The sequence below is a fragment of the Streptomyces sp. NPDC005303 genome, assembly GCF_040607335.1.
Classification (GTDB): Bacteria; Actinomycetota; Actinomycetes; order Streptomycetales; family Streptomycetaceae; genus Streptomyces.
This window is the reverse complement of the sequence record NZ_JBEXGM010000031.1, coordinates 56,983-98,434: the sequence shown is the minus strand read 5'-3', so window position 1 is coordinate 98,434 and position 41,452 is coordinate 56,983. Positions and strand designations below refer to the sequence as shown.

Annotated in this window: 36 protein-coding genes, 1 tRNA gene and 2 pseudogenes (1 of these 39 cut by a window edge); 22 read left to right on the top strand and 17 right to left on the bottom strand. The window is 70.8% G+C overall.

The features are described from left to right. Positions 1-93: 93 nt before the first annotated feature. A pseudogene (locus ABZT93_RS32255) lies at positions 94-366 on the top strand (tyrosine-type recombinase/integrase); the annotation flags it as partial. Between the two features lie 795 nt (positions 367-1,161). On the opposite strand, the gene ABZT93_RS32250 reads toward ABZT93_RS32255, so the two are convergent. The 3 genes from ABZT93_RS32250 to ABZT93_RS32240 form a co-directional block, all read right to left on the bottom strand. After that, a tRNA-Pro gene (locus ABZT93_RS32250) sits at positions 1,162-1,235 on the bottom strand. 34 nt (positions 1,236-1,269) lie between these two features. Further along, a complete protein-coding gene (locus ABZT93_RS32245; RefSeq protein WP_356111330.1) occupies positions 1,270-2,055 on the bottom strand; it encodes a Pr6Pr family membrane protein in 786 nt (261 codons plus the stop codon). 85 nt (positions 2,056-2,140) lie between these two features. Then, positions 2,141-3,067: a metallophosphoesterase gene (locus tag ABZT93_RS32240; RefSeq protein WP_356111328.1), complete on the bottom strand. Its 927-nt coding sequence runs from the start codon at positions 3,065-3,067 to the stop codon at positions 2,141-2,143. A gap of 317 nt (positions 3,068-3,384) precedes the next feature. Here ABZT93_RS32240 and ABZT93_RS32235 point away from each other — a divergent pair, with 317 nt between their 5' ends. Then, positions 3,385-3,849, top strand: coding sequence for a GatB/YqeY domain-containing protein (locus ABZT93_RS32235; protein ID WP_356111326.1), 465 nt, complete (start codon positions 3,385-3,387; stop codon positions 3,847-3,849). A gap of 94 nt (positions 3,850-3,943) precedes the next feature. Here ABZT93_RS32235 and ABZT93_RS32230 read toward each other — a convergent pair whose 3' ends face one another. After that, complete coding sequence (locus tag ABZT93_RS32230) at positions 3,944-6,226, bottom strand: transglycosylase domain-containing protein (RefSeq protein WP_356111324.1); 2,283 nt, start codon at positions 6,224-6,226, stop codon at positions 3,944-3,946. 508 nt (positions 6,227-6,734) lie between these two features. Between ABZT93_RS32230 and wblA the strand changes: the two genes are divergently transcribed. Beyond that, positions 6,735-7,073, top strand: a complete 339-nt coding sequence (wblA, locus tag ABZT93_RS32225; protein ID WP_030324083.1) for a transcriptional regulator WblA — start codon at positions 6,735-6,737, stop codon at positions 7,071-7,073. A gap of 168 nt (positions 7,074-7,241) precedes the next feature. On the opposite strand, the gene ABZT93_RS32220 is transcribed toward wblA, so the two are convergent. Continuing rightward, positions 7,242-8,711: an ArsA family ATPase gene (locus ABZT93_RS32220; RefSeq protein ID WP_356111322.1), complete on the bottom strand. Its 1,470-nt coding sequence runs from the start codon at positions 8,709-8,711 to the stop codon at positions 7,242-7,244. Beyond that, positions 8,708-9,685 carry an ArsA-related P-loop ATPase gene (locus tag ABZT93_RS32215; protein WP_356111320.1) on the bottom strand — a complete coding sequence of 326 codons (978 nt, stop codon included), beginning with the start codon at positions 9,683-9,685 and terminating at the stop codon, positions 8,708-8,710. Before ABZT93_RS32215 ends, ABZT93_RS32220 begins: the two co-directional genes overlap by 4 nt. A gap of 119 nt (positions 9,686-9,804) precedes the next feature. Between ABZT93_RS32215 and ABZT93_RS32210 the strand changes: the two genes are divergently transcribed. The 4 genes from ABZT93_RS32210 (at position 9,805) to ABZT93_RS32195 (ending at position 12,465) form a co-directional block, all read left to right on the top strand. After that, positions 9,805-9,969, top strand: coding sequence for a DUF4177 domain-containing protein (locus tag ABZT93_RS32210; protein ID WP_007383662.1), 165 nt, complete (start codon positions 9,805-9,807; stop codon positions 9,967-9,969). Next, on the top strand, positions 9,966-10,436 hold the full coding sequence (locus ABZT93_RS32205) for a RidA family protein (protein WP_356111319.1): 471 nt from the start codon (positions 9,966-9,968) through the stop codon (positions 10,434-10,436). The genes ABZT93_RS32210 and ABZT93_RS32205 overlap by 4 nt, the downstream gene beginning before the upstream one ends. A gap of 332 nt (positions 10,437-10,768) precedes the next feature. Next, complete coding sequence (locus tag ABZT93_RS32200) at positions 10,769-11,638, top strand: NUDIX hydrolase (protein WP_356111317.1); 870 nt, start codon at positions 10,769-10,771, stop codon at positions 11,636-11,638. Then, positions 11,635-12,465: an MBL fold metallo-hydrolase gene (locus tag ABZT93_RS32195; protein WP_356111315.1), complete on the top strand. Its 831-nt coding sequence runs from the start codon at positions 11,635-11,637 to the stop codon at positions 12,463-12,465. The genes ABZT93_RS32200 and ABZT93_RS32195 overlap by 4 nt, the downstream gene beginning before the upstream one ends. Positions 12,466-12,493: 28 nt before the next feature. Here the strand turns inward: ABZT93_RS32195 and ABZT93_RS32190 are convergent, their stop codons facing one another. Together ABZT93_RS32190 and ABZT93_RS32185 are read right to left on the bottom strand one after the other, a co-directional pair. Then, entirely contained in the window at positions 12,494-13,318 is an 825-nt protein-coding gene (locus ABZT93_RS32190) for a nucleotidyltransferase domain-containing protein (RefSeq protein ID WP_356111313.1), read from the bottom strand. Positions 13,319-13,666: 348 nt separating this feature from the next. Next, positions 13,667-14,341 (bottom strand): Crp/Fnr family transcriptional regulator, encoded by a 675-nt coding sequence (locus tag ABZT93_RS32185; protein ID WP_007383667.1) that lies wholly within the window; start codon positions 14,339-14,341, stop codon positions 13,667-13,669. Positions 14,342-14,677: 336 nt separating this feature from the next. Here ABZT93_RS32185 and nth point away from each other — a divergent pair, with 336 nt between their 5' ends. The 3 genes from nth (at position 14,678) to ABZT93_RS32170 (ending at position 18,161) form a co-directional block, all read left to right on the top strand. Continuing rightward, entirely contained in the window at positions 14,678-15,643 is a 966-nt protein-coding gene (nth, locus tag ABZT93_RS32180) for an endonuclease III (protein ID WP_356111311.1), read from the top strand. Positions 15,644-16,181: 538 nt separating this feature from the next. Further along, entirely contained in the window at positions 16,182-16,871 is a 690-nt protein-coding gene (locus ABZT93_RS32175) for a CoA pyrophosphatase (protein WP_356111335.1), read from the top strand. A 90-nt stretch (positions 16,872-16,961) separates the two neighbouring features. Then, the gene (locus ABZT93_RS32170; RefSeq protein ID WP_356111309.1) at positions 16,962-18,161 is read left to right on the top strand and encodes a MarP family serine protease; all 1,200 of its coding nucleotides are present in this window, start codon (positions 16,962-16,964) and stop codon (positions 18,159-18,161) included. Positions 18,162-18,183: 22 nt separating this feature from the next. Here the strand turns inward: ABZT93_RS32170 and ABZT93_RS32165 are convergent, their stop codons facing one another. From ABZT93_RS32165 to acs, 5 genes are all read right to left on the bottom strand, one after another. Continuing rightward, positions 18,184-18,369 carry a hypothetical protein gene (locus ABZT93_RS32165; RefSeq protein ID WP_356111307.1) on the bottom strand — a complete coding sequence of 62 codons (186 nt, stop codon included), beginning with the start codon at positions 18,367-18,369 and terminating at the stop codon, positions 18,184-18,186. A gap of 127 nt (positions 18,370-18,496) precedes the next feature. Further along, positions 18,497-19,438, bottom strand: coding sequence for an alpha/beta hydrolase (locus ABZT93_RS32160; RefSeq protein WP_356111305.1), 942 nt, complete (start codon positions 19,436-19,438; stop codon positions 18,497-18,499). Further along, positions 19,435-19,941, bottom strand: a complete 507-nt coding sequence (locus ABZT93_RS32155; protein WP_356111303.1) for a phage holin family protein — start codon at positions 19,939-19,941, stop codon at positions 19,435-19,437. Before ABZT93_RS32155 ends, ABZT93_RS32160 begins: the two co-directional genes overlap by 4 nt. Before the next feature lie 74 nt (positions 19,942-20,015). After that, a complete protein-coding gene (gene nhaA / locus ABZT93_RS32150) occupies positions 20,016-21,434 on the bottom strand; it encodes a Na+/H+ antiporter NhaA (protein ID WP_356111301.1) in 1,419 nt (472 codons plus the stop codon). 169 nt (positions 21,435-21,603) lie between these two features. After that, positions 21,604-23,562, bottom strand: coding sequence for an acetate--CoA ligase (gene acs, locus ABZT93_RS32145; protein WP_356111299.1), 1,959 nt, complete (start codon positions 23,560-23,562; stop codon positions 21,604-21,606). Positions 23,563-23,865: 303 nt separating this feature from the next. Between acs and ABZT93_RS32140 the strand changes: the two genes are divergently transcribed. Together ABZT93_RS32140 and ABZT93_RS32135 are read left to right on the top strand one after the other, a co-directional pair. Beyond that, positions 23,866-24,471, top strand: a complete 606-nt coding sequence (locus tag ABZT93_RS32140; protein ID WP_356111298.1) for an RNA polymerase sigma factor — start codon at positions 23,866-23,868, stop codon at positions 24,469-24,471. Next, positions 24,468-25,055, top strand: coding sequence for a hypothetical protein (locus ABZT93_RS32135; protein ID WP_356111296.1), 588 nt, complete (start codon positions 24,468-24,470; stop codon positions 25,053-25,055). The genes ABZT93_RS32140 and ABZT93_RS32135 overlap by 4 nt, the downstream gene beginning before the upstream one ends. A gap of 53 nt (positions 25,056-25,108) precedes the next feature. On the opposite strand, the gene ABZT93_RS32130 is transcribed toward ABZT93_RS32135, so the two are convergent. Further along, positions 25,109-27,517 carry a SulP family inorganic anion transporter gene (locus ABZT93_RS32130; protein WP_356111295.1) on the bottom strand — a complete coding sequence of 803 codons (2,409 nt, stop codon included), beginning with the start codon at positions 27,515-27,517 and terminating at the stop codon, positions 25,109-25,111. A 297-nt stretch (positions 27,518-27,814) separates the two neighbouring features. Here ABZT93_RS32130 and ABZT93_RS32125 point away from each other — a divergent pair, with 297 nt between their 5' ends. Beyond that, positions 27,815-29,092, top strand: a complete 1,278-nt coding sequence (locus ABZT93_RS32125) for a hypothetical protein (RefSeq protein WP_356111294.1) — start codon at positions 27,815-27,817, stop codon at positions 29,090-29,092. A gap of 18 nt (positions 29,093-29,110) precedes the next feature. On the opposite strand, the gene ABZT93_RS32120 is transcribed toward ABZT93_RS32125, so the two are convergent. After that, positions 29,111-30,091, bottom strand: coding sequence for an ATP-binding protein (locus tag ABZT93_RS32120; protein WP_356111293.1), 981 nt, complete (start codon positions 30,089-30,091; stop codon positions 29,111-29,113). Between the two features lie 101 nt (positions 30,092-30,192). Between ABZT93_RS32120 and ABZT93_RS32115 the strand changes: the two genes are divergently transcribed. Next, complete coding sequence (locus ABZT93_RS32115; protein ID WP_356111292.1) at positions 30,193-31,017, top strand: oxidoreductase; 825 nt, start codon at positions 30,193-30,195, stop codon at positions 31,015-31,017. A gap of 337 nt (positions 31,018-31,354) precedes the next feature. Here ABZT93_RS32115 and ABZT93_RS32110 read toward each other — a convergent pair whose 3' ends face one another. Next, positions 31,355-32,188: an HAD family hydrolase gene (locus ABZT93_RS32110; RefSeq protein ID WP_356111290.1), complete on the bottom strand. Its 834-nt coding sequence runs from the start codon at positions 32,186-32,188 to the stop codon at positions 31,355-31,357. A gap of 607 nt (positions 32,189-32,795) precedes the next feature. Between ABZT93_RS32110 and ssd the strand changes: the two genes are divergently transcribed. From ssd to ABZT93_RS32075, 7 genes and pseudogenes are all read left to right on the top strand, one after another. Continuing rightward, entirely contained in the window at positions 32,796-33,908 is a 1,113-nt protein-coding gene (gene ssd / locus ABZT93_RS32105) for a septum site-determining protein Ssd (protein WP_356111288.1), read from the top strand. A gap of 188 nt (positions 33,909-34,096) precedes the next feature. Further along, a complete protein-coding gene (locus ABZT93_RS32100) occupies positions 34,097-35,266 on the top strand; it encodes a TadA family conjugal transfer-associated ATPase (protein WP_356111333.1) in 1,170 nt (389 codons plus the stop codon). Between the two features lie 105 nt (positions 35,267-35,371). Continuing rightward, the gene (locus tag ABZT93_RS32095; RefSeq protein WP_356111331.1) at positions 35,372-36,301 is read left to right on the top strand and encodes a type II secretion system F family protein; all 930 of its coding nucleotides are present in this window, start codon (positions 35,372-35,374) and stop codon (positions 36,299-36,301) included. Next, on the top strand, positions 36,298-37,086 hold the full coding sequence (locus ABZT93_RS32090; protein ID WP_356111286.1) for a type II secretion system F family protein: 789 nt from the start codon (positions 36,298-36,300) through the stop codon (positions 37,084-37,086). The genes ABZT93_RS32095 and ABZT93_RS32090 overlap by 4 nt, the downstream gene beginning before the upstream one ends. Positions 37,087-37,221: 135 nt before the next feature. Further along, positions 37,222-37,443, top strand: coding sequence for a DUF4244 domain-containing protein (locus ABZT93_RS32085; RefSeq protein ID WP_356111284.1), 222 nt, complete (start codon positions 37,222-37,224; stop codon positions 37,441-37,443). Next, entirely contained in the window at positions 37,430-37,795 is a 366-nt protein-coding gene (locus ABZT93_RS32080; protein ID WP_356111282.1) for a TadE family type IV pilus minor pilin, read from the top strand. The genes ABZT93_RS32085 and ABZT93_RS32080 overlap by 14 nt, the downstream gene beginning before the upstream one ends. Before the next feature lie 368 nt (positions 37,796-38,163). Further along, a pseudogene (locus tag ABZT93_RS32075) lies at positions 38,164-38,493 on the top strand (Rv3654c family TadE-like protein); the annotation flags it as partial. Here ABZT93_RS32075 and ABZT93_RS32070 read toward each other — a convergent pair. Beyond that, complete coding sequence (locus ABZT93_RS32070) at positions 38,456-41,089, bottom strand: DEAD/DEAH box helicase (RefSeq protein ID WP_356111280.1); 2,634 nt, start codon at positions 41,087-41,089, stop codon at positions 38,456-38,458. The pseudogene ABZT93_RS32075 and the gene ABZT93_RS32070 sit on opposite strands and share 38 nt — an antisense overlap. A gap of 80 nt (positions 41,090-41,169) precedes the next feature. Between ABZT93_RS32070 and bldG the strand changes: the two genes are divergently transcribed. Continuing rightward, positions 41,170-41,452: the 5' portion of an anti-sigma factor antagonist BldG gene (bldG, locus tag ABZT93_RS32065; RefSeq protein ID WP_006132569.1), read on the top strand. 59 nt of this gene lie beyond the right edge of the window; 283 of the gene's 342 nt are visible here — the first part of the coding sequence; it begins with the start codon at positions 41,170-41,172; its stop codon lies beyond the right edge, outside the window.

Genomic DNA, 41,452 nt, shown 5'->3' with positions numbered 1-41,452 from the left:
GGCCGAGGCTTCTTCTTCCCCATGCTCTCCATGATGGACATCCTCCCGGGGCTGAACCCCTGATCTCGGATGTCCGTCAAAGCGGATCAAGCCCAACTCGACGCGGCCAACGTCCGGCGAGACTTCAAGGCCATCGTGAAGAAGGCGGGGCTGAAGCCGGAGTGGACCCCGCGGGAGCTCCGGCACAGCTTCGTGTCCCTGCTCTCCGACCATGGCATCCCCTTGGAACGCATCGCGCTCTTGGTCGGTCACAGCAGCCAGGCGACCACAGAGGCGGTCTACCGCAAGCAGCTCCGGCCCGTGATCACGCAGGGTGCTGAAGCAATGGACGACATTTTCGCCGACGCTGAGGGCGACGTGGAGTAACAAGCTGCGCCCCACTCTGCGGTATCTGCAAAGGTGCGCAGAGCGGGGCCCGCTGTCCTGCGGAATGAGTCTCGATGACGAATCCGCACGGCAGCGGGAGCAATTCACCTACGCGGCAGCATGCCGTGGAACCGTCGGCGGGGGATGTATCCCTTATGGCACAAGGTGATCTCGTGCGTGGGCGTAAAACGCTCCCGGTCCACGGGGCGTAGATCGGAGCATCGCAGGTGGTCGCAGGATTGCTCAGCAGCGGCTTTGCGCTCATCGGTGTCCTGCTCGGTGCCGGGCTCACCGCTCGAACCGGAGATCGCCAGTGGACCCGCCAGACGCAGCTGGCTGCCTGCCGTCGCTTGATGGACGAGTTCGCCTTGCTCTACGACTCCATGGCGCGTACGCGCCGGGGTGAGACTCCTGACCTGGCCTGGGCCTCATGGAACCAGGCCCTGACTGAGGTGTCGTTTGTCTGCGCCCAACCGGTCGTGGACGCCGCCTACGCCCTTGATGAGACGCTATGGCGCGCCGACTGGGCGATCCACGGTGGCCAGACCGGACAGGAAGCGTGGCTGGAACTTCGACGGCCGGTAGAGAAAGCTCGCGCCGCTCTGGTCCATGCTGTCCGCCTCCAAACAAGTCCGCGCCTGCGTGGTTCAGTCCGAACGCTCGGGCGGCCAGTGGATGAGGACCCCATGTGGAGGAACCCGCAATCTTGACATCGGGGACGCCTGACCAACTTCGTTTGGCCCCCAGCACGACAGAGGCCCAATCGCGATCAAGCGATTGGGCCTCTGACCTGTGTCGGGGTGGCGGGATTTGAACCCACGACCTCTTCGTCCCGAACGAAGCGCGCTGCCAAGCTGCGCTACACCCCGATCGTCGCTGCTCGTCGCGGCGACGTCGTTTACTTTAGCCCACCGGTGGCTGGAGACGAAATCCGGTTTTGGCGCGGTGGCGGATGGGGTTCGGGCGGGCGTGGTCGAGGGCGACCAGGAGGATTGCGAGGGCGTAGAAGGAGAGGCCGAGGAGGAGGGCGTTGCCGAGGACGTTCTTGTAGCCGTGGAGGTCCACGTCCAGGAAGGGGTAGAGGTAGCGGCCGGCTGTGCCCGGGAGGATCAGTTCGCCTCGGGTGAAGGAGAAGAGCAGGTACGCCAGGGGGTACAGCAGCCAGGTCGCCGCCTGGCGCAGGTGCAGGCGGCCGGGGGCGGTCAGCAGGAGCCAGTCCGCCAGCGCCGCCGCGGGGATCACCGTGTGCAGGAGCTGGGCGGTCACCGCGTGCCAGCCCGTCGGGTTCGCCGCCTGGCCCGTCAGGACGAACGGGCTCGCCGCGTTCGCCAGCAGCACGTGGTGCACCAGGGCCGTGATCGTGACGTAGAGCAGGGCTGCTCCCGTCAGGGCGGACGGCAAGGGGCGGCGGGCGGTCCACGCTCTGCGGGCCGACAGCAGGAACACCGTCGCCAGCAGGATCGCGCTCTGGATCGAGAAATAGCTCAGGGTGCGGACCGCGCTGCTCAGGAGCAGCTCGACGGTCACGGCCCCCGCGGCGGTCAGTGCCACCAGTACGCGGTAGGCGGCGGCCACGGGATGGCGTACGGGAGCCACCACCGCCGTGGCGGGGACGGGCGAGGGCAGGAATGCGGGCATGCCCGGAAGTGCGGGGAGGTCCGGGATGTCCCTGGGTATCGGCGCGGTCATGCCCTCACGCTAGACATGACCGGCAAAAGGGGCGATTCGGGCGGGCCGTGTGGGTTAACACTTCCTACGCCCGGCCCACCAGCTCCTACTCCCGGCCCACCAGCGTCAGCAACGTCACCTCAGGCGGGCACGCGAACCGCACCGGTGTGTAACGGCTCGCGCCGCAGCCCGCCGACACGTGCAAATACGACGTCCTGCCCTCCGCTGTGTGCCTGGACAGACCCTTCACCCGGTCCGTGTCCAAGTCGCAGTTGGTGACGAACGCGCCGTAGAAGGGGAGGCAGATCTGGCCGCCGTGGGTGTGGCCGGCGAGGATCAGCGGGTAGTCGTCGGCCGTGAAGGCGTCCAGGACGCGGAGATACGGTGCGTGTACGACGCCCATGGAGAAGTCGGCCGCCCCCGACGGGCCGCCGGCCACCTCGGCGTAGCGGTCCCGCTTGATGTGCGGATCGTCCAGGCCGGTCAGCTCCACCGACACGCCCTCGATCTTCAGCATGCCCCGCGTGTTCGTGAGGTTCTGCCAGCCCGCCGCGTCGAACCCGTCCCGCAGGTTCTCCCACGGGTTGTGGACGACTCCCACGGCGGGTGGGTTGCCGTTCAGGCCGTGGCGGCCCTGGGTCTTCTCGTACAGGTAGCGGGCGGGGTTACGGAACTTGGGGCCGTAGTAGTCGTTGGAGCCGAAGACGTACGCGCCCGGGAACTCCATCAGCGGGCCCAGCGCGTCCAGGACCTCCGGCACTGCCTCCGGGTCCGAGAGGTTGTCGCCCGTGTTGATCACGAAGTCCGGGCGCAGGCCCGCCAGCGAGCGCAGCCAGCGCTGCTTCTTGCGCTGCCCGCCGACCATGTGGATGTCGGAGACCTGGAGCACCCGCAGGGGGCCCATGCCGGGCGGCAGGACGGGGACCGTCACTCGTCGCAGCCGGAAGGAACGGGCTTCGAAACCCGCCGAGTAGACGAGGCCGGCGGCGCCAACCGCCGCGATCCCCAGGGGAACTCCGTATCGCGCGCGCATGCCTCCATCGTGTCAGATCACGAGGACATCCTTGACCGGGCGCCCGCGGCCCCGTAACGCCGGGCGCCCGCAACCCTCTAATGCCCGGCGCCCGCGAACCCGTAACGCCAGCTACCCGCGACCCCGTACCGCCGGGAGCCCGCGACCCCGTAATGCCGGGCGCCGTAACCCCCTGATGCCCGGCGCCCGCGACCCCGTATGCCGGCCACCCGCCGCCCCGTGGCCCTGGGCGCCCCCCACCTCGTACCGCCCCCACCCCGTACCGCCCCCGTAAATGCCCGCGCACCCCCCACCCCGCACCTGCGACAATCAACCCCATGACCACGCTCAAGTCGAAGCTGCAGGTAGACCTCAACGCCGCGATCAAGGGGCGCGACGAGCTGCGCTCCTCGACGCTCCGGATGACGCTCGCCGCGATCACCAACGAGGAGGTCGCGGGCAAGGAGAAGCGTGAGCTCTCCGACGCCGAGGTGCTGAAGGTGATCACCAAGGAGGCGAAGAAGCGCCGCGAGGCCGCGGATGCCTTCGCCCAGGGTGGTCGCGCCGAGTCCGCCGAGCGGGAGAAGGCGGAGGGCGAGGTCCTCGCCGAGTACCTGCCCAAGCAGCTCAGCGACGAGGAGCTGAACGCCATCGTCGCCCAGGCCGTCGAGGAGGCGAAGGCGGCCGGCGCCGAGGGTCCGCGGGCCATGGGTGCCGTCATGAAGATCGTGAACCCGAAGGTGGCCGGCCTGGCCGAGGGCGGTCGGGTCGCCGCCGCGGTGAAGAAGCTCCTGGCCGGCTGAGAACAGCACCTGCCGGTCGTACGAGAGCCCGGTCCCGCGCGTGCAGCGGGACCGGGCTCTCATCCGTGGGTAGGGCTCCGGGCGTCAGCCGCCGTCAGCCGCGCCCGCCCCCGTTACCGTTCCCGTTGCTCTGGCCCTGGATGAAGTTCTCCGGGATCGAGAAGGTCGGCGTCGGGAAGGTGGTGTTGCCGTCACCGCCGTTGCCGCCACCGCCGTTGTCGTTGCCGCCGTTGTCGTTCCCGCGGTTGTCGCCGTTGTCACCGTCGTCGTTGCCCTTGCCCTTGCCGGGGTCTTCCTTCTTCGGCATGTCCGGGATGTAGACGGTGTTGAACTGCGGGGCGTCCTTGCCCTCCAGCGCGCCGGTCATCATGTCGCGCCAGATCGGGCCGGGAACCTTGCCACCGAAGACCTTGCCGTACCCGACGCCGCCGATGGTGATGTTCTGCATCTTGCGCTTGTGCGCCGGGTCGCCGACCCAGACCGCGCCGGCCATGTTCGGCGTGTAGCCCACGAACCAGGCCGCGTAGCGCTCGTCGGTCGTACCCGTCTTGCCCGCGCTGTCACGGCTGGGGCCGAGGCCCGCCTCCGAGCCCGTGCCGTCCTCGACCACGCCCTTGAGGAGCGTGTTGATGGTGTCGGCGGTGTTCTCCGACATCGCCCGCGAGCAGGTCGACTTCGGGACCTGGAGGGACTTCGACTTCTCGCCGGCCCGCTGGGTGATCGACTCGATGGCGACCGGCGTGCAGTACATCCCGCGCGCGGCGAAGGTCGCGTACGCGTTCGCCATGGTCAGCGGGGACACCTCCTGGGTGCCCAGGGCGATCGAGGGCCGCTGCTGCAGCTTGCCGCCGTCCGCGCGTTCGACCCCCATCTTCGCGGCCATCTCCGTCACCGGGCAGACACCGATGTCGCTGATCAGCTGCACGTAATAGGTGTTGACCGACTTCGCGGTCGCGGTCTTCATGTCGTACGGGCCCACCTCCGACTCGTTCTCGTTGGTGAGCGAGACGCCCTTCTCGTTCCAGACCTTGCTGTCACAGAGCTGGACCGGGCTCGGGTAGTCCATCTTGTACGGCGAGGAGTAGATCTTCGTCGCCGGCGTACCCCCCTCGATGGCGGCCGCGGCCACGATCGGCTTGAACGTCGAACCGGGCTGGTACCCCGCTCCGCCGCCCATGTCCTGATCGACCGAGAGGTCGAGCGTCGTCTCGTTCTTCTTGGTGTTGATGCCGTACGGCCGCGACTGGCCCATCGCCAGGATCTTGCCGGTGCCCGGCTGGACGATGGTCGCGGCGGTGGCCACCTGGTCGTCCTGGTAGACGTGGTCCTTGATGGAGTTCTGCACCGAGTTCTGGGCCTGCGGGTCCATGGTGGTGCGGATCGTCAGACCGCCCTGGTTCCAGACCTTGGCCCGGGCCTCCTTGCTCTTGCCGAAGACCGGGTCGGTCAGGAAGACCTCACGGACGTAGTCGCAGAAGAAGCCGGCGCCCTTGACGGCCGTGATGCAGCCGTTCTTCGGCTTGCTGACCTTGAGGCCCAGCGGCTGCTCCTTGGCCTTGTCGGCCTCCGCCTGGGAGACGTCGCCGACCTCGGCCATGCGCTGGAGCACGGTGTTGCGCCGCTTGGTCGCCTCGGCCTCGTCGTTGACGGGGTCGTAGCGGCTCGGGGACTGGACGATGCCCGCGAGCAGCGCCGACTGCGCGAGGCTGAGGTCCTTGGCATGCCGGGAGAAGTACCGCTGGGAGGCGGCCTCGACGCCGTACGCCTGCTGGCCGAAGAAGGTGATGTTCAGGTAGTTCTCGAGGATCTTCTTCTTGCCGAGTTCCTCTTCGAGCTGGATGGCGTACTTCAGCTCGCGGATCTTGCGGCCGAGGGTCTGCTGGGTGGCCTGGGCGACCTTCGTCGGGTCGTCACCGGCCTCCTCCACCGCGACGTTCTTCACGAGCTGCTGCGTCAGCGTGGAGGCGCCCTGGGCGACCCCACCGCTCTGGGCGTTCTTGTTGAGCGCGCGCAGGACGCCCTTCAGGTCGACCGCGCCGTGCTGGTAGAAGCGCGAGTCCTCGATCGCGACGATCGCCTTCTGCATGTACGGCGAGATGTTCTTGACGTCGACCACCGTACGGTCGCGCGAGTACACCGTGGCGATGGTGCCGCCCTCGCTGTCGAGGATCGTGGTGCGCTGGCTGAGCGGCGGGGTCTTCAGGTTGGTCGGGAGCTCGTCGAAGCTCTCCACCGACCCCTTGGCCGCGAGCCCCAGCGCGCCGGCCGCGGGCAGCGCGATGCCGGCCATCACCGCTCCCGCGAGGACACTGACACCGAGGAACTTGGCGGCCTGCTGCGTGGGCGACAGACCGCCGCCCGAGCGCTTCTTCGACATAGGGGGCAGCCTAATCCGTCCACATGAGCGTTCAGAGGGAGCCCATGTCACGGCATGGCGACGGAAGCGGGCACGACCGCGTCGGAGCGGGCATGACGACAGGAGCGCCCTACCTTCTCATTCGCCGGACACGCGCACAGGCGTTGGCCTAAGCTGCTCTCAACTGTCACAGCAGTAGGGCCACGTATCAATACGTCCGGCGACCCCGAATCGTTCCGGTCGTTCCCCGATTTTTTTGAGGGGCGCGTGTCCGAATCCGCCTCATGTGTCATCAGGTGCCCGTTGTGACGCAAGACAAGTGTCCTGGTTTGCCGGGATAGTCATGTATGTCGCGGGCTCACTCCCCCGGGTGATCTGCCGCTTACGCATAGTCCGTTCGGGCCATTCAAGATTGGGCCCGAAGGGGGTGTTGCGCTGTGCCTGCCTTCCGTAACGTCCTCAACTGGCGGCGGTGAATATGCCGCTGCCGCCGTGGGGGAGCCTCGATTCGGGAGAGGACGGCGCCGGTATGGGCTGGGTAGTCGACTGGAGTGCGCAGGCGGCCTGCCGCACTACCGATCCGGATGAACTGTTCGTTCAAGGAGCAGCGCAGAACCGGGCGAAGGCAGTGTGCACCGGATGTCCGGTGCGTACGGAGTGCCTCGCCGACGCGCTGGACAACCGCGTCGAGTTCGGCGTGTGGGGAGGCATGACAGAGCGCGAGCGCCGCGCCCTGCTGCGCCGGCGCCCGACGGTCACGTCGTGGCGCAGGCTGCTGGAGACGGCGCGCGTCGAGTACGAGCGGGGGGTCGGCATCCTGCCCCTCGAAGACGACGAGATCTACGAGAACTACGCGGCGGTGAGCTGAGGGGGACATCCCTCAGGACACCCCTGGAGACACCCTCGGGAAGCCGCCGGGTCAGGCCGGGAACCCGCCGGGTCAGGCTCTGGGTCGGTCGACGGCAGCGTCGGACACGAGGCCGGTCGACGGCAGCCCATGCCACCGGGCCGGTCGACGGCAGCCGTGGGCAGCGGATCAGTCGACGGCGGCCGCGGGCAGCTCCGGCCGCCCGGCCGCGAGCCGGTTTCCGATGTCCCGCAGCCCCACGAGGTCGTGGACATCGCCGGGCAGCGCGGCCACTTCGGCCACCGCCACCTCGGGGTGGCGCGCGGTGAAGCGGTCACGCGTGCGCTGCTCGCGGGAGAGCAGTTGCATACGGTCCGCATGCAGCCTCAGCAGGCCTGCGGTGAGCTGGTCGACGGACCGGTCGGCCGGATGGGCGGACCGCTCCTTGTTCGTGCGCTCCGAGCTCGTGTTCTCCGAGTCGGCGGGGGAGCCTTCGTCAGGAGCTGGTGCCTCGGAAGCGGGAGATTCTGAACTGCCGTACGTGTCGGGAGAGTTACGAAGTCCAGCTTTCCCGCCCTCCTGATCCACAATGCGGGGCTCTTCAAGATTTTCCACGGCCTCGGGATTCTCCGCGGTCTCAGGATTTTCCGCGGCCTCGAGATTCTCCGCGGCGGCGAGTGCCCGCTCGGCCGAGAGCCGGTCGGCGCCGCTGCCGTGGACCCGGTTGAGCACCAGACCGGCGAGCGGCATGCGCTCCGCGGCCAGCCGCTCCACGAAGTACGCGGCCTCGCGCAGCGCGTCCCGCTCCGGGGCCGCGACCACCAGGAACGCCGTCCCGGGCGCCTGGAGCAGCTTGTACGTCGCGTCCGCGCGCGTGCGGAACCCGCCGAAGGTGGTGTCCATCGCGGCCACGAACGTCTGGACGTCCTTGAGGAGTTGGCCGCCCAGCAGTTTGCCGAGGGTGCCGGTCATCATCGACATCCCGACGTTCAGGAACTTCATCCCCGCCCGTCCGCCGAGCTTGGCGGGGGCGGTGAGCAGCCGGATGAGCTTTCCGTCGAGGAAGGAGCCCAGCCGCTTCGGCGCGTCCAGGAAGTCGAGGGCGGAGCGGGAGGGAGGGGTGTCGACGACGATCAGATGCCACTCGTCCCGGGCCCGCAGCTGCCCGAGCTTCTCCATCGCCATGTACTCCTGCGTGCCCGCGAAGCCCGCGGAGAGCGACTGGTAGAAGGGGTTGTTCAGGATCGCGGCCGCCCGCTCGCCGTCCGCGTGCGCCTCGACGATCTCGTCGAAGGTGCGCTTCATGTCGAGCATCATCGCGTGCAGCTCGCCGCTCGCGGAGTCGTCGAGGCCCTTCACCCGGCGTGGGACGTTGTCCAGCGAGTCGATGCCCATCGACTGGGCGAGCCGGCGGGCCGGGTCGATGGTGAGGACGACGACCTTGCGGCCCCGTTCGGCGGCACGCAGGCCGAGGGCCGCCGCGGTCGTGGTCTTGCCGACGCCGCCCGAGCCGCAGCAGACCACGATCCGGGTCTTCGGGTCGTCGATCAGGGGGTCGAGGTCGAGCACGGGCGCGGGGGAGAGGCCGTGGGGGCGGTCGGGGCGGTCCGGGCGCGGGTTCTGGGGGGTTCGGTTGTGCCGGTCGGCGTCCGGGCTCATGACATCCCCTGCTTCCGCAGCTCGGTGGCCAGTTCGTACAGACCCGCCAGGTCCATGCCCTCGGTCAGCAAGGGCAGTTCGTGCAGCGGCAGTCCCAGTTCGCCGAGGACGGAGCGCTGTTCGTGCTCCAGGTCGTACCGCTCGGCGTACTCCTCGGCCTGCTGGATCAACGGGGCGACCAGCTTCTCGGCGTTGCCCCCGCGGCGGGCGCCGCCGAGCCCGGCCGAGGACAGCGCCTTCGCCACCGCTGAACGCTGTGCGGTCCGTACGAGTTCCAGGTCGGCGCCGTCCAACACCTCCGGGCGCACCATGTTCACGACGATCCGGCCCACGGGCAGGTGCGCGGCCCGGAGTTCGGCGATGCCGTCCGCGGTCTCCTGGACGGGCATCTCCTCCAGGAGGGTCACCAGGTGGACGGCGGTCTCCTTGGACTTCAGCACCCGCATCACGGCCTGCGCCTGATTGTGTATCGGGCCGATCTTGGCGAGTCCGGCGACCTCGTCGTTGACGTTGAGGAAGCGAGAGATACGGCCGGTGGGGGGCGCGTCCATCACGACGTAGTCGTAGGCGAAGCGGCCGGACCTGTCCTTGCGGCGGACCGCCTCGCACGCCTTGCCCGTCAGGAGGACGTCCCTGAGGCCGGGCGCGATGGTGGTGGCGAAGTCGATCGCGCCGAGCTTCTTCAGGGCGCGTCCCGCTCCGCCGAGTTTGTAGAACATCTGGAGGTAGTCCAGAAGGGCCAGTTCGGGGTCTATGGCCAGTGCGTACACCTCCCCGCCCCCTGGAGCGACGGCGATCTTCCGCTCCTCGTAGGGCAGCGCCTCCGTTTCGAAGAGCTGCGCGATTCCCTGGCGACCCTCCACCTCGACGAGAAGCGTCCGCTTCCCCTCGGTGGCGAGGGCCAGCGCGAGGGCTGCGGCGACCGTCGTCTTTCCGGTCCCGCCCTTGCCGCTGACGACCTGGAGCCTGCTCACGTATTCGAGCGTAACCAGTCGACGGCGAACCTAAGCAGGAGGCTGTGGATAACGAGGGCACCGGCTGTGGGTGAGCAGCGGCTGAAAGCCGGGGTTGAGCAGCGGCTAAAGTCGGCCGCATGACCAAGAAGTGGGAATACGCGACCGTGCCGCTGCTCGTCCACGCCACGAAGCAGATTCTGGACACCTGGGGCGAGGACGGGTGGGAGCTCGTGCAGGTCGTGCCCGGGCCGAACAACCCCGAGCAGCTGGTGGCGTACCTGAAGCGGGAGAAGGCGGCGTGAGCGGGGCGGTCGAGGCGCGGCTCGCGGAGCTGGGGCTGACGTTGCCGGCGGTCGTGCCGCCGCTGGCCGCGTATCAGCCGGCCGTGCAGTCGGGTGTGTACGTGTACACCTCGGGCCAGCTGCCCATGGTCGACGGCAAGCTTCCGGTCACCGGGAAGGTGGGCGCGGAGGTCACGGCCGAGGAGGCGAAGGCGCTGGCCCGCACGTGTGCGCTGAACGCGCTGGCGGCGGTGAAGTCGGTGGCCGGTGATCTGGATCGGATCGCGCGCGTGGTGAAGGTCGTGGGGTTCGTGGCATCCGCCGTGGACTTCACGGGTCAGCCGGGTGTGATCAACGGCGCGAGCGAGCTGCTGGGCGAGGTGCTCGGCGAGGCGGGCGTACACGCGCGCAGCGCGGTGGGGGTGGCGGTGCTGCCCCTCGATGCGCCGGTCGAGGTCGAGGTGCAGGTGGAGCTGACCGGCGCGTGATGCCTGCGGCGCGGGTGCGGGTCGGGTGAGAGTACGGCCCGTCGTGGAGCACGAGGCGGCGAAGGTCCACGGTGGCGAACGGTCCGTCGTCGCGCAGGTGACCGCACCCCCTGGGGGCGCGGGGAACTGCGCGACCAGCCAGGACGCACCCGCACTCGCCCGACAACCTGACCCGGCACTCCTGTAGGCGCCTGGTTCAAGCCCAGCGCAGCTGCCCGCGGGGAACTGCGCGACCAGCCAGGACGCACCCGCACTCGCCCGACAACCTGACCTGGCACTCCTCCAGGCGCCCGGCCCTCGAACATCCGCCCCCCACGAGTTAGCCTCCGCCCATGGCAAACGGGCAGTGGTACCCAGCGGAATGGCCGGACCGTATCCGCGCGCTCGCGGACGGCACGCTGCGGCCGGCCGTGCCCAGACGCGCCGCCACCGTGATGCTGTTGAAGGACACGGCGACCGGAACCGTCGTGCACATGTTGCGCAGGCGGGCGTCCATGGCGTTCGCCGGCGGTGCGTACGCCTATCCCGGCGGTGGCGTCGACCCCCGTGACGACGAGCTCCAGATCCACTGGGCGGGCCCCACACGCGCGTGGTGGGCGGCTCGGCTGGGGGTGGACGAGACGACGGCTCAGGCGATCGTCTGCGCGGCGGTGCGGGAGACGTACGAGGAGGCGGGCGTGCTGCTGGCCGGGCCGACGGCCGAGTCGGTGGTCGGTGACACCACGGGCGCGGAGTGGGAGGCGGACCGTACCGCTCTCGTGGCCCGGGATCTGTCCTTCGCCGAGTTCCTGGAGCGCCGGGGGCTGGTCCTGCGGTCGGATCTGCTCGGGGCCTGGACCCGCTGGATCACCCCCGAGTTCGAACCCCGCCGCTATGACACGTGGTTCTTCGTCGCCGCCCTCCCGGAGGGACAGCGCACCCGCAACGCCTCCACCGAGGCCGACCGTACGGTGTGGATCCGGCCCCAGGACGCGGCGGACGGCTACGACAAGGGCGAGCTGCTGATGATGCCGCCCACCATCGCCACGCTGCGGCAGCTCACCGCGTACGGCACCGCCGCCGACGCGCTCGCCGCCGCCCCCGACCGTGACCTGACCCCTGTGCTCGCGCGGGCCCGGCTGGTGGACGGGGAGATCGTGCTCTCCTGGCCGGGGCACGACGAGTTCACCAAACACATCCCGACCGGTGGAGCCTCCGCATGACCGACGCCGCAGCCCTCCCCGGCCAGCCACGGGGCGGGGTCCTCTCGGGCCCCGCCACAGAGCGAGCCGTCAACGTCCTCGCGCCCAACGCCTCCGCGATGACCCTGGACGGGACGAACACCTGGATCCTGTCGGAGCCGGACTCGGAGCTGGCGGTGGTCGTCGACCCCGGCCCGCTCGACGAGGGCCACCTCCGCGCGGTCGTCGACACCGCCGAGGCGGCCGGCAAGCGGGTCGCGCTCACGCTGCTCACCCACGGCCACCCCGACCACGCCGAGGGCGCCGTCCGTTTCGCCGGGCTGACCGGCACCAAGGTGCGGGCCCTCGACCCCGCGCTGCGGCTGGGCGAGGAGGGGCTCGGCGCGGGGGACGTGGTGCGCGTCGGCGGGCTGGAGCTGAGGGTCGTCCCGACGCCCGGCCACACCGCCGACTCGCTGTGCTTCCATCTCCCGGCCGATCAGGCCGTCGTGACCGGTGACACCATCCTGGGGCGCGGTACGACCGTCGTGGCCCACCCGGACGGCCGCCTGGGCGACTATCTGGACTCCCTGCGGCGGCTGAGGTCCCTGACGGTCGACGACGGCGTTCACACCGTCCTGCCGGGCCACGGGCCCGTCCTGGAGGACGCCCAGGGTGCCGTCGAGTTCTATCTCGCCCACCGGGCCCACCGGCTCGCCCAGGTCGAGACGGCCGTGGAGGACGGATACCGGACGCCCGGTGCCGTCGTAGAACATGTGTACGCCGACGTGGACCGCTCGCTCTGGCCCGCCGCCGAGCTGTCGGTGCGGGCCCAAATGGAGTATCTGGAGGAGCACGGGCTCATCTAGGAGCATGGGCTCACCCAGGGCCACGGGCTCATCTAGGGGTCTTCGTGCCGTGCACGCGCGTGTACTCGTCCGCAAGCCAGGGGCCCAGATCGTCGGCGTACGTGCGCAGTACGGCGGTGTCGGCGATGGGGGTGCGGCCCAGGACGGCTGCCGCCCGTAGCTGCTCGGCGCGCTCCGGGTAGTACGCGCCGAAGACCTCCGCCATCTCTCCCAGGTCGCTCGTCCAGCCGTTCCAGCGGGGCATGACCAGGGTGAACGCGGTGCGGACCAGGTGGCGGGACATGAAGCGGACCAGGCGGGCGCGGGTCGTGTCGGAGTCCGCCGCCTCGATCCGTTCGCGCCAGCGGGGGAGCAGGAGGGCGAGGTCGCCGTTCGTCTCACGGGCCAGGACGGCGTCGGGGCGGTAGCGCGGGAGGTACTCCGCCAGGTCGTCGCCGAGCAGCGGGGTGCACAGACAGGCCACGAACCAGCCCATGTCGTGCCGCTCCAGGTCGCTCAGCAGGACATCCCGGCCGTACAGCAGTGTTCCGGCGCCGTCGATCTGCGGGAACTCCTTGTCGAGCGCCTCCCCGAGCCCCCGTACGTCCTCCCGGTCCGCGTCCGTCGGTTCGTCCCGCAGGGCGAGCAGGAGGTCGAGGTCGCTGCGGCCCACACGCGCGGTGCCGCGCGGAATCGAGCCGTAGAGGTAGGCGCTGTGCAGCCTCGGCCCGAACAGGTCCAGCACCCGGTCGCGGGCTGCGGCGACGACGGGACGGAAGGGCTGCGGGATCCGCCCGAGGGAGCCCTCGCGCTCGATGTAGCCCTGGGCGTCGAGCCCTTTGGGGGCGATGGGGGGAACGGTTTCGGCGTCCATGGGATCACTGTGCCCGGGGGCAGGCCCCGGGACAGCACATCAACGGCCCTGGGCGGCCCGTGTGGAGCCGAACGTGGTGGGCCTGGCGGAAGGACGCACAGGCGGCGTGAGGTGCTGTGGGAGCGGCAGGCGGCGGCGGTCGCGTCACCGGACGCGGCGCCGGGCAGCTTGGATCCGACGTCCACGACGGCGTCGTCCGGCGCCCGCCCGCAAGCCGGCGGCTTGTCCCAGCGGCCGGTCACGGTCTCCCGCGGCGATGTCCACAGCCCTGTGCGTGTTCGTCCCCCGCGACACGCGAAGGGCCCTGCCGCGCGGCAAGGCCCTTGGACGTCGTACCACGATCCGTGCTCAGCGCGAGCGCTTGGCGAGCCTCTCGACGTCCAGGAGGATCACCGCGCGGGCCTCCAGGCGCAGCCAGCCGCGCTGGGCGAAGTCCGCGAGGGCCTTGTTGACCGTCTCGCGGGAGGCGCCGACCAGTTGGGCCAGCTCCTCCTGCGTGAGGTCGTGGACGACGTGGATGCCCTCCTCGGACTGCACACCGAAGCGGCGGGAGAGGTCGAGCAACGCGCGGGCCACGCGGCCCGGCACGTCCGAGAAGACCAGGTCGGACATCTGGTCGTTGGTCCTGCGCAGTCGCCGCGCGATGGCCCGCAGAAGCGCGGAGGCCACCTCGGGACGCGCGCTCAGCCAGGGCTGAAGGTCACCGTGGCCGAGGCCGAGCAGCTTGACCTCGGTCAGCGCGGTGGCGGTCGCGGTGCGCGGGCCCGGGTCGAAGAGCGACAGCTCCCCGATGAGTTCGCCGGGGCCGAGAACGGCCAGCATGTTCTCGCGGCCGTCGGGGGAGGTGCGGTGGAGCTTCACCTTGCCCTCGGTGACCGCGTAGAGCCGGTCGCCCGGGTCGCCCTCGTGGAACAGGGAGTCGCCACGCGCGAGAGTCACCTCACTCATGGAGGCGCGCAGTTCCGCGGACTGCTCGTCGTCGAGTGCCGCGAAGAGCGGGTTGCGCCGCAGAACGTCGTCCACGAGTTCTCTCCTTGTCGACCTGCTCAGGGGATCTTGTTCCCCCTTGGTACCAGGGGAACCCGGTGCCCATTTTGCCGGACGGTCCAAACAGTGTGATCTGTCACAAGGATGCCGCACACATGTCCCTGGGTAAGCGGCAGGGGTCCAATTGGGGGCCGGTCTTCGGGGTCCGGGGCGGATGTCAGTGCCGGGCTCTAGGCTGGCCGGGTGTCCAAAACGCCGGTGAGAGCACAGGCCAAGGGGGCTGAACGGGTGGTTACCCGTCGAGATTCCGCTGTGGGCGAACAGGGCGTCGGGGGCGGAAAGAAAACGGCAAAAGCGGCAGGGAAGGCTCCGGTGGAGAAGAGGGCTTCGGCGAAGAAGGCGGCGAAGAAGGCGGCTCCCGTGCGGAAGGCCGCTGCCGTGAAGAAGGCGACCGCTGTGAAGAAGGCGGCCGTCGCTCCCGAGAAGGCGGCGGCCGCGGTGAAGGAGGCCTCGGCCACGAAGACGGTTGCCGCGAAGACGGTTGCCACCAAGCCCCCGAGGAACGAGTCGCAGACCGCCCTCGTCCGCCGTGCCCGGCGCATCAACCGCGAGCTCGCGGAGGTGTTCCCGTACGCCCACCCCGAGTTGGACTTCGAGAATCCCTTCCAGCTGATCCTGGCGACGGTCCTGTCCGCGCAGACCACCGACCTGAGGGTCAATCAGACCACCCCCGCGCTGTTCGCCAAGTACCCGACGCCCGAGGATCTGGCCGCGGCCAACCCCGAGGAGGTCGAGGAGATCCTCCGGCCGACCGGGTTCTTCCGGGCCAAGACCAAGTCGGTCATAGGGTTGTCCAAGGCGCTGGTGGAGAACTTCGGCGGCGAGGTCCCGGGGCGGCTCGACGACCTCGTCACACTGCCCGGTGTGGGTCGCAAGACCGCCTTCGTCGTCCTCGGCAACGCCTTCGGGCGGCCCGGGATCACCGTCGACACGCACTTCATGCGGCTGGTCAGGCGCTGGCAGTGGACCGACGAGACCGACCCCGAAAAGATCGAGGCCGCCGTGTCCGCGCTCTTCCCCAAGAGCGACTGGACGGATCTGTCGCACCACGTCATCTGGCACGGCCGCCGCATCTGTCACGCCCGCAAGCCCGCCTGCGGCGCCTGCCCCATCGCCCCGCTCTGCCCGGCCTACGGCGAGGGCGAGACAGACCCGGAGAAGGCGCAGAAGCTCCTCAAGTACGAGAAGGGCGGCTTCCCGGGTCAGCGGCTGAACCCGCCGCAGGCCTACCTGGACGCGGGCGGAAAGGCCGCGCCGCCCCTGGGGGTCGCCGGGTGAGGCTGCGGACGGCGTGGCTGAAAGGACCGGCACGGGTCGGCGGGGCCGCCCGCGCGGTGCGGCCGGTCGGATCACCCGGGCGACGAGGCGGCCCCTGCGGGACGCGGACGCAGGCCCGGGGCGACTGGGCAGGCGGGCGGGGGCCGCGGGTCGGTCCAGCTGGGCGGTGCCGTCGCGCGGGTGCGAGCGGCCGTAGGGCAGGAATGCCTGGTGGCTCCGGAGCGCCGGGTCGGTCCGGAGTGCTGGGCCGGCCGCGCGAGTTGAGCTGGGCTGCTGAGGCGTCAGGTCGGGTGGGAGCGTTTCGCTGGGCCGGAGTGACGGGCCGGGCGGAGGGGCTGGGTTCGGCGGGAGTGCCGGGTTCGGCGGGAGTGCCGGGCTGGGCTGGAGTGCCGGGCTGGGCTGGGCTGTCTGGCTCGGTTGGAGTGACGGGCCGGGCTGAGGTGTCAGGTCGGGTGGGAGCGTCGGGCTGGGCCCGAATGACCACGGAACGATCTAGGGCCCGCCAAGCGTTGGGCAGTGCAGGACGACGGGGGTGGCGATGACACGGGCGAGCCGTACGAAGGGCGTGACGGTCAGCAAGGACGGCCTGCCGAGCTGGCTGGACCCGGTGGTGCGCGCTGTGGAGACCATCGAGCCGCTCCAGCTGAGCCGCTTCCTGCCGCCGGCGAACGGCGCGGGGCGGCAGTCGGCCGTGCTGGTCCTGTTCGGCGAGGGCGAGCGTGGACCCGAGCTGCTGCTCATGGAGCGGGCGAGTTCGCTCAGGTCGCACGCCGGGCAGCCGTCGTTCCCCGGCGGCGCGCTCGACCCGGAGGACGGTGACCCGAAGGGCGACGGACCGCTCAGGGCCGCCCTGCGTGAGGCCGAGGAGGAGACCGGCCTCGACCCGTCCGGCGTCCAGCTCTTCGGCGTGCTGCCCAAGCTGTACATCCCGGTCAGCGGCTTCGTGGTGACCCCGGTCCTGGGCTGGTGGCGCGAGCCCACCCCGGTCGGCGTCGTCGATCCGAACGAGACCGCCCGCGTCTTCACCGTTCCCGTGGCGGATCTCACGGACCCCGACAACCGTGCGACCACCGTCCACCCCAGCGGACACCGAGGTCCGGCATTCCTGGTCGAATCGGCCCTGGTGTGGGGCTTCACCGCCGGAATCATCGACCGGATCCTGCACTTCGCGGGCTGGGAGCGCCCCTGGGACCGCGAGAAGCAGGTCCCGCTCGACTGGCGCGCATGACAGGGTGGCGTCCGTGCTGTGTCTTCCCGGGGACAGCCCCCGGCCGGCGACCTGTGGTGAACGCGAAGTGATGAGGCGAGGCTCGAACCGGTGAACGTGCTGGACATCCTGTTGCTGGTCGCCGCCGTGTGGTTCGCGATCGTCGGCTACCGCCAGGGCTTCGTCGTAGGCATCCTGTCGGTGATCGGATTCCTGGGCGGCGGTCTCGTCGCCGTCTACACCCTTCCCGTCGTCTGGGACGCGCTGACCGACCACGCGGAGGTCGGCACGGTCGCCGCCGTCGTCGGCGTCGTCATCGTGATCGTCTGCGCCTCCGTCGGTCAGGCCCTGACCACCCACCTCGGCAACAAACTGCGCCGGTACATCACCTGGTCGCCCGCGCGTGCCGTCGACGCCACCGGCGGCGCCCTCGTCAACGTCGTGGCGATGCTTCTGGTGGCCTGGCTGATCGGTGCCATGCTCGCTCAGACCACGATGTCCACGGTCGGCAAGGAGGTGCGCGGTTCCAAGGTGCTCCTCGGCGTCCAGGAGGTGCTGCCCTCCGACGCGGACACCTGGTTCAAGGACTTCACCTCGGTCCTCGCGGACAACGGCTTCCCGCAGGTCTTCAGCCCGTTCAGCAACGAGCCGATCAAGGCGGTCCAGCCGCCCGACCCCAAGCTCGCGCACAGTGCTGTCACCACCCGCGCCCAGCGCTCCATCGTCAAGGTCATGGGCACCGCGCAGAGCTGCGGCAAGGTCCTGGAGGGCACCGGCTTCGTCTTCGGCGACCGCCGCGTCATGACCAACGCCCATGTCGTCGGCGGCGTGGACGAGCCCACGGTCCAGATAGGCGGCGAGGGCAGGAAGTACGACGCCACGATCGTCCTCTACGACTGGCAGCGCGACATCGCCGTCCTGGACGTGCCCGACCTGGACGCGCCCGCGCTGCGGTTCACGTCCGAGGACGCCGCCAGCGGCGACAGCGCGATCGTCGCGGGCTTCCCGGAGAACGGCGCGTACGACGTCCGCTCCGCGCGTGTGCGCGGGCGCATCGACGCCCACGGACCGGACATCTACCACCGCGGCACCGTCGACCGCGACGTCTACTCCCTCTTCGCGACCGTCCGCCAGGGCAACTCAGGCGGTCCGCTGCTGACCCCGCAGGGCAGGGTGTACGGCGTGGTCTTCGCGAAGTCGCTCGACGACGCCGACACCGGATACGCGCTCACCGCGGACGAGATCCAGGAGGACATCGCCAAGGGGCGCACCGCGAACCAGCAGGTGGACAGCGACAGCTGCGCGCTGTGAGGGGTGTCGGAGGACAGGCGCGTCAGCCTCGGGGGTGACGCAGCCGTACCGAGACCCAGCGGGCCCGGCGGCGCAGGATGCGCGGAATGCCCACCCTGAGGTCCGTGCCGCCCGCCAGTTGCGGGGCACCACCCTGATGGCGGGAGCTCAGGGCAGCGCCCGAGCGTCGATTGCGTGCTGCGTCACCGTAGTCGTGCGTCCAGCCCATACCCGGACGTGTGCCCCCGCCCCAAGGTCGATAACCGCCCCCACGCCCCCCAATTGGCCTATGCGCCGGGCAAGTGGCCGTTCGTAGGACAGGTGTTCAGATCCGGATACCGGGCGCGATGCCGCGGTCACCGATCGGGTTCGGGATCCTTCAGCCAATTGATCAGTTCGGTCGAGAAGGCGACCGGATCCTCCTCGTGCGGGAAGTGCCCCAGACCGTCGAACAGCCGCCAGCGGTACGGTGCTTCGACGTACTCCCCGGACCCGGCCGCACTGCGCGTCCGCATCACCGGGTCCAGCGAGCCGTGCAGATGCAGGGTCGGCACGCGGACGGGCCGCTTCATGCGCCGGTTGAACTGGATGCCGTCGGGACGGGCCATCGACCGCACCATCCAGCGGTACGGCTCGACCGAGCAGTGCGCCGTGGAGGGGATGCACATCGCCGCGCGGTACGTCTCCACCGCCTTGTCGTCCGGCAGCCGCGGCCCTGACCAGTCCCGGATCAGCTCGGCGACCAGCGCGCCGTCGTCCGCGGTCAGCTGCCGCTCGGGGACCCAGGGCCGCTGGAACCCCCAGATGTAGGAACCGGCCCGCGTCTGCTTGACGTCCGAGAGCATCGCCGAGCGCCAGCGCCGGGGATGCGGCATCGAGGCGACCGCGAGTCGTCGTACGAGCTTGGGACGCATCGCGGCCGCCGTCCACGCCAGATAACCGCCCAGGTCATGGCCGACCAGGGCGGCGTCCGGCTCACCGAGGGAGCGGATCACGCCGGTGACGTCGAGGGCGAGGTTGGCGGGGTCGTAGCCGCGCGGGGTGCGGTCGCTGCCGCCGACGCCGCGCAGGTCCATGGCCACGGCCCGGAAGCCGGCGTCGGCGAGCGCCTCCAGCTGGTGGCGCCAGGTCCACCAGAACTGGGGGAAGCCGTGCAGGAACATCACGAGCGGTCCGTCGCCCAGTTCGGCGATGTGGAAGCGCGCGCCGTTGGCGGCCACGTCCCGGTGTGTCCAGGGACCGTCGGGCCGTACGAGAGAGGCGGGCTGCTGCGCCGAAGGGGTGGCGGGGTCGGTCATGACGACGAGCGTGCCACAGCCTCGATGGCCTTCGTGTTTCGGACCCGCTCCTCGAGGACCTTGGCGTCGTTGTCGGGGCGCGGGTGGGGCTTGGCGTTCTGCAGCACGCCCGCCGTCTCCTTCATCGAGGCGGCGGCCTTCTGCGGGCCCTTGCCCTTCTGCGCCTTCTTCGCGAAGACGACACCGATCAGCGCGAGGACGAGCGCGACGAGGACGTTGGCGGCGAAGGACAGCAGGAAGCAGACCGCGAGGTTCCAGTCGCTCCAGGTCCGGATGCCGTACGCCAGCGCGAAGTTGAGCATCGGCAGGGAGAACAGCAGGACCGCGCCGGCCACGCTGAACGCGCCGCCGCTCATCGCGCCCCGCTTGACGTCCTGCTTGAGCTGAGCCTTCGCCAGCGCGATCTCGTCGTGCACCAGCGCCGACATCTCGGTCGTCGCCGAGGCGAACAGCTGGCCGATGCTGCGTTCGGCGCCGACCGGGCTGCCGTCGGGTGCGCTCATCGCGGTCTCCCTCTTCACTGGGACTCGTTACCGGGACCCTTTGTGGGCCGTGACTTTTGTACCGTCCCGTCAGATCATGCCCGACGGTCGTCCTCCTCGCCTGCCCCACCCGCCACTTCGGCAAGCCGCTCGGCGGTCTTGCGCTCGGCGATCCGGCGGTGCTCGGCGGCCTTGCCCTCGTAAATGGCGGCCATTCGCAGGTGGTACGCCGGGTCGTCCTCCTCGTACACGTCCGGGATGCCGTCGAGATCGTCGTCGCGCTCCTCGGCCTCGTACAGCCTGCGGTACTTGGCGTTGCGCAGCTTCAGCAGCACGGTCGCGAGGGTCGCCGCGGTGAGCGAGCCGAGGAGTACGGCCGCCTTGACCTCGTCGGTCAGCGTCGCGTCGCCGTCGAAAGCGAGCTCCCCGATGAGCAGCGACACGGTGAAGCCGATACCGGCGAGAGTGGCCACCGCGAACACGTCGGCCCACTCGAGGTCGTCGCTGAGCGAGGCCCGGGTGAAACGGGCCGTCAGCCAGGTCCCGCCGAAGATGCCGAGCGCCTTGCCGAGGACCAGCCCGAACACCACGCCCAGCGTCTCCGGCTGGGTGAACACATCGCCGAGCGCGCCGCCGGAGACGGAGACGCCCGCACTGAAGAGGGCGAACAGCGGGACCGCCAGGCCGGCCGAGAGCGGCCGTACGAGATGCTCGATGTGCTCGCCCGGGGAGCGCTTCTCGTCCTCCCTCCTGGTGCAGCGCAGCATCAGGCCCATCGCGACGCCCGCGATCGTGGCGTGGATGCCGCTGTTGTACATCAGCGCCCAGATCACCAGCGCGAGCGGGACATAGACGTACCACCCGCGCACGCCCTTGCGCAGCAGCAGCCAGAAGACCGCGAGGCCGAGGGCGGCGCCGCCGAGCGCGGCGAATTCGATGTCGGCGGTGAAGAAGACCGCGATGATCAGGATCGCGAAGAGGTCGTCGACGACGGCGAGGGTCAGCAGGAAGGCGCGCAGCGCGCTCGGCAGCCAGGTGCCGATGACGGCGAGCACGGCGAGCGCGAAGGCGATGTCGGTGGCGGTGGGCACGGCCCAGCCGGACAGGGAGCCGTCGCCGATGAGGTTGGTGAGCGCGTAGACGAGTGCCGGTACGGCCATGCCGCACAGGGCCGCCGCCACGGGCAGCGCGGCCGCCCTGGGGTCCTTCAGGTCACCGGCGACCAGCTCGCGCTTGAGCTCGGCGCCGGCCACGAAGAAGAAGATCGCGAGGAGTCCGTCGGCCGCCCAGTGTTCGATCGAGAGGTTCAGTCCGAGGGCCGCGGGACCCAGGTGGTAGTTGCTGACGGTCTCGTAACTGCCGTGCAGCGCGGGGACGTTCGCCCAGACCAGCGCGGCGATGGCGGCGAACAGCAGCAGCACACCGCCGACCGTCTCGGTGCGCAGCGCGTCCGCGATGAAGGTGCGCTCGGGGAGGGAGAGTCGTCCGAGGACCTTACGAGTGGGCGCGGGCATCGGGGGGACCTCCGGTCGGTGGGCAGGGCAGTGCTGCTTGCCGACCAGACTTCCCGGCACACCTTGAGGGTCACGCTGTTTTGTTTAGTTTACCTAAAAGGGGCGCCCGGCGCGCTTCCGCGTCGGGCACCCCTTTCAGGAGTACGTCAGCCCTCGCTGGGCATGAGCCTCAGTCCTCGCTGGGCGTGGCCGGCAGCTTGGCCTGGATGAGGTCCATGACCGTGGAGTCCGTCAGCGTGGTCACGTCACCGAGCTGGCGGTTCTCGGCGACGTCCCGCAGCAGTCGGCGCATGATCTTGCCGGAACGGGTCTTCGGCAGTTCCTGCACCGGCAGGATCCGCTGGGGCTTGGCGATCGGGCCGAGGGTGGCGCCGACGTGGTTGCGCAGACCGGCGACCAGGCCCTCGTCCTCGGCGTTCGCCGTGCCGCGCAGGATCACGAAGGCGACGATGGCCTGCCCGGTCGTCTCGTCGGCGGCACCGACGACGGCCGCCTCGGCGACCGAGGGGTGGGAGACGAGCGCGGACTCCACCTCGGTGGTCGAGATGTTGTGCCCGGAGACGAGCATGACGTCGTCGACGCGGCCCAGCAGCCAGATGTCGCCGTCATCGTCCTTCTTGGCGCCGTCACCGGCGAAGTACCTGCCCTCGAAGCGCGACCAGTACGTGTCGAGGAAGCGCTGGTCGTCGCCCCAGATGGTGCGCAGCATCGACGGCCACGGCTCGGTGAGGACGAGGTAGCCGCCTCCGCCGTTCGGGACTTCCTGAGCCTCGTCGTCGACGACGGTGGCGGAGATGCCGGGCAGTGGCGTCTGCGCGGAACCGGGCTTGGTCGCGGTGACCCCCGGCAGCGGGGAGATCATCATCGCGCCGGTCTCGGTCTGCCACCAGGTGTCCACGATCGGGGTGCGGTCGGCGCCGATGTGCTTGCGGTACCAGATCCACGCCTCGGGGTTGATCGGCTCACCCACGGACCCCAGCACCCGCAGGCTGGACAGGTCGAACTTCGCGGGGATGTCGTCGCCCCACTTCATGAACGTACGAATGGCGGTGGGTGCCGTGTAGAGGATGGTCACCCCGTACTTCTGGACGATCTCCCAGAAGCGGCCCTGGTGCGGGGTGTCCGGGGTGCCCTCGTACATGACCTGGGTGGCGCCGTTGGCGAGCGGGCCGTAGACGATGTACGAGTGCCCGGTGACCCAGCCGACGTCGGCCGTGCACCAGTAGACGTCGGTCTCCGGCTTGAGGTCGAAGACGGCGTGGTGGGTGTACGCGGTCTGGGTGAGGTAGCCGCCGGAGGTGTGCAGGATGCCCTTCGGCTTACCCGTCGTGCCGGACGTGTAGAGGATGAACAGCGGCTGCTCGGCGTTGAACGCCTCGGGGGTGTGCTCGGCGGACTGCCGCTCGACGATCTCGTGCCACCACACGTCCCGGCTGTCGTCCCAGGCGACCTCCTGGCCGGTACGGCGCACGACCAGCACATGCTCGACGTTGCCGGCCTTGGCGACCGCCTCGTCCACGGCCGGCTTGAGCGCGGACGGCTTGCCGCGCCGGTAGCCGCCGTCGGAGGTGATGACGACCTTGGCGTCGGCGTCCTGGATGCGGGTGGCGAGGGCGTCCGCCGAGAAGCCGCCGAAGACCACGGAGTGCGCGGCGCCGATCCGGGCGCACGCGAGCATCGCGACCGCCGTCTCGGGGATCATCGGCATGTAGACGGCGACCCGGTCGCCCTTCTGGACGCCCAGCTCCAGCAGGGCGTTCGCGGCCTTGGAGACCTCGTCCTTGAGCTCGGTGTAGGTGATCGCGCGGCTGTCGCCGGGCTCGCCTTCGAAGTGGATGGCGACCCGGTCGCCGTTGCCCGCTTCGACATGCCGGTCGACGCAGTTGTACGCCACGTTGAGCTCGCCGTCCTGGAACCACTTGGCGAACGGCGGGTTCGACCAGTCCAGGGTCTCGGTCGGCTCCTTGGCCCAGCTCAGCCGGCGGGCCTGCGCGGCCCAGAAACCCAGCCGGTCAGCCTTGGCCTGCTCATACGCCTCCGCCGTGACATTGGCGCCCGCGGCCAGGTCGGCGGGGGGTGCGAACCTGCGCTCTTCCTTGAGCAGGTTGGCCAGGCTTTCGTTGCTCACGGCATCTGCCTTTCCCAGGGTGTCCGTTGTGTCCCAGGCCACAGCTCATCAGACCGGGGGTGCGATGACAAGGGTCGACCGGAAATTGGTTTAGACCTGTGGGGGTCGAGTCCGTCGGCCATGGTCATCCGTACCCACGTACGCCGACCAGGCGGAGTTCAGCGCCTGTAACGCCTTTCACACTCCCGCCCAAGTACGGGTGAAGCGCCGTCGATGCACCCGGCGGACCGATACGCCAACGCACCGACGTGCCGAGGCATCGGCGTACCGGCGCTTCGACGCACCGACGAGAAGGGAGCCCGAGTGGACGGGATACGGGGCGGACCGCGGGCCGCGGTTCGCGACCCACAGCTCTTCGAAGAGTTCTACCGGCGCCATGTGGACGCCATGACGTCTTTCGTGGCCCGGCGTGTCGCGGACCCTCACACGGTCGCAGACCTGACGGCCGAGATCTTCCTGGCGGTCCTGGACTCCGCCCACACCTACCGCCCGTCCCGGGGCAGCGAGCGGGCGTGGCTGTACGGCATCGCGCGCAACGTGGTCGCCGGGGAGCGCCGTCGGCTCGCCCGCGAGACCGACCGCGACCTGCGCATCTCGGGGCGCCGACTGCTGGAGCCCGACGACATCGCCCGCCTGGAGGACAAGCTCGACGCGGAGAGCCCGGGCCGCCGCGCCCTGGCCGCACTGGAACGGCTCCCCGCGGGGGAGAGAGCCGTCCTGGAGCTGGTCGCGGTCGACGAACTGACGGTCGGCGAGGCGGCCACGGCGTTGGGGATCAGCCAGGTCGCGGCCCGGGTACGGCTGCACAGGGCGCGTAAGTCACTGCGGGAGCAGGCGGAAGCACCGGGTGGGGAGCTGTACGGCACCTTCCTGTCGTACGTCACGGAAGAAACCGGGGGAGCGACATGACCACGAGGACGACCTTCGAGGACCGGCTGCTGGCGGAGTTGCAGGGGGAGATCGAGCGACGGGAGATCGATCGGCGGGAGTCCGTTTCGGTGCGTGGCGCACGGCGCCCTCTGTTCACGGGCCGTCGGCTCGCCCTGGCCGCGGGGCTCTGTGCGGCGGCCGGGCTCGCGGTGGTGCTGTCACCGGGGACGCCGGCCCAGTCTCCGGCGTACGCCGTGGAGCGCCACGACGACGGCACCGTCACCCTCACGGTCAAGGACCAGGACATCGACGTGGAGGCGCAGCGCGAACTCGCGCGGAAGCTGAGCCGGAACGGCATCGGGATGGATGTGCAGATCCTTCGGCCCGGCTATGTCTGCAAGGGTGATCCGGTGCTCTGGGGAACGAACGAGCAGGGCGAGCGGGTGCCGATCTTCGTTCTTCAGTGGAGCCGGAAGATCACCCTGCACCGTGGCAATGTGCTGGTCTTCTTGAACCTCAACGACCGGGCGGAGCCGTACCGGGTCTACGTCTATCCGACGGAGGCCGACGTCCAGGCCTGTGTCCCCGTGAAGCCGACGGAGAACCGGTCTCAGCGGACCTAGCGCTCCTCCGGCGGTGTGCGGCCCCTCCTGGAGAGGCCGCACACCCGCGAGACTCACGCCGGCAGGTCCGCCGCCTCCACATGGCCGAACAGCCCGTCCCCGTGCGCCCCGGTGAGCAGGTACGCCTGGGCCTCACCCACGTGGAAGTACATTCCATGCAGCTCCAGCTCTCCCTCCCGCAGGGCGTGGGCGACCGAGTCATGGGCGCTCAGATGCTCCAACTGCTGGACCACGTTGGTCAGACAGAGCTGCTCGACCGCGTCGGCGGGCGGCCGCCCGGCAAGCCTGGCGCAGGGCCGGCTGCCGTCGGCCATCCGCTCCAGGCTGGGCAGTCCGTGCCGCAGCCACCGCTTCAACGGGGTTTGGGTGCCGCCCGGTTCGGAGTTGAGCAGCGCCTGCATGGCCCCGCAGCCGGAGTGCCCGCACACCGTGATGGAGCGCACCTTCAGCACGTCCACCGCGTACTCGATCGCGGCCGCCACCGAGTCGTCCCCGCTCTCCTCACCGGGCAGAGGGACGAGGTTGCCCACATTGCGCACCACGAACAGGTCGCCCGGACCACTGGAGGTGATCATCGAGGTGACCAGCCGCGAATCGGCGCAGGTGAGGAAGAGCTGGTCCGGCCGCTGGCCCTCACGCGCCAGCCGGGCCAGCTCGCCTCGCACGATCGGCGCGGTGTTGCGCTGGAACGCGCTGATGCCTCGCGCCAGTTCCTGCCCACTCGACTCGCGGGGCGCGCCCGGAGCCTGTGCGGCACAGGGCTCGCCGGACGCACCGGGCTGCCCGGCGGCGTGACCGGTGTATGGGCGCTCGCACTGGTGGTTGCGCCAGGCCGTCCAGGGGCGGCAGCGGCAGTGGGCGGAGTCGGACAGCTCTGCGATGCGCGTCCCCGGTCTGCGCCCCGTCAGCTCGACGGAACCGCCCTGCGCGGTGTGCGTCTTCTGCCAGTCCTGCAGCGATTCGTACGCCGCGTGGTCCATGAACGACCCGTCCAGCTCCACGACGGCGGCCGCCCCCTGGGGGACGAGATGCAGGGCCCGGCTGAGCCGGGGCACCGCGAGAAACGTCAACTGCCCTCGGACGTGTACGTGGTGGACTCCTTCCCTCTCGCAGTGCGTGATCCGGGTGCGGGTGAGGCGGTGCAGGGAGACGGCGACGGCGACGGCGATCCCCAGCGTCACGCCCTCCAGGACGCCGAACACGACGACGCCGAGGGTGGTGACGGCGTAGACCAGGACCTCTCGGTGGCGGGTCACCGTGCGGATGTGGTGCAGGGACACCATCTGGATGCCGACGGCCATCACCAGGGCGGCGAGCGAGGCGAGCGGGATGAACTCGAGGACCGGGACCATCAGCAGCGCGGCGATCACTACGAGTACGCCGTGCAGCATCGTGGAGTTCCGGCTGACGGCACCCGCCTGGACGTTCGCCGAACTGCGCACCGCCACTCCGGCGACGGGCAGTCCGCCGAGGGAGCCGGAGACGATGTTGGCGGCGCCCTGCCCGAGCAGTTCGCGGTCCAGGTCGGAGCGGCCGACCCGGGCACGGCGGCCCGGACCGGGGCTCGCGGCGATCAGGTCGGGGCGTCCCGCCGCCAGCTTGTCGACGGCGACGGCGCCCAGCAGCGACTGCACGCTGCACACCAGGGTGGTGGTGAGCACGGCGGCGGTGAGCCCCAGCACGGGACCCTCGGGCAGTCCGGCCAGGGCATGGCTGCTCCAGGACGGCAGGTCGACCTTCGGTACGGTCAGCCCGGCGAGGCAGGCGGCGGTGGTGGCTCCGGCGACGGCCACGAGGGCGGCCGGGATCCTGCGCAGGAGGTGGCCCGCCCGGCCCGGGAGGCGCGGCCAGAGGAGGAGCAGTGCCAGGGTCAGCACGCTCACCGAGACCGCGGCGGGCTGCAGACGCGCCAACTGGGCCGGCAGGGCACGGAGGTTGTCCAGGACGGAGCTCTGCGGGGTGCCGCCGAGGACGATGTGCAACTGGGCGACGGCGATGGTGACGCCGATGCCGGCGAGCATGCCGTGCACGATCGCCGGGCTGACGGCGAGTGCGGTACGGGCCACGCGCAGGCAGCCGAGGCCGAGTTGGACCACTCCGGCGAGAACGGTGATGGCGCAGGTCGTCCGCCAGCCGTAGCGGTGGATCAGGTCGGCGGTGACCACGGTGAGTCCGGCGGCGGGGCCGCTGACCTGGAGCGGGCAGCCTCCCAGCCGGCCGGCGACGATCCCTCCGACGGCGGCGGCCACGAGGCCGGCCTGGAGGGGGGCTCCGGTGGCGAGGGCGATGCCCAGGGACAGGGGCAGGGCGATCAGGAAGACCGCGACGGAGGCCGACACGTCGGCGCCCTCGACACGGAAGCGGCGGGGCGGGGTCGGCGGGGGGCTGTGGGATGGGTGGCTGCGCCTCGCGTGGTGCGAGTCGCTCGGGTCGGTGGCGCGGGTGGGAACACAGGCTGACATTTTTCCCGTCTCCTCCGGGGCAGCGCGGTCGCGGAACAGGTGGTCCCCCGTCGACGACGGGGGTCGGGTCGCGGCCGTGGGTCACGGCGTGCAGCGGCGGGATGAATCAACGCTCGGTAAACGGATCGTAATGCAGAGTAAAGGGCAGGCATAGACTTTCCGGGCAAATAGGTGAACAACTCACCTGAATGGGTGAAGTGGCAATTTCATCGGCTTGTCGTACTAATTCCCTCTCGGGCTCGTGCGAACTTGGCGGCGCTGTCGTTGCCCCGAGAGAAGGAAGAAGGTGGGCGGAACATGGCCGCCACCCACAGGATTGCCGCAGGAGCCGTGGTCGCCGCGGTCTGCGCCGCCTCGCTCGCCGGTTGCGCGACCGGTGCCGACACCGCCGAGGGAGGAGCGGCCGGCCCCCAGAAGGCGAAGCCCGCCCAGGCACCGCCCAAGCGGGTGTTCCGCCTGATCGGCGACGGCTCCACCGCGTACACCGGAGCACAGCCGCACCTGCCCAGGGCCCAACGCCTGGGGCCCGGCGAGAAGCCACCGCAGTTCGTGGTGTTCTCCTGGGACGGCGCCGGCGAGGACAGCCAGAAGCTGTTCTCCCACTTCCGCAAGGTCGCCAAAGCGAACCACGCGACGATGACGTACTTCCTGAGCGGCGTGTACATGCTGCCGGAGGAGAAGCGCGACGAGTACAAGCCGCCGCAGCACTCCCCGGGCCGCTCCGACATCGGCTTCAACGACGAGCAGGGCATCGCCGACACCGTCAGGCAGCTGCGCCTCGCGTGGCTGGAGGGCAACGAGATCGGCACCCACTTCAACGGCCACTTCTGCGGCAGCGGCGGCGGGGTCGGCCAGTGGTCGGTCGCGGAGTGGAAGGACGAGATCGCCCAGGCGAAGAAGTTCGTGAAGTCCTGGAAGTCCAACACCGGGATGACGAAGGCCTCCCCGCTGCCCTTCGACTACGACAAGGAGCTCATCGGCGCCCGCACCCCCTGCCTGGAGGGCCAGAAGAACTTCATGAGGGCCGCGAGCGAGCTCGGCTTCCGCTACGACACCAGCGGCGTCAACGAACAGCTCTGGCCGCGGAAGAAGCAGGGCCTGTGGGACCTGTCGATGCAGCTCGTGCCCTTCCCCGGGCACTCCTACGAGCAGCTCACCATGGACTACAACTTCATGGTCAACCAGTCCGGCACCAGGACCCAGGGCGACCCGAGCAAGTACGAGTTCTGGGGCGACCAGATGCGCGACGGCCTGCTCACGGGCTTCCACCGGGCCTATGACGGCAACCGCGCGCCGCTGATCATCGGCAACCACTTCGAGTCCTGGAACGGCGGCACCTACATGCGCGCCGTCCAGGAGACCGTCGAACGGGTGTGCAACAAGCCCGACGTGCGCTGTGTCTCCTTCCGGCAGCTTGCCGACTGGCTGGACGCCCAGGACCCGCAGACCCTCGAGAAGCTGCGTGCGCTCGGGGTCGGCGAGGCACCGAAGCAGGGCTGGCAGGCCTTCCTGTCCGGCCGACCCGCCCCGGCACCGAAGGGCGTACCGGGGGCACCGGCGGCCAGGAGGCAGTAGGCGCCTCGGTGACTGTCCTCAGACGGACGCCACCGCGCTCTCACTGAGCACGAACGAGGGGTCGATCTGCGCCGCCAGGTCGACCCCGGTGCGTTCGTTGCCCCACGCCTGGGCGTTCTTCAGATGGAAGTGCGCCATCTGCTGGGTGTAGCGCACCTGGTCGTGCAGGTCGTACGTCGCGTCGGTGGCCGTCCGCAGCTGGTGCAGGGCGTGGCGGTTGACGTCCTCCAGGAGGGCGAACCGGGGCGGCCGGCCCTTCTCCAGGGCGCGCACCCAGTCGGAGTGCCCGACCGTCACCACCAGGTCGTCCCCGACCTCGGCACGGAGGAAGTCGAGGTCGTCCTGGCTCTGCACCTTGTTGCCGACGACCTTCAGGGCGACGCCGAAGTCGCGGGCGTACTCCTTGTACTGGCGATAGACGGAGACCCCCTTCCGGGTCGGCTCGGCGACGAGGAACGTGATGTCGAAGCGGGTGAACATGCCGGAGGCGAAGGAGTCCGAGCCGGCCGTCATGTCCACCACGACGTACTCGCCCGGGCCGTCGACCAGGTGGTTCAGGCAGAGCTCCACCGCTCCCGTCTTGGAGTGGTAGCAGGCGACCCCCAGGTCGGCGTCGCTGAAGGGGCCGGTGACCATCAAGCGGACGATGCCGCCGTCGAGTTCCACAGGCCGGGCGCAGGCGTCGTAGATGGGGTTGTCCTCGCGCACCCGCAGCAGCCTCGAGCCCTCGCCGGGCGGGGTGGTCTTGATCATCTCCGCGGCCGAGGCGATCCGCGGGTTGGTGCCGCGCAGATACGCCTTGATCAGCGGCAGCCGCTCGCCCAGGGCGGGCAGCGCGGCCGCCTCCGCCTCGTCCAGGCCGAGTGCCGGCCCCAGGTGCTGGTTGATGTCGGCGTCGACGGCGACGACCGGAGCTCCGGCGGCCGCGAGGTGGCGGATGAACAGGGAGGACAAGGTGGTCTTGCCGCTGCCGCCCTTCCCGACGAAAGCAATTTTCATGTTCACCAAGCGTAGTCGAGCGATAGCTGTATGTGGCAGACGTGCGTGAAGAAGACCACTCCATCGAGGGGTACGCGGCCGGGTTGCGTAGTGTCGCACTCATGAGTACGACAGGCGCGAACGCCGATCCGCTCGCGGCCCTGGGCTCGCTGCCCGGGGTGGCCGACTCCGTGGAGTCCGTGCGCAAGTCCGTGGACCGGGTCTACGGACACCGTGTCATGCGGCGCCGCAGCAACGAGATCACCTCCGAGGCCGCCCTGCGCGGCGCCCGCGGCTCGGCCGCGTTGTCCGGCGCGGACTGGGCCCTCGAAGAGGTCCGCAGGCGCTCGGACTTCGGCGTCGACGACGAGGCGCGGGTCATGGGCGCCGCCCTCAGGCTGACCGCCGAGGCCGGCCAACTGCTGTCCATCTGGCGGCAGTCACCCCTGCGGGTGCTGGCCCGGCTGCATCTGGTCGCCGCGGCGACCGACGAGGACGAGATCGGGCGTCCCCGCCAGGCCGGCGAGGGCGTCGACGAGCCGCTCATCGAACTGCCCCTGCCGGGCGCGGCCGAGATCTCCGGCCGGCTGGAGGGCCTGTCCGAGCTGATCATCGCGGGCAGTTCGGCCCCCGCCCTGGTCACGGCTGCCGTCGTGCAGGGTGAGCTCCTCGCTCTCAGGCCCTTTGTCTCGTACAACGGCCTGGTCGCGCGCGCGGCCGCGCGGATCGTCCTGGTCGGCAGCGGTCTCGACCCGAAGTCGGTCTGTCCGGCGGAGGTCGGTCACGCCGAACTGGGCCGTGCGGCCTATCTGGCGGCGCTGGACGGATACGTCTCCGGCACCCCCGAGGGCATGGCCGCCTGGATCGCCCACTGCGGCAGCGCGATCGAACTGGGCGCTCGTGAGTCGACGGCGGTGTGCGAGGCGCTCCAGCGCGGCGCGGCGTAAAAACCCCGGAACAGGGTTGCGGCGGTACGAAAGGATTCGTACCGCCGCTGGCATGTTCACCGGGTTACCAAGCGTCCTCGATATGTTGCCCATCAGGTCGGGAACTTCGCCCGTCACCTGGTGCGGCTGGCCCGTAATCGACGGGTCGACGTCGCGTGGGTGCTCGGTGTCCATGCTCGGTCCGTGGGGCCAAATGCGTTATTAAGGTGATCCTCTCGGATGTCCTTGGTCTCGCGGGCCGTTAACCCCTTTGTACTCCTGGACCGGAGCAAGCGGAACCCCTGGCTGCCGTTCTTTACTTTTGGCCGCAAATAGGCGCCAAGTGGATGGAATCGCCTCAGGCTACTGTCGACCGCCGTCGATTCGTGTACCAGACGAGGCCTGCCGTCGCCGCCGCCGCTCCCAGCGCGGCGACCGCGACGAGCGCCGGGCGGGGCGGTACGGCGAATCCGGGCAGCCGCTGCTTGAGTCGGACCGGCCGGTGAAAATCGAGAATCGGCCACCCACGCGCGAGGGCCTCGCGGCGCAGTGTCCGGTCGGGATTGACCGCGTGTGGATGGCCCACGGCCTGGAGCATCGGCAGGTCGGTCGCCGAGTCGCTGTAGGCGTGGCAGCGCTCCAGGTCGTACCCCTCGGACTCCGCCAGCTCCTTGATCGCCTCGGCCTTGGTCGGGCCGTACGCGTAGTACTCCACCTCGCCGGTGAAGCAGCCGTCCTCGCCCACGACCATGCGGGTCGCCACCACCCGGTCGGCGCCCAGGAGTTCACCGATCGGCTCGACCACCTCGGCGCCCGACGTGGAGACGATGACGACGTCCCGCCCCGCGGTGTGGTGCTCCTCGATGAGGGAGGCGGCCTCGTCGTAGATGAGCGGGTCGATCAGTTCGTGGAGGGTCTCGGCCACGATCTCCTTGACCTGCTGGACGTTCCAGCCGCGCACGAGCGCGGACAGGTACTCGCGGGTCCGCTCCATCTGGTCGTGGTCCATACCGCCGACGAGGAAGACGAACTGCGCATATGCGGTCCGCAAGGCGGCCCGGCGGTTGATCAGCCCGCCCTGGTAGAACGACTTGCTGAAGGTGAGCGTGCTCGACTTGGCAATGACCGTCTTGTCCAGGTCAAAGAAGGCGGCTGTGCGGGGCAAGGAGTGGTTTTCCACGACCCCGAGCATAGGCGCAGCCCATTCGGCGTAAGGTGAGGCGCGTGGGTTTGCCTGAGAGGGCTCTCGGGTACACCATGGAAGTCACGGATCGTTCGCGACCGTGCTAACCCGGTCCGGCTCCTCCCCCCCCGAGTCGGCCGTGGAGACGACCCCCACTCTCCCCCCCGGTGGGGGTCGTCGCATGTCCGGGTGGGTTTTTCCTCTTCCGTACGCGGTTCTGTGACTACTTCGAGGCGGCTTCGGTCGCCTCTTCTGCATGCCCATGATCGGTTACTGAGAGTAGTTGGAGTGCTGCTCTGTGGAAGTCGTGCACGGCCGGCATGAGCTCACCGGTATGAGTGACGGCGATATTCACAACCGATGAGTTGTCCACAGTTATCGACCAAGATCCACACGATTTCCGGGATGGCTGCACCGTGATTCCCACACGTCCCGCTCCGGTCGACTTCATGGCCGGTTCTGGTTTGTCGGGTGTGTTTGGCCGGTTCGTATCGGCCGTTCATATGGAGGCCGGTTGCCGGTTCTTCACACGTTTGGGAATCGCGGGGCCGTAGGGGCCGCGTGAGAGAGGCGCCGCGCGGGCCCTTGGGGGCTCCGGGTGGCGCGGTGAAGGGGGATGGAGACCGTGACCGCAGCCGTCACACATGAGGGGCAGCCCGCCGCCGGAGGGCGACCGGGCCGGCCGTTGATCGTCACGGAGGACGAAGACCTGCTCGACGACCTGCTGCGGCTGTGCGCGGCGGCCGGGGCGACCGCCGAGGTCCACCACGGGGTGCCCCAGCCCAGAGGCAGCTGGGAGGCCGCCCCGCTCGTCCTGGTCGGCGACGACGCCGCACGGCGGGTGCGCGGGGCCGCCCGCAGGCGCGGAGTGGTGCTCGTCGGCCGGGACCAGGACGACCCCGGGGTGTGGAAACGGGCCGTCGAGATCGGCGCCGACCACGTCCTGATGCTGCCCGACGGCGAGCAGTGGCTGGTCGACCGGATTGCCGACGTCACCGAGGGCGTCGGCCGCCCCGCCCTCACCGTCGGCGTCATCGGCGGCCGCGGCGGGGCCGGAGCCTCCACGCTCGCGTGTGCCCTCGCCGTCACCTCCGCGCGTGAGGGCCTGCGCACGCTTCTGGTGGACGCCGATCCGCTGGGCGGCGGACTCGACGTACTCCTCGGTGGCGAGAGCACCGAAGGGCTGCGCTGGCCCGCGTTCGCCGCCTCGCGCGGCCGTGTCGGCGGCGGCGCCCTGGAGGAGTCGCTGCCGAGGCTGCACTCGCTGCGGGTCCTGAGCTGGGACCGCGGCGACCGCATCGCCGTCCCGCCCCAGGCCGTACGGGCGGTGCTCGCCGCGGCCCGGCGCCGGGGCGGCACCGTCGTCGTCGACCTGCCCCGCCGCCTCGACGACGGCGTCGCCGAGGCCCTCGCCCAACTCGACCTCGGGATCCTCGTGGTCCCCGCCGAACTGCGCGCCGTCGCCGCGGCCGGCCGAGTGGCCTCGGCGGTCGGCATGGTCCTGCGCGACCTGCGGGTGGCGGTCCGCGGCCCGTACGCACCCGGCCTCGACGACCGCGAGGTGGCCCGTCTGCTGGGCCTCCCCCTGGTGGGCGAGGTCCCGGTCGAGTCGGCGCTCCAGCGGCCACAGGGCAGCGGATCACCGCCGGGCGCGTCCGTACGGGGACCGCTGGCGCGGTTCTGCAAGGAGTTCTGGGAGCGCGCGTTGGCGGAGGCGGGGGCGGAATGAGCGTGTTCTCGGGGTTCGAGCGGGTGGACGGCGCGGAGGACGGTCCTGCCAAGGTGCGGCGGACGGCTGATCCGGTAGCGGGTCCCGTCGAGCGACGGTGGCCGGGCCAGGTGCCGGTCGGCACTGCCGGGCGACTGGGGACAGCCCTGGCGGGGGTGCCCACGGCATCGTCGGCCGCCGCTGCGGACATGGCTCCCGGGCTGCTGGCCGGCGTACGGCAGTGGCTGGCCGAGAGCGGGGCCGAACCGACGCCCGCGCGGGTGGCACAGGCGCTGCGTGAGCAGGGACGGGTCCTCGGGGACACCGAAGTACTGGGCGCCGCCGAGCTGTTGCGCTCCGAGCTGGTCGGCAGCGGGCCGCTGGAGCCGTTGCTCGCCGACCCGTCGGTGACGGACGTCCTCGTGTCGGCGCCGGACCGGGTATGGGTGGACCGGGGCGGCGGACTCGAACTGACCGCTGTCTCCTTCCCCGACACGGCTGCCGTACGACGGCTCGCGCAGCGGCTGGCCGCGGTGGTGGGGCGGCGCCTCGACGACGCCCGGCCCTGGGTCGACGCTCGGCTGCCGGACGGAACGCGGCTGCACGCGGTGCTGCCTCCGGTCGCCGTCGGCTGTGCCTGTCTGTCGTTGCGGGTCGTACGTCCCCGCGCGTTCACGCTGGACGAACTGGTCGCGGCCGGCACGGTGCCGCCGGGCGGGGACCGGGTGCTGCGGGCGCTGCTCGATGCCCGGCTGTCCTTCCTCATCAGCGGCGGGACAGGCACCGGGAAGACGACGTTGCTGAGCGCGCTGCTGGGGCTCGTCGGGCCGGGCGAGCGGATCGTGCTCGCGGAGGACTCGGCGGAACTCAGGCCGGACCATCCGCATGTCGTCCGGCTGGAGACGAGACCCGCCAACCAGGAGGGCGCCGGGCTCGTCACGCTCGAGGACCTGGTGCGACAGGCCCTGCGGATGCGGCCGGACCGGCTCGTCGTGGGCGAGGTGCGCGGGCCCGAAGTGGTGCATCTGCTGGCCGCGTTGAACACGGGTCATGAGGGCGGCTGTGGAACGGTCCACGCCAACGCGGCGGCCGATGTACCGGCCCGTCTGGAGGCGCTGGGTACGGCGGCTGGGCTCGACCGGGCCGCGCTGCACAGCCAGTTGGCGGCCGCGCTGTCGGTCGTGCTGCATCTCGTGCGCGACCGGGCCGGGCGGCGGCGGATCGCCGAGGTGCGGGTGCTGGAGCGGGATTCCACAGGGCTGGTGCGGACGGTGCCGGCGCTGCGGTGGGGAGCGGAGGCCTTCGCGTACGAGCGGGGATGGGAGCGGCTGAGGGGGTTGCTCGGGGGTGCGATGCGGGGGTCGGGGGAGGGCGGATGACTCGGGTGGGTGCGGGTGAGGGGTTGGCGGCGAGGGGCGCGGATGGGTGCAGGCGACGGGCCGGCGACAAGAGGGCTCGGACGGTGAGGGGACGTGGTGATCGGGATGGGGGAGATGTCGGTGAGGTCGACCGGAGTGGCCGTGGGGTGCCTCGGGATGGCCGTGTGGCTGTGGGGTGGACGGCGTTCCGGAATGCGGCGGGCACAGCTGCTGCTGGCCTCCGGCGGGCCGGGGGGAGTGGGGCCTCCGCCGGGGCGGCGACTGATGGGGGAGCTGCGGCGGGTCCGTGGGCTGCTGGGGTTCGAGTGGTGGGCGGCGGCCATCGGGCTGGTGCTCGCCGTCCTGGGGGCCTCCGTGCTGCCGGTCGTCGCGGGGGCGGCCGGGGTGCCGTTGCTGCGGCGGGTGCGGCTGGCCCGGGAGGAGCGTCGGGTGCGTGAGCGGCGGGCGGACGCGGTGATCGCGCTGTGCGCGGTGGTCGCCGGTGAGGTGCGCGCCGGGCGTCAGCCGGGGGAGGCACTGGTGCGGGCTGTGCGGGACTTCGAGGAGGCGGGAACTGGTGGGGCCGGCGCGGGCGGGCCCGGTTCTGGAGCGCCGGAGTCCGGTGGGTTCGGGGAGACACAGGCCGCTGTGCTGGCGGCGGCCCGGTTCGGTGGGGATGTTCCGACGGCGCTCGCGGCGGCGGCCCGGCGGCCCGGGGCCGAGGGACTGCTGGGACTCGCCGCCTGCTGGCGGGTGGCCGTGGACCAAGGCGCGGGCCTCGCGGCCGGGCTCGATCGCCTCGAAGGGGCGTTGCGGGCCGAGCGGGACCAACGGGCCGACCTGCGCGCCCAGTTGGCCGGAGCGCGGTCCACGGCGTGGATGCTCGCCGCGCTGCCGGTGCTGGGGCTCGGCCTCGGTGCCGCCCTGGGCGCCGATCCCCTGCACGTTCTCCTGCACACCGGGACCGGTCTGGGCTGCCTGCTGGTCGGCGGCCTGCTGGAGGGCGTCGGGATGTGGTGGGCGACGCGGATCGTACGGGGAGCCGAGGCGGCATGAGCGCGGAAGTTTTCCACAGGCTGGGGGCGGTCTTGGGGACCGCACTGGTGGTCGCCTGGCTCGCCGGGTGGGTCGCGGCGGCGCGCCGCGAGCGGATACTGCGGCGGCGGCTCGGAGAACTGCTGGCCGCCGGGGAGGCAACGGCCGAGGGCTCGCGGTTCGAGGCGCGGGAGTTCGCCCTGCGGTGGCTGCCCGTGCTCGGCGTCGGGTGCGCCGGGTGGGTGCTGGTCGGCGGGGTCGCCGGTGGCGTGGTCGGACTGGTCGTCGCGGCGGGCTTGTGGCGGTGGCGGCTGCGTCAGCCGGCCGGCGTGGGTGCGGGGGAGGCCGAAGCACGCGAGGCGGCCCGCCAACTACCGCTCGCCGCCGACCTGCTGGCCGCCTGTATCGCGGCAGGCGCCGGTCCCGTGCTCGCCGCACAGGCCGTGGGTGAGGCGCTGGGCGGGCCCGTGGGAGAGGGACTCGTGCGCGGGGCGGCGGAGGTACGGCTCGGCGGCGAACCGGGTGAGGCCTGGCGAGGCCTCGCCTCGACACCGGGGGCCGGTGCACTGGCCCGGCTGCTCGAACGCGCCGATGTGACCGGGCTGCCCGCGGCCGCACCGGTCGCCGGGCTCGCGGCGGACGCCCGTGCCGACTGGGGACGCGCCGCGACGGCACGGGCACGGAAGGCCGCCGTGCTGGTCACCGCGCCGGTGGGGCTGTGCTTCCTGCCCGCCTTCATCGCCATCGGCGTGCTGCCGATCGTGATCGGGCTCGCGGGAGGAGTTCTGGGAGGGGGTGGGCGATGACGGCCGGCGGTCGGTGAACCGGCGTACGAGCAGGCGGACGAGCCAACAGACGAGCAGTCGGAACGAGCAGTCCGTCGAGCGCTCGGACGAGCAGTCAGACGGTAATCAACAGGACTGATCCTTACGGGGGTTGAGATGTACAAGAAACTACGGGCGCGGATGGGTGCCCTGGTGTGCAGGACGATGTGCCGGATGCGGTCGATGCGCGGTGACGAGGGAATGGTCACCTCCGAGTACGCGATGGGGATCGTCGCGGCGGTGGCGTTCGCGGTGGTGCTCTACAAGGTGGTGACGAGCGGGGCCGTCAGCGCGGAACTCCAGGCCATCGTGAAACGGGCCCTCGATGCGAAGGCGTGAACGGGCGGCGGACCAGGGGTTCGTGACGGCGGAGTCGGCCATGGTGCTGCCCGTGCTGGTGATGTTCGCGATGGCACTGGTGTGGGGTCTGCTCGTGGTCGCCGCGCAGATCCAGTGTGTGGACGCGGCCAGGACGGGCGCCCGCGCGGCGGCCCGCGAGGATACCGACGAGGCGGTCCTCCGGGTGGCTCGGGACACGGCACCGCGCGACGCGGAGGTGACGGTCGCCCGGGAGGGCGACCGGGTCCGGGTCGTGGTCGTGGCGAAGCCACCCGCGCTGCACGGCCTGCCCTTCGAGGTGCGGGAGGAGGCCGTGGCCCAGGTGGAGGCGACGGTGGGGGCAGAGGGATGAAGGGGGGTCAGGGGCGGGGCTCGGGAGCGCGGGTCGTCGCCGTGCGGTCAGTGGCTGGTCGGTCCGGGCGCCGACGTCCCGCCCGCCTTCGGCGCCGACGGCCCCGTCATGCGGGTGAGCGGTGTGCCGACGTCCGGTTCGGGGATGTGCGGTGCGCGGTGACCCGGTGCGCGAAGGACCGGTGCGCGAAGCCCCAGTTCGTGAAGGGCCGGTTGGTGAAGGGCAGGTTCGTGAAGGGCCGGTTGGTGAAGGGCCGGTTCGTAAAGGTGGGGCGGTTCGTGGTGGCGCGCGTCGGCGGCGAGCGGTTCGCCGGCGTCCGCCGTGCTGCCGCCCGGTTCGTCGGCGCCCAGGTCGTCGCCGACCGTTCGGACCGGGGTTCCGCCACCGTCTGGAGTGTCGGTGCCATCGCGGTGCTGTGTGTGGTGTTCGGGGCCGTGCTGGCCCTCGGGCAGGCCGTCGTCGTACGGCATCGGGCGGCCGGTGGCGCGGATCTCGCGGCGCTCGCGGCGGCGGACCACTGGGCCGACGGGGCGGCGGTGGCCTGCGCCCGGGCGGAGGAGGTGGCGCGGGATCAGGGTGCGCGGCTCGTGCGGTGCGCGATGGTCGGCGAGGTCTCCGACGTGACGGCTGCCTCGGGGCGGGGGCCGTTCACGGCGGAGATCAGGGCGCGGGCGGGGCCTGCGGGGCCGGTTCCGTCGGAGGCTCCGCTTCCGCCGGCCCTCGACGGCTCTGCGTCGACGCTTTCCGGGGCCCGGGTTCCGATGCCTGCCGGAGATCCGGCTGCTCCTTGACTCCGGGTTCCGGGACTCCGGGGAGCTCCTCCTCCGGCGCCCCGGCAAGCCCCTCCTCCGGTGCCCCCCGCAACAGCACCGTGAGGAGCCGTACCGCCCCCCTCTTGTGCAGCGGGTCGTTGCCGTTGCCGCACTTGGGGGACTGGATGCAGGACGGGCAGCCGGCGTCGCACTCGCAGGAGGCGATGGCCTGGCGGGTGGCGGTGAGCCAGGCGCGGGCGGTGTGGAAGGCGCGCTCAGCGAAGCCCGCGCCGCCCGGGTGGCCGTCGTAGACGAAGACGGTGGGGAGCAGCGTGTCGGGGTGGAGGGGGATGGAGACCCCGCCGATGTCCCAGCGGTCGCAGGTCGCGAAGAGGGGGAGAAGGCCGATCGAGGCGTGTTCGGCGGCGTGCAGGGCGCCGCCGAGGATCTCCGGGTTGATCCGGGCCTCGTCGAGCTGGTCCTCGGTGACCGTCCACCACACCGCGCGGGTGCGGAGCGTACGAGGAGGGAGGTCGAGTTTCGTCTCGCCCAGTACTTCACCGGTGATGAGGCGTCTGCGGAGGAAGGAGACGACCTGGTTGGTGACCTCGACGGAGCCGTAGCACAACCTGCCCTCGCCCCAGGGGACTTCGACGTCCGTCTCCAGGACGGAGATCGCCGTCGTGTCGCGGGCCACCGTCGAGTAGGACGGGTTCGCCTCCTGAACCAGGGCGACCGAGTCCTCCAGGTCCAGGGAGCGGACGAGATAGGTGCGGCCCTGATGGAGGTGGACCGCGCCCTCGTGGACGGCTGTGTGGGCGGAGCCGGCGTCGACCGTGCCGAGGAGGCGGCCCGTGCCCGACTCCACGATCTGGATCGGCCGGCCGCCCTCCCCGCGGATGTCGGTGAGGTCGGCGGCCCGCTCCCGGCGGGTCCAGTGCCAGGCCTTGGTGCGGCGGCGCAGGAGCTTCGCGGACTCCAGCTGCCCCAGCAGGCTTTCGGTCTCGGGCCCGAACAACTCCATGTCCTCGTCCGTCAACGGCAGCTCCGCCGCGGCGGCGCACAGGTGCGGGGCGAGGACGTACGGGTTGTCGGGGTCGAGGACCGTGGACTCCACCGGCTGGTCGAAGAGGGCCTCGGGATGGTGGACGAGGAAGGTGTCCAGCGGGTCGTCGCGGGCGACCAGGACCGCCAGGGCGCCCTGGCCCGCCCGTCCGGCCCGGCCGGCCTGCTGCCACAGGGACGCGCGCGTGCCGGGGTAGCCGCAGATCAGCACGGCGTCCAGCCCCGAGACGTCGATGCCGAGCTCCAGGGCGGTGGTGGCGGCCAGGCCCAGCAACTCTCCTGAGTGGAGAGCCTGTTCCAGGGCGCGGCGCTCCTCGGGGAGATAACCCCCGCGGTATGCCGCCACGCGGCGGGCCAGGGAGCGGTCGACCTCGGCCAGCCGCTCCTGGGCGATCACGGAGATCAGCTCGGCGCCCCGCCGGGAGCGCACGAAGGCGACCGAGCGCACGCCCTGCACGGCGAGGTCGGTGAGGAGGTCTGCCGTCTCCGCCGTGGCCGTGCGGCGGACCGGGGCGCCCTTCTCGCCCTGCATCTCGGTGAGCGGGGGCTCCCAGAGGGCGAACACCAGTTCGCCGCGCGGTGAGGCGTCGTCGGCGACCTCGACCACCGGGAGGCCGGTGAGGCGGCGGGCGGCGACCGACGGCTCGGCGGCGGTGGCGGAGGCCAGCAGGAAGACGGGGGAGGCGCCGTAGCGGGCGCAGAGGCGGCGCAGGCGGCGCAGCACCTGGGCGACGTGGGAGCCGAACACGCCCCGGTAGGTGTGGCACTCGTCGATGACGACGTACTTGAGCGCCTTCAGGAAGGAGGACCAGCGGGAGTGGGACGGGAGTATCCCGCGGTGCAGCATGTCCGGGTTGGTCAGCACGTAGTTGGCGTACTGGCGGATCCACTCACGTTCCTCGAACGGCGTGTCGCCGTCGTAGACCGCGGGGCGTACGGAATTGGCCAGTGGTTGTGAAAGTTCCTTCACCGAGCGGCACTGGTCCGCTGCCAGGGCTTTCGTGGGGGACAGGTAGAGCGTGGTGGCGCCGCGGCCGTTAGGGGCCTCGGAGCCGTCCAGGAGGGTGGACAGGACCGGCACGAGGTACGCCAGGGACTTGCCGGAGGCGGTGCCGGTGGCGACGACGACCGACTCGCCGTCCATGGCGTGTTCGGCCGCGCGTGCCTGGTGGGCCCAGGGGTGCTCGATGCCGCAGGCCTGGACGGCCGCGATGACCTCGGAGCGGATCCGGTCGGGCCAGACGGCATGGCGACCTGCACGTGGGGGCAAGTGCTCCGTATGAGTGATGCGCGCAGCCCGGCTCGACCCGGCGGCGAGTCGGTCCAGGACCGTGCTCGGCGTGGGGCGGGGACCGGTGTCCGTCGGGGGTCGATCGGATCGGAGATTCTTGGCCATCGGCACCGAGTGTGTCACTGGCGTGACGGACAATGGGACCAAGGCGTCGTGCACGCCTGCCGGTAAGTGATTGAATGCCATCGCGGCTGGCGAACCGTCCCGGGGGCTCTGCCGAGGTGTCCCGAGGGGCGACCGCTCGATAGCAAGGTGCTGGAGGATCCGTGGACCTGTCCCTGTCGACCGAGACCGTCGGCGATCGCACGATCGTCAGGGTCGGTGGCGAAATCGACGTATATACCGCGCCCAAGCTGCGCGAGCAGCTGGTCGAGCTGGTGAATGACGGCAGTTTCCACCTTGTCGTCGACATGGAGGGCGTGGACTTCCTCGACTCCACCGGACTCGGCGTACTGGTCGGCGGACTCAAGCGGGTGCGCGCCCATGAGGGCTCGCTGCGCCTGGTCTGCAACCAGGAGCGCATTCTCAAGATCTTCCGTATCACCGGCC

What these genes read in the sequence shown, in the direction of transcription:
- ABZT93_RS32245 (WP_356111330.1), bottom strand. Translation starts at nt 2,055, where the DNA reads ATGACCGCGCCGATACCCAGGGACATCCCGGACCTCCCCGCACTTCCG.
- ABZT93_RS32240 (WP_356111328.1), bottom strand. Translation starts at nt 3,067, where the DNA reads ATGCGCGCGCGATACGGAGTTCCCCTGGGGATCGCGGCGGTTGGCGCC.
- ABZT93_RS32235 (WP_356111326.1), top strand. Translation starts at nt 3,385, where the DNA reads ATGACCACGCTCAAGTCGAAGCTGCAGGTAGACCTCAACGCCGCGATC.
- ABZT93_RS32230 (WP_356111324.1), bottom strand. Translation starts at nt 6,226, where the DNA reads ATGTCGAAGAAGCGCTCGGGCGGCGGTCTGTCGCCCACGCAGCAGGCC.
- wblA (WP_030324083.1), top strand. Translation starts at nt 6,735, where the DNA reads ATGGGCTGGGTAGTCGACTGGAGTGCGCAGGCGGCCTGCCGCACTACC.
- ABZT93_RS32220 (WP_356111322.1), bottom strand. Translation starts at nt 8,711, where the DNA reads ATGAGCCCGGACGCCGACCGGCACAACCGAACCCCCCAGAACCCGCGC.
- ABZT93_RS32210 (WP_007383662.1), top strand. Translation starts at nt 9,805, where the DNA reads ATGACCAAGAAGTGGGAATACGCGACCGTGCCGCTGCTCGTCCACGCC.
- ABZT93_RS32200 (WP_356111317.1), top strand. Translation starts at nt 10,769, where the DNA reads ATGGCAAACGGGCAGTGGTACCCAGCGGAATGGCCGGACCGTATCCGC.
- ABZT93_RS32195 (WP_356111315.1), top strand. Translation starts at nt 11,635, where the DNA reads ATGACCGACGCCGCAGCCCTCCCCGGCCAGCCACGGGGCGGGGTCCTC.
- ABZT93_RS32190 (WP_356111313.1), bottom strand. Translation starts at nt 13,318, where the DNA reads ATGGACGCCGAAACCGTTCCCCCCATCGCCCCCAAAGGGCTCGACGCC.
- ABZT93_RS32175 (WP_356111335.1), top strand. Translation starts at nt 16,182, where the DNA reads ATGACACGGGCGAGCCGTACGAAGGGCGTGACGGTCAGCAAGGACGGC.
- ABZT93_RS32165 (WP_356111307.1), bottom strand. Translation starts at nt 18,369, where the DNA reads ATGGGCTGGACGCACGACTACGGTGACGCAGCACGCAATCGACGCTCG.
- ABZT93_RS32160 (WP_356111305.1), bottom strand. Translation starts at nt 19,438, where the DNA reads ATGACCGACCCCGCCACCCCTTCGGCGCAGCAGCCCGCCTCTCTCGTA.
- ABZT93_RS32155 (WP_356111303.1), bottom strand. Translation starts at nt 19,941, where the DNA reads ATGAGCGCACCCGACGGCAGCCCGGTCGGCGCCGAACGCAGCATCGGC.
- nhaA (WP_356111301.1), bottom strand. Translation starts at nt 21,434, where the DNA reads ATGCCCGCGCCCACTCGTAAGGTCCTCGGACGACTCTCCCTCCCCGAG.
- ABZT93_RS32135 (WP_356111296.1), top strand. Translation starts at nt 24,468, where the DNA reads ATGACCACGAGGACGACCTTCGAGGACCGGCTGCTGGCGGAGTTGCAG.
- ABZT93_RS32130 (WP_356111295.1), bottom strand. Translation starts at nt 27,517, where the DNA reads ATGTCAGCCTGTGTTCCCACCCGCGCCACCGACCCGAGCGACTCGCAC.
- ABZT93_RS32125 (WP_356111294.1), top strand. Translation starts at nt 27,815, where the DNA reads ATGGCCGCCACCCACAGGATTGCCGCAGGAGCCGTGGTCGCCGCGGTC.
- ABZT93_RS32120 (WP_356111293.1), bottom strand. Translation starts at nt 30,091, where the DNA reads ATGAAAATTGCTTTCGTCGGGAAGGGCGGCAGCGGCAAGACCACCTTG.
- ABZT93_RS32115 (WP_356111292.1), top strand. Translation starts at nt 30,193, where the DNA reads ATGAGTACGACAGGCGCGAACGCCGATCCGCTCGCGGCCCTGGGCTCG.
- ABZT93_RS32110 (WP_356111290.1), bottom strand. Translation starts at nt 32,188, where the DNA reads ATGCTCGGGGTCGTGGAAAACCACTCCTTGCCCCGCACAGCCGCCTTC.
- ssd (WP_356111288.1), top strand. Translation starts at nt 32,796, where the DNA reads ATGGAGACCGTGACCGCAGCCGTCACACATGAGGGGCAGCCCGCCGCC.
- ABZT93_RS32100 (WP_356111333.1), top strand. Translation starts at nt 34,097, where the DNA reads ATGGCTCCCGGGCTGCTGGCCGGCGTACGGCAGTGGCTGGCCGAGAGC.
- ABZT93_RS32095 (WP_356111331.1), top strand. Translation starts at nt 35,372, where the DNA reads ATGGGGGAGATGTCGGTGAGGTCGACCGGAGTGGCCGTGGGGTGCCTC.
- ABZT93_RS32090 (WP_356111286.1), top strand. Translation starts at nt 36,298, where the DNA reads ATGAGCGCGGAAGTTTTCCACAGGCTGGGGGCGGTCTTGGGGACCGCA.
- ABZT93_RS32085 (WP_356111284.1), top strand. Translation starts at nt 37,222, where the DNA reads ATGTACAAGAAACTACGGGCGCGGATGGGTGCCCTGGTGTGCAGGACG.
- ABZT93_RS32080 (WP_356111282.1), top strand. Translation starts at nt 37,430, where the DNA reads ATGCGAAGGCGTGAACGGGCGGCGGACCAGGGGTTCGTGACGGCGGAG.
- ABZT93_RS32070 (WP_356111280.1), bottom strand. Translation starts at nt 41,089, where the DNA reads ATGGCATTCAATCACTTACCGGCAGGCGTGCACGACGCCTTGGTCCCA.